Annotated in this window: 51 protein-coding genes and 1 pseudogene (2 of these 52 only partly in view); 27 read left to right on the forward strand and 25 right to left on the reverse strand. The window is 71.1% G+C overall.

The features are described 5' to 3' along the window. Positions 1-401, forward strand: the end of a protein-coding gene (locus ACIQFZ_RS00935) for a hypothetical protein (protein WP_402690317.1). It extends 445 nt beyond the left edge of the window; only the last 401 of its 846 coding nucleotides appear in the window; its start codon lies off the left edge, out of view; it ends in the stop codon at positions 399-401. Positions 402-663: 262 nt separating this feature from the next. Continuing rightward, on the forward strand, positions 664-1440 hold the full coding sequence (locus ACIQFZ_RS00940) for a SigE family RNA polymerase sigma factor (protein ID WP_365424157.1): 777 nt from the start codon (positions 664-666) through the stop codon (positions 1438-1440). 269 nt (positions 1441-1709) lie between these two features. On the opposite strand, the gene ACIQFZ_RS00945 is transcribed toward ACIQFZ_RS00940, so the two are convergent. Next, a complete protein-coding gene (locus ACIQFZ_RS00945; RefSeq protein WP_365424159.1) occupies positions 1710-2345 on the reverse strand; it encodes a uridine kinase in 636 nt (211 codons plus the stop codon). A gap of 128 nt (positions 2346-2473) precedes the next feature. Here ACIQFZ_RS00945 and ACIQFZ_RS00950 point away from each other — a divergent pair, with 128 nt between their 5' ends. Beyond that, positions 2474-2872: a hypothetical protein gene (locus ACIQFZ_RS00950; protein ID WP_365424161.1), complete on the forward strand. Its 399-nt coding sequence runs from the start codon at positions 2474-2476 to the stop codon at positions 2870-2872. 94 nt (positions 2873-2966) lie between these two features. Here ACIQFZ_RS00950 and ACIQFZ_RS00955 read toward each other — a convergent pair whose 3' ends face one another. Genes ACIQFZ_RS00955 through deoC form a run of 3 tightly spaced genes read right to left on the reverse strand, consistent with a single transcriptional unit; the run spans position 2967 to position 6284 of the window. Further along, on the reverse strand, positions 2967-3884 hold the full coding sequence (locus tag ACIQFZ_RS00955) for an aldehyde dehydrogenase family protein (protein ID WP_365424163.1): 918 nt from the start codon (positions 3882-3884) through the stop codon (positions 2967-2969). Then, complete coding sequence (locus ACIQFZ_RS00960; RefSeq protein WP_383057186.1) at positions 3877-5328, reverse strand: aldehyde dehydrogenase family protein; 1452 nt, start codon at positions 5326-5328, stop codon at positions 3877-3879. Before ACIQFZ_RS00960 ends, ACIQFZ_RS00955 begins: the two co-directional genes overlap by 8 nt. Positions 5329-5333: 5 nt before the next feature. Further along, positions 5334-6284 (reverse strand): deoxyribose-phosphate aldolase, encoded by a 951-nt coding sequence (gene deoC, locus ACIQFZ_RS00965; RefSeq protein WP_402690450.1) that lies wholly within the window; start codon positions 6282-6284, stop codon positions 5334-5336. A 146-nt stretch (positions 6285-6430) separates the two neighbouring features. On the opposite strand from deoC, the gene ACIQFZ_RS00970 reads away from it, so the two are divergent. Continuing rightward, positions 6431-7120, forward strand: a complete 690-nt coding sequence (locus ACIQFZ_RS00970) for a PH domain-containing protein (protein ID WP_402690318.1) — start codon at positions 6431-6433, stop codon at positions 7118-7120. 144 nt (positions 7121-7264) lie between these two features. Here the strand turns inward: ACIQFZ_RS00970 and ACIQFZ_RS00975 are convergent, their stop codons facing one another. The 3 genes from ACIQFZ_RS00975 to ACIQFZ_RS00985 all read right to left on the reverse strand — a co-directional run bounded on the left by ACIQFZ_RS00975 (position 7265) and on the right by ACIQFZ_RS00985 (position 10627). Next, on the reverse strand, positions 7265-8929 hold the full coding sequence (locus ACIQFZ_RS00975) for a phospho-sugar mutase (RefSeq protein ID WP_402690319.1): 1665 nt from the start codon (positions 8927-8929) through the stop codon (positions 7265-7267). A 292-nt stretch (positions 8930-9221) separates the two neighbouring features. Then, the gene (locus ACIQFZ_RS00980) at positions 9222-10046 is read right to left on the reverse strand and encodes a purine-nucleoside phosphorylase (protein WP_361415820.1); all 825 of its coding nucleotides are present in this window, start codon (positions 10044-10046) and stop codon (positions 9222-9224) included. 143 nt (positions 10047-10189) lie between these two features. Then, entirely contained in the window at positions 10190-10627 is a 438-nt protein-coding gene (locus ACIQFZ_RS00985; RefSeq protein WP_383057191.1) for a gamma-glutamylcyclotransferase, read from the reverse strand. Between the two features lie 107 nt (positions 10628-10734). Between ACIQFZ_RS00985 and ACIQFZ_RS00990 the strand changes: the two genes are divergently transcribed. Both ACIQFZ_RS00990 and ACIQFZ_RS00995 read left to right on the forward strand, forming a co-directional pair. Beyond that, positions 10735-12198, forward strand: coding sequence for an NAD(P)H-quinone dehydrogenase (locus ACIQFZ_RS00990; protein WP_383057193.1), 1464 nt, complete (start codon positions 10735-10737; stop codon positions 12196-12198). Between the two features lie 175 nt (positions 12199-12373). Further along, positions 12374-13333 carry a DeoR/GlpR family DNA-binding transcription regulator gene (locus ACIQFZ_RS00995; RefSeq protein WP_402690320.1) on the forward strand — a complete coding sequence of 320 codons (960 nt, stop codon included), beginning with the start codon at positions 12374-12376 and terminating at the stop codon, positions 13331-13333. A gap of 202 nt (positions 13334-13535) precedes the next feature. On the opposite strand, the gene ACIQFZ_RS01000 is transcribed toward ACIQFZ_RS00995, so the two are convergent. Continuing rightward, on the reverse strand, positions 13536-15308 hold the full coding sequence (locus ACIQFZ_RS01000) for an acetyl/propionyl/methylcrotonyl-CoA carboxylase subunit alpha (RefSeq protein ID WP_402690321.1): 1773 nt from the start codon (positions 15306-15308) through the stop codon (positions 13536-13538). A 365-nt stretch (positions 15309-15673) separates the two neighbouring features. On the opposite strand from ACIQFZ_RS01000, the gene ACIQFZ_RS01005 reads away from it, so the two are divergent. Continuing rightward, positions 15674-16237 (forward strand): hypothetical protein, encoded by a 564-nt coding sequence (locus ACIQFZ_RS01005; RefSeq protein WP_402690322.1) that lies wholly within the window; start codon positions 15674-15676, stop codon positions 16235-16237. On the opposite strand, the gene ACIQFZ_RS01010 is transcribed toward ACIQFZ_RS01005, so the two are convergent. The 4 genes from ACIQFZ_RS01010 to ACIQFZ_RS01025 form a co-directional block, all read right to left on the reverse strand. Further along, a complete protein-coding gene (locus ACIQFZ_RS01010) occupies positions 16238-16858 on the reverse strand; it encodes a nucleoside triphosphate pyrophosphatase (RefSeq protein ID WP_361427636.1) in 621 nt (206 codons plus the stop codon). A gap of 32 nt (positions 16859-16890) precedes the next feature. Continuing rightward, on the reverse strand, positions 16891-17019 hold the full coding sequence (gene mmpB / locus ACIQFZ_RS01015; protein ID WP_361427639.1) for a morphogenic membrane protein MmpB: 129 nt from the start codon (positions 17017-17019) through the stop codon (positions 16891-16893). Between the two features lie 854 nt (positions 17020-17873). Next, positions 17874-18080, reverse strand: a complete 207-nt coding sequence (locus ACIQFZ_RS01020; RefSeq protein ID WP_402690323.1) for an acyl-CoA carboxylase subunit epsilon — start codon at positions 18078-18080, stop codon at positions 17874-17876. Between the two features lie 9 nt (positions 18081-18089). Beyond that, entirely contained in the window at positions 18090-19691 is a 1602-nt protein-coding gene (locus ACIQFZ_RS01025) for an acyl-CoA carboxylase subunit beta (protein WP_383057201.1), read from the reverse strand. A 111-nt stretch (positions 19692-19802) separates the two neighbouring features. Between ACIQFZ_RS01025 and ACIQFZ_RS01030 the strand changes: the two genes are divergently transcribed. Further along, positions 19803-20687 carry a biotin--[acetyl-CoA-carboxylase] ligase gene (locus ACIQFZ_RS01030; protein WP_376652724.1) on the forward strand — a complete coding sequence of 295 codons (885 nt, stop codon included), beginning with the start codon at positions 19803-19805 and terminating at the stop codon, positions 20685-20687. 116 nt (positions 20688-20803) lie between these two features. Continuing rightward, positions 20804-21967, forward strand: a complete 1164-nt coding sequence (locus ACIQFZ_RS01035) for an adenylate/guanylate cyclase domain-containing protein (protein ID WP_376652725.1) — start codon at positions 20804-20806, stop codon at positions 21965-21967. A 19-nt stretch (positions 21968-21986) separates the two neighbouring features. Here ACIQFZ_RS01035 and ACIQFZ_RS01040 read toward each other — a convergent pair whose 3' ends face one another. Further along, positions 21987-22721 carry a hypothetical protein gene (locus tag ACIQFZ_RS01040; protein WP_402690324.1) on the reverse strand — a complete coding sequence of 245 codons (735 nt, stop codon included), beginning with the start codon at positions 22719-22721 and terminating at the stop codon, positions 21987-21989. A gap of 227 nt (positions 22722-22948) precedes the next feature. Between ACIQFZ_RS01040 and ACIQFZ_RS01045 the strand changes: the two genes are divergently transcribed. The 3 genes from ACIQFZ_RS01045 (at position 22949) to hutH (ending at position 26874) form a co-directional block, all read left to right on the forward strand. Continuing rightward, complete coding sequence (locus ACIQFZ_RS01045) at positions 22949-23743, forward strand: enoyl-CoA hydratase/isomerase family protein (protein ID WP_402690325.1); 795 nt, start codon at positions 22949-22951, stop codon at positions 23741-23743. Between the two features lie 344 nt (positions 23744-24087). Continuing rightward, complete coding sequence (locus ACIQFZ_RS01050) at positions 24088-25239, forward strand: diguanylate cyclase domain-containing protein (RefSeq protein WP_402690326.1); 1152 nt, start codon at positions 24088-24090, stop codon at positions 25237-25239. Positions 25240-25335: 96 nt separating this feature from the next. Continuing rightward, the gene (gene hutH, locus ACIQFZ_RS01055) at positions 25336-26874 is read left to right on the forward strand and encodes a histidine ammonia-lyase (RefSeq protein WP_383057239.1); all 1539 of its coding nucleotides are present in this window, start codon (positions 25336-25338) and stop codon (positions 26872-26874) included. Positions 26875-26916: 42 nt separating this feature from the next. Here hutH and ACIQFZ_RS01060 read toward each other — a convergent pair whose 3' ends face one another. Then, positions 26917-27252, reverse strand: a complete 336-nt coding sequence (locus ACIQFZ_RS01060; protein WP_376652727.1) for an LAETG motif-containing sortase-dependent surface protein — start codon at positions 27250-27252, stop codon at positions 26917-26919. Between the two features lie 109 nt (positions 27253-27361). Here ACIQFZ_RS01060 and ACIQFZ_RS01065 point away from each other — a divergent pair, with 109 nt between their 5' ends. The 7 genes from ACIQFZ_RS01065 to ACIQFZ_RS01095 all read left to right on the forward strand — a co-directional run bounded on the left by ACIQFZ_RS01065 (position 27362) and on the right by ACIQFZ_RS01095 (position 37939). After that, positions 27362-27766 carry a hypothetical protein gene (locus ACIQFZ_RS01065; RefSeq protein WP_383057207.1) on the forward strand — a complete coding sequence of 135 codons (405 nt, stop codon included), beginning with the start codon at positions 27362-27364 and terminating at the stop codon, positions 27764-27766. 220 nt (positions 27767-27986) lie between these two features. Beyond that, positions 27987-29231, forward strand: a complete 1245-nt coding sequence (locus ACIQFZ_RS01070; RefSeq protein ID WP_402690327.1) for an Ig-like domain-containing protein — start codon at positions 27987-27989, stop codon at positions 29229-29231. A gap of 112 nt (positions 29232-29343) precedes the next feature. Beyond that, a complete protein-coding gene (locus tag ACIQFZ_RS01075) occupies positions 29344-30795 on the forward strand; it encodes an ABC transporter permease (RefSeq protein WP_402690328.1) in 1452 nt (483 codons plus the stop codon). 69 nt (positions 30796-30864) lie between these two features. Continuing rightward, positions 30865-31548 carry an ABC transporter ATP-binding protein gene (locus ACIQFZ_RS01080; RefSeq protein WP_365430328.1) on the forward strand — a complete coding sequence of 228 codons (684 nt, stop codon included), beginning with the start codon at positions 30865-30867 and terminating at the stop codon, positions 31546-31548. Positions 31549-31773: 225 nt separating this feature from the next. After that, positions 31774-35007, forward strand: a complete 3234-nt coding sequence (locus ACIQFZ_RS01085; protein ID WP_402690451.1) for a S8 family peptidase — start codon at positions 31774-31776, stop codon at positions 35005-35007. A gap of 191 nt (positions 35008-35198) precedes the next feature. Further along, positions 35199-35711 (forward strand): hypothetical protein, encoded by a 513-nt coding sequence (locus tag ACIQFZ_RS01090; RefSeq protein WP_383057212.1) that lies wholly within the window; start codon positions 35199-35201, stop codon positions 35709-35711. A gap of 167 nt (positions 35712-35878) precedes the next feature. Further along, positions 35879-37939 carry a restriction endonuclease gene (locus ACIQFZ_RS01095; protein WP_365773969.1) on the forward strand — a complete coding sequence of 687 codons (2061 nt, stop codon included), beginning with the start codon at positions 35879-35881 and terminating at the stop codon, positions 37937-37939. Between the two features lie 132 nt (positions 37940-38071). Here the strand turns inward: ACIQFZ_RS01095 and ACIQFZ_RS01100 are convergent, their stop codons facing one another. Beyond that, complete coding sequence (locus ACIQFZ_RS01100; RefSeq protein WP_402690329.1) at positions 38072-39292, reverse strand: FG-GAP-like repeat-containing protein; 1221 nt, start codon at positions 39290-39292, stop codon at positions 38072-38074. A 261-nt stretch (positions 39293-39553) separates the two neighbouring features. Then, positions 39554-40507 (reverse strand): NADP-dependent oxidoreductase, encoded by a 954-nt coding sequence (locus tag ACIQFZ_RS01105; RefSeq protein ID WP_402690330.1) that lies wholly within the window; start codon positions 40505-40507, stop codon positions 39554-39556. A gap of 437 nt (positions 40508-40944) precedes the next feature. Here ACIQFZ_RS01105 and ACIQFZ_RS01110 point away from each other — a divergent pair, with 437 nt between their 5' ends. Continuing rightward, on the forward strand, positions 40945-42057 hold the full coding sequence (locus tag ACIQFZ_RS01110) for a zinc-binding alcohol dehydrogenase family protein (protein ID WP_402690331.1): 1113 nt from the start codon (positions 40945-40947) through the stop codon (positions 42055-42057). Positions 42058-42328: 271 nt separating this feature from the next. Here the strand turns inward: ACIQFZ_RS01110 and ACIQFZ_RS01115 are convergent, their stop codons facing one another. From ACIQFZ_RS01115 to ACIQFZ_RS01125, 3 genes are all read right to left on the reverse strand, one after another. After that, positions 42329-42664, reverse strand: coding sequence for a hypothetical protein (locus ACIQFZ_RS01115; protein WP_365427673.1), 336 nt, complete (start codon positions 42662-42664; stop codon positions 42329-42331). A 257-nt stretch (positions 42665-42921) separates the two neighbouring features. Then, positions 42922-43815, reverse strand: coding sequence for a hypothetical protein (locus ACIQFZ_RS01120; protein WP_402690332.1), 894 nt, complete (start codon positions 43813-43815; stop codon positions 42922-42924). Between the two features lie 243 nt (positions 43816-44058). Next, positions 44059-44508 (reverse strand): DUF4291 family protein, encoded by a 450-nt coding sequence (locus tag ACIQFZ_RS01125; protein WP_383057220.1) that lies wholly within the window; start codon positions 44506-44508, stop codon positions 44059-44061. Between the two features lie 314 nt (positions 44509-44822). On the opposite strand from ACIQFZ_RS01125, the gene ACIQFZ_RS01130 reads away from it, so the two are divergent. Together ACIQFZ_RS01130 and ACIQFZ_RS01135 are read left to right on the forward strand one after the other, a co-directional pair. Beyond that, entirely contained in the window at positions 44823-45413 is a 591-nt protein-coding gene (locus tag ACIQFZ_RS01130; protein WP_383057221.1) for a hypothetical protein, read from the forward strand. Between the two features lie 97 nt (positions 45414-45510). Next, positions 45511-45697: pseudogene (locus ACIQFZ_RS01135) on the forward strand (DUF4291 family protein); the annotation flags it as partial. Positions 45698-46071: 374 nt separating this feature from the next. On the opposite strand, the gene ACIQFZ_RS01140 reads toward ACIQFZ_RS01135, so the two are convergent. Next, the gene (locus ACIQFZ_RS01140; protein ID WP_402690333.1) at positions 46072-46524 is read right to left on the reverse strand and encodes an SRPBCC domain-containing protein; all 453 of its coding nucleotides are present in this window, start codon (positions 46522-46524) and stop codon (positions 46072-46074) included. Between the two features lie 401 nt (positions 46525-46925). On the opposite strand from ACIQFZ_RS01140, the gene msrA (ACIQFZ_RS01145) reads away from it, so the two are divergent. Beyond that, positions 46926-47438, forward strand: coding sequence for a peptide-methionine (S)-S-oxide reductase MsrA (gene msrA / locus ACIQFZ_RS01145; RefSeq protein WP_033323708.1), 513 nt, complete (start codon positions 46926-46928; stop codon positions 47436-47438). Positions 47439-47977: 539 nt separating this feature from the next. On the opposite strand, the gene msrA (ACIQFZ_RS01150) is transcribed toward msrA (ACIQFZ_RS01145), so the two are convergent. Continuing rightward, positions 47978-48643 carry a peptide-methionine (S)-S-oxide reductase MsrA gene (msrA, locus tag ACIQFZ_RS01150; protein WP_402690334.1) on the reverse strand — a complete coding sequence of 222 codons (666 nt, stop codon included), beginning with the start codon at positions 48641-48643 and terminating at the stop codon, positions 47978-47980. A 201-nt stretch (positions 48644-48844) separates the two neighbouring features. Continuing rightward, the gene (locus ACIQFZ_RS01155; RefSeq protein WP_402690335.1) at positions 48845-49963 is read right to left on the reverse strand and encodes a hypothetical protein; all 1119 of its coding nucleotides are present in this window, start codon (positions 49961-49963) and stop codon (positions 48845-48847) included. 130 nt (positions 49964-50093) lie between these two features. Here ACIQFZ_RS01155 and ACIQFZ_RS01160 point away from each other — a divergent pair, with 130 nt between their 5' ends. After that, positions 50094-51248 carry a cystathionine gamma-synthase gene (locus tag ACIQFZ_RS01160; protein ID WP_402690336.1) on the forward strand — a complete coding sequence of 385 codons (1155 nt, stop codon included), beginning with the start codon at positions 50094-50096 and terminating at the stop codon, positions 51246-51248. A 3-nt stretch (positions 51249-51251) separates the two neighbouring features. Here ACIQFZ_RS01160 and ACIQFZ_RS01165 read toward each other — a convergent pair whose 3' ends face one another. The 3 genes from ACIQFZ_RS01165 to ACIQFZ_RS01175 form a co-directional block, all read right to left on the reverse strand. Then, positions 51252-51500 carry a hypothetical protein gene (locus tag ACIQFZ_RS01165; RefSeq protein WP_383061671.1) on the reverse strand — a complete coding sequence of 83 codons (249 nt, stop codon included), beginning with the start codon at positions 51498-51500 and terminating at the stop codon, positions 51252-51254. A gap of 177 nt (positions 51501-51677) precedes the next feature. After that, on the reverse strand, positions 51678-52181 hold the full coding sequence (locus ACIQFZ_RS01170; protein ID WP_402690337.1) for a sigma factor-like helix-turn-helix DNA-binding protein: 504 nt from the start codon (positions 52179-52181) through the stop codon (positions 51678-51680). Between the two features lie 154 nt (positions 52182-52335). Beyond that, on the reverse strand, positions 52336-52833 hold the full coding sequence (locus tag ACIQFZ_RS01175) for a MarR family transcriptional regulator (RefSeq protein ID WP_361413086.1): 498 nt from the start codon (positions 52831-52833) through the stop codon (positions 52336-52338). Positions 52834-52994: 161 nt separating this feature from the next. On the opposite strand from ACIQFZ_RS01175, the gene ilvA reads away from it, so the two are divergent. From ilvA to ACIQFZ_RS01190, 3 genes are all read left to right on the forward strand, one after another. Further along, on the forward strand, positions 52995-54224 hold the full coding sequence (gene ilvA / locus ACIQFZ_RS01180; RefSeq protein ID WP_365427698.1) for a threonine ammonia-lyase: 1230 nt from the start codon (positions 52995-52997) through the stop codon (positions 54222-54224). Between the two features lie 222 nt (positions 54225-54446). Further along, positions 54447-55466 carry an ATP-binding cassette domain-containing protein gene (locus ACIQFZ_RS01185; RefSeq protein WP_376651227.1) on the forward strand — a complete coding sequence of 340 codons (1020 nt, stop codon included), beginning with the start codon at positions 54447-54449 and terminating at the stop codon, positions 55464-55466. Next, positions 55463-55805, forward strand: the 5' portion of a protein-coding gene (locus ACIQFZ_RS01190) for an ABC transporter permease (protein ID WP_365425638.1). 512 nt of this gene lie beyond the right edge of the window; the window shows 343 of its 855 coding nt (coding positions 1-343); it begins with the start codon at positions 55463-55465; the stop codon falls past the right edge of the window. The genes ACIQFZ_RS01185 and ACIQFZ_RS01190 overlap by 4 nt, the downstream gene beginning before the upstream one ends.

Consider the following 55805-nt stretch of genomic DNA (forward strand, 5'->3'; position numbering starts at 1 on the left):
TGAACGAACGCCGCCTCGCTCCGATCCGGCACCTCGCTTCGGAAGGGCTCAATGCCGTCGCCCGGTTCGGCCTCTATGGCGGAGCGCGCGATGCTCTGCTGGCCAGAGCGAAGATTGTCTTGAACATTCACTTCTACGAAGCCAAGGTCTTTGAGATTGTGAGGGCTTCCTACCTGTTGGCGAACGGCAGGTTCGTAGTGTCCGAGCGCGGCTGTGACACCGAAGAGGAATCCCGGTTCGACTCAGGTCTGGCCTTCACCGACTACGCGCAAATCGCCGATACATGTCGCCACTACCTCCAGCGTGCTGATGAGCGACGGGCCCGGGCAGAGGCAGGCAGGGAACTCATGCGCTCGAATCCTGCCACCGATCTTCTGCGTCCCGCTGTCGCTGCCCTGTAGCGGTAGCCGCGGCTCGCCGCGGCACGTGGTGACCTCCACCCCGCTCGTCGTCCCCGACTCCGACGCGGTGTCCAGCCGGGCCGACGCCCCACGCAGCTTCTTCTGCAGCGCGTCAGCGAACACCTCGCGCCCACGGGTTCCGGGAGCGCTGTGACAGGTCTGTGACAATCAGCGGACATGGCCATGAAGTGACCACGGCAAGCTTTTCGGCACGGGGCAAGGAGCAGGACGGAACACCGGAACTCCACGACGGGGGGCGCGAATGAACACGCTGCACAGCACCAGCCACAGCGCAGTGGTGACGCGTCTGCACGACGTGGCCCGGTCTTCGGAGAAGTCCGGTGCCGTGAGCGGGCGGGGGTGCGCTCGCGGCACCGGGCGTCAGCACACCGCGTATGCGCAGCAGGGGCCTCAGCCCTGCATAACGGTGGTTGACGCTCACACGGGGGAAACACACGGGGGAACCGCGTACGGGGAGGGCTCGGGGGAGCATCGCGCGCTGTCGGAGGCCGTGGACGCCGAAGCGGCGTTCACCGCCTACGTCCAGGAGCGCCGCGCCTCCCTGTACGCAACCGCCTACCACCTCACCGGCGACCGTTTCGAGGCCGAGGACCTGCTGCAGAGCGCGCTGTTCTCGACCTACCGGGCATGGGACCGGATCAGTGACAAGGCGGCCGTCGGCGGATACCTCCGCCGCACCATGACCAACCTGCACATCAGCGCCTGGCGGCGCCGCAAGCTCAACGAGTACCCGACCGAGGAACTGCCGGAGACGCCCGGCGACACGGACGCCATGCGCGGCACCGAGCTGCGCACGGTCCTGTGGCAGGCGCTGGCCCGGCTGCCCGAACTCCAGCGCACCATGCTGGTCCTGCGCTACTACGAGGGCCGTACGGACCCGGAGATCGCGGACATCCTCGGCATCAGCGTCGGCACGGTGAAGTCCAGCATCTGGCGGTCCCTGCGCCGGCTGCGCGAGGACGAGGTCCTCAGCTTCGGCCGTGACTATGAGGAGTCCTTCGGCGAACTTGTCGCCTGAACCGACCGAAGGGCAGCGGGGAACGGGGGAAAACGGGGGAACAGCGGGGGAAGGGGAAGACGGGGGAACAACGGGGGCTCGGGGAACGGGGGTATCCCTGAGGACACGGGGGAACACGGGGGAGTGTGGGGGAGCACCAAGGAAGCGGGACTGGAGGACCGGGGGGTCTGTCCAGTCCCGCTTTCGCGTGCGCACACGCGTTGACGCGCGAGAGGTGCGTACGAGGAGAGGGGCGTACGAGGCATGTACGTCCCTGTGCCGTACGCCGGTTACGCGGCCGTCCGTGACTGCGCCTGCCGACCCGCCGCGGCGGCGGCCAGCCGGCCCAGGGCCTCGTCCCGGTCGCAGGCGTGGGCGCCCAGCGCGACCTGGCGGGCCACGATCGACCGCTCGGCGCGCATCAGCCGCCAGCCCCGGCGCAGCAGGAACGGGACCGATTTGCGGCCCTCCTTCAGATCCCGCAGGAAGCGCCGCCGGAAGGTCCTGGCCGGTCCGCGGTTCAGGCACAGCGCGTCGGCCAGGACGCCGAGTTCCCGGCAGCGCCCCACGATCTCGGCGGCGAAGATGCCCTCCGCGATGAACAGCGGGGTGCGGCCGATGTGCAGCGTGTCCTCGCCGGTGCGGGCGCTCAGCGAGATGTCGTACACCGGCACGTTCGTGGTGCCCGTGGCGCACAGCCGGCTGATCGCCGCGACCGCGGCGTCCGCGTCCCACGAGCCGGGGTGGTCCCAGTCGATGTCCGAACTCCCCGCCACCAGCGGCAGGGTCGGGTCGCCGGCCTCCTTGTAGAAGTCGTCGAGGCGCAGCACGGGCAGTCCGGAGCGGGCGGCGACCAGGGACTTGCCCGAGCCCGAGGGGCCGCACAGCAGCACGACACGGGCGGGTGACGGGGGATGAAGGCTCACGGAACACCAGTTTGACGCATGGTGGCCCGCCTGCCGACCCCGCGGGTCGGCTTTGGAACGTGGCTTACGTCTCAACTACCCTGTGCACTGTTCCCGTTACCCACCGCATCCGTAAGGCGGCACCAGCAATGGCTCGACACGCGTCCTCCCACCATTCCACCGCCCGGCGCGTCCTGGTCGCCGTCGCGACCGCCGGGGCCGCCCTGGGCGTGGGCGCGGCAACGGCCTCGGCGGACATCCTCCCGGGCGGGGGCGAGGGCCGCCTGCTCGGCTCCCTCGGCAAGGGCGACCCGCAGACGGGTGTACAGGCACTGACCGGCACGGTCGGCCACACCACCGGTACGGTCACGGCTCTCAAGCCCAACCCGCTCGCGGGCACCGGCGTCGACCCGCTCGACAACGGCGTCGGCACCCAGCTCGCCGACTTCCGGCCGGTCAGCTCGAAGATGCTCACAGGCCCGGTGGCCCAGGCCCCGTCGGTGGGCGCCGTGCCGGTCGTCGGGCAGCTGCTCGGGTCGGTGCGCTGACACGCGCGCACACGGAGAGCCGCGCCTCCCCCGGACGGAGGGGAGGCGCGGCTCTCGTCTGTGCGGGGCGCCGCGGTGCGGTGCCCCGGGCGGCTCAGTACGACGAGCCGGAGGCGCCCAGGGAGCCCGTCGGGTGCCAGACCGTCTTGGTCTCCAGGAAGGCCGTCATGCGGTCGATGCCCGGCGTCGCGGCGTAATCCACAGGCTGTGGACGAAGGACGCGCTTGAGGTTGTCCGCCGCCGCGACCTCCAGCTCCTTCGCCAGCTCCGCGTCGGCGCCCGCGAGGTCGATCGCGTTGACGTCCTGGTGCGCGGCGAGCGGCGCGGCGATCTCCGCCGTACCGCCGGACAGGATGTTCACGACACCGCCCGGCAGGTCGGAGGTGGCCAGCACCTCGCCGAGGGAGAGCGCGGGGAGCGGGTGCTTCTCGCTCGCGACCACCACCGCCGTGTTGCCCGTCGCGATCACCGGGGCGATCACCGAGACCAGGCCCAGGAACGACGACTCCTGCGGGGCCAGGACGGTCACCACGCCGGTCGGCTCGGGGGAGGAGAGGTTGAAGTACGGGCCCGCGACCGGGTTGCCGCCGCCCACCACCTGGGCGATCTTGTCGGTCCAGCCCGCGTACCAGACCCAGCGGTCGATCGCCGCGTCGACCTGCGCGGCCGCCTTGGCCTTGGACAGGCCCTCGGCCTCGGCGACCTCGCGGACGAACTGCTCGCGGCGGCCCTCCAGCATCTCCGCGACGCGGTAGAGGATCTGGCCCCGGTTGTACGCGGTCGCGCCGGACCACGCGCCGAACGCCTTGCGTGCGGCCACGACCGCGTCACGGGCGTCCTTGCGGGACGACCGCGGTGCGTTCGCCAGCCAGTTGCCCTTGGAGTCGCTCACCTCGTACACCCGGCCGCTCTCGGAACGCGGGAACTTGCCGCCCACGTACAGCTTGTAGGTCTTGAGGACCGAAAGCCGCGGTTCGGTCGTCGCCCCAGACTTCTCGGACTTCTCAGACATCGAGGTACGCCTCCAGGCCGTGTCGGCCGCCCTCGCGGCCGAAGCCCGACTCCTTGTAGCCGCCGAACGGCGAGGTCGGATCGAACTTGTTGAACGTGTTGGACCAGACGACACCGGCGCGCAGCCTGTTCGCCACCGCCAGGATCCGGGAGCCCTTCTCCGTCCAGATGCCGGCCGAGAGCCCGTACGGGGTGTTGTTGGCCTTGGCGACGGCCTCGTCCGGGGTGCGGAAGGTGAGGACGGAGAGCACCGGGCCGAAGATCTCGTCACGGGCGATGGTGTGCGCCTGGGTGACGCCGGTGAACAGCGTCGGGGCGAACCAGTAGCCGCTCTCGGGCAGTTCGCAGGCGGGCGACCAGCGCTCGGCGCCCTCCGCCTCGCCCTGGTCGGCGAGCGCGGTGATCCGGGCGAGCTGCTCGGCGGAGTTGATCGCGCCGATGTCGGTGTTCTTGTCGAGCGGATCGCCCAGGCGCAGGGTGGAGAGCCTGCGCTTGAGGGAGTCCAGCAGCTCGTCGTGGATCGACTCCTGCACCAGCAGGCGCGAGCCCGCGCAGCAGACCTGGCCCTGGTTGAAGAAGATGCCGTTCACGATGCCCTCGACGGCCTGGTCGATCGGCGCGTCGTCGAAGACGATGTTGGCGCCCTTGCCGCCCAGTTCGAGGGTGAGCTTCTTGTCCGTGCCCGCGACCGTGCGCGCGATCGCCTTGCCGACGGCCGTGGAGCCGGTGAAGGCGACCTTGTTCACGTCCGGGTGCGCCACCAGCGCGGCGCCCGCGTCGCCGTAGCCGGGAAGGATGTTGACGACACCCTTCGGCAGGCCCGCCTGGCGGCAGATGTCCGCGAAGAACAGCGCGGAGAGCGGGGTGGTCTCGGCGGGCTTGAGCACGACCGTGTTGCCGGTCGCCAGCGCCGGGGCGATCTTCCACGCCAGCATCAGCAGCGGGAAGTTCCACGGGATGACCTGGCCGGCCACGCCGAGCGGCTTCGGGTTCGGCCCGTAGCCCGCGTGGTCGAGCTTGTCGGCCCAGCCGGCGTAGTAGAAGAAGTACGCGGCCACCAGGGGCAGGTCCGCGTCCCTCGTCTCCCGGATCGGCTTGCCGTTGTCCAGCGTCTCCAGGACCGCCAGCTCACGGCTGCGCTCCTGGATGATGCGGGCGATGCGGAACAGGTACTTGGCGCGCTCGGAGCCGGGCAGCGCCGACCACTTCGTGAAGGCCTTGCGGGCCGCCTTGACCGCGCGGTCGACGTCCGCCTCGCCGGCCTGGGCGACCTCGGACAGCACCTCCTCCGTGCTGGGGGAGACCGTCTTGAAGACCTTGCCGTCGGCGGCCTCGGTGAACTCGCCGTCGACGAACAGGCCGTAGGACGGCGCGATGTCGACGACCGACCGGGACTCGGGAGCCGGTGCGTATACGAAGGGGGAAAGCGGGTTTTCCGTGTTCATGGGGCTCAGTCCACCGTCACGTAGTCGGGGCCGGAGTAGCGGCCGGTGGCCAGCTTCTGGCGCTGCATCAGCAGGTCGTTCAGGAGCGAGGAGGCGCCGAAGCGGAACCAGTGGTTGTCCAGCCAGTCCCCGCCGGCGGTCTCGTTGACCAGGACCAGGAACTTGATCGCGTCCTTGGAGGTGCGGATGCCGCCGGCCGGCTTCACGCCCACCTGCACGCCGGTCTGCGCCCGGAAGTCACGGACGGCCTCCAGCATGAGCAGCGTGTTGGCCGGGGTGGCGTTGACGGCGACCTTGCCGGTGGAGGTCTTGATGAAGTCGGCGCCCGCCAGCATGCCGAGCCAGCTCGCGCGGCGGATGTTGTCGTACGTCGACAGCTCGCCGGTCTCGAAGATGACCTTCAGGCGGGCGGAGGTCCCGCAGGCCTCCTTCACGGCGGCGATCTCGTCGTACACCTTGAGGTACTTGCCGGCGAGGAACGCCCCGCGGTCGATGACCATGTCGATCTCGTCGGCGCCCGCGGCGACCGCCGCGCGCACGTCCGCCAGCTTGATGTCCAGCGGCGCCCGGCCGGCCGGGAAGGCGGTGGCGACCGAGGCGACCTTCACGGCCGAGCCGGCCACGGCCTCCTTCGCGGCGGCCACCATGTCGGGGTACACGCAGACCGCGGCCGTGGCGGGGGCCGTACGGTCCGTCGGGTCGGGGTGGACCGCCTTGGCGCCGAGCGCCCGGACCTTGCCCGGGGTGTCCGCGCCTTCCAGCGTCGTCAGGTCGACCATCGAGATGGCGAGGTCGATCGCGTACGCCTTCGCGGTGGTCTTGATGGAACGGGTGCCGAGCGAGGCGGCGCGCGCCTCCAGGCCGACCGCGTCGACGCCGGGCAGCCCGTGCAGGAAGCGGCGCAGCGTGCTGTCGGACGCGGTGACGTCAGCGAGAGGGGGTGCAGTGGTGGGCATGGTCACCAGGCGAGCATATCTACGCGCGTAGCGGCTGTACACCCCCGGGGCTCATCTTGTGGCCCGGCCGGTATCCGCACGGTACCCGTTCCGTGCTCCGGCACCGCGGATGAGGCCGCCCGCGGACGTCGGGCACAATCGGGGCCATGACGACGCCCGAGCACGAACCCCCCGCGCCGCAGCCCTCCGCCTCCGAGTACGAGGACCGGGTCCACCGGTCGTCCACAGGCATCGCGGGCGGTGTCCTGCTGCTCGCCATCATCCTGTGGCTGGGCATCGACGCGCTGGTCGCGGGCGAGGGCCGCACCCCGTGGCTGGCGCTCGCCGGGATGATCCTCGCGGTGCCGCTGGTGGTCGCCTTCACCCTGCGGCCCGCGGTGTACGTCAACGCCGACCGGCTACGCGTCCGCAACCCCTTCCGCGTGATCGTGCTGCCCTGGGGCCAGGTCTCCGGGCTGCGCTCGGGCTACTCGAACGAGGTGCTGGACCGGTCCGGCACCAAGTACCAGCTGTGGGCGGTGCCCGTCTCGCTGCGGGGGCGCAAGCGGGCCGCCCGCCAGGAGGCGCGGGCCGCCGCCACGGGCGAGCGCGTCGCGGGGACGGGCCGGTCCGGCGGGCGCGGCGGCGTCCTCGGGTTCGGCGGGCCGGGCGCCGGCAGCGACGGGCCGATCCGTGCGGCGGGCGACCAGTTCATGGACGATCTGCGCGAGCTGCGGGACACCCGGGAGAACGCCGAGGCGGCCCAGGGCGAGGTGACGGTCCGCTGGGCGTACGAGATCGTGGGCCCGGCGCTGGCCGGCGCGGTGGTGCTGGCGATCCTGATCGCGCTGGGCTGACGCGCGCGCGGGCGGCATGCCGGTACGCCGGCAGGCCTCCCGGCGGCGCGTCCGTGCGTCCGCAGGCCGGGCTGCCTGAGCCGGAAAGGGTGCCCCTCCACCGGAGGGGCACCCTTTCCGTTTCGCCGCGTGCCGGGCCGCGGGTCAGATGCCCGCCGCCTCCGACAGGTCCCGCTTGATCGACGCCAGCAGGGCGTCGGCCTTGCCGCGGGCCGCCGGGAGGTCGGCGTGGGTGCCGACCGGGATCACGACCTCCAGGTAGCACTTCAGCTTGGGCTCCGTGCCGCTGGGGCGGACGATGACGCGGGCGCCGTCGAGGGTGTAGCGCAGGCCGTCCGTGGGCGGCAGCCGGTCCGTGCCCCGGGTGAGGTCCTCGGAACGGGTGACGGGCAGGCCCGCGAGCGCGGTCGGGGGCTGCTCGCGCAGGCGCCGCATCGCGTCGGCGATCAACGAGAGGTCCTTGACGCGGACCGAGAGCTGGTCGGTGGCGTGCAGGCCGTGCTCGACGGCGAGGTCGTCCAGGAGGTCCAGCAGGGTGCGGCCCTCCTCCTTGAGCCGGGACGCCAGTTCGGTGATCAGGAGGGCGGCCGTGATGCCGTCCTTGTCGCGTACGCCGTCGGGGTCGACGCAGTAGCCGAGGGCCTCCTCGTAGCCGTAGCGCAGACCCTCCACGCGGGCGATCCACTTGAAGCCGGTGAGCGTCTCCTCGTGGGGCAGGCCCGCCTTCCCGGCGATGCGCCCGAGGAGGGAGGAGGAGACGATCGACTCCGCGAAGGTGCCGGTCACGCCGCGGGAGACCAGGTGCGCCGCGAGCAGGGCGCCCACCTCGTCGCCGCGCAGCATGCGCCAGTCGGTGCCGTGCCCGACGGCCACCGCGCAGCGGTCGGCGTCGGGGTCGTTGGCGATGATCAGGTCGGGGGAGGTCGCGCGGGCCCGGGCGAACGCCAGGTCCATCGCACCGGGCTCCTCCGGGTTGGGGAACGCGACGGTCGGGAAGTCCGGGTCCGGCTCGGCCTGCTCGGCGACCAGCTCCGGGGCCGGGAAGCCGGCCCGGGCGAACGCGGCGAGGAGGGTGTCCTTGCCGACGCCGTGCATCGCCGTGTAGACGGTGCGGGCCGTGCGCGGCGATCCGGGGGCGAGGACCGCGTCCGTACGGGCCAGGTAGGCCTCCAGGACGGAGTCGTCGAGGATGTCCCAGCCGGAGTCCGGGCGGGGCACCGCGGTGAGCGTGGTGATCGCGTCGATCTCGGCGGCGATGCCGGCGTCCGCCGGGGGCACGATCTGGGAGCCGTCGCCCAGGTAGACCTTGTAGCCGTTGTCGCGGGGCGGGTTGTGGCTGGCGGTGACCTCCACACCGGCGACCGCGCCGAGGTGCCTGATGGCGAAGGCGAGGACCGGGGTGGGGAGGGGGCGGGGCAGCACGGCGGCGCGCAGTCCGGCGCCGGTCATGACGGCGGCGGTGTCGCGGGCGAAGTCGGCGGACTTGTGCCGGGCGTCGTAGCCGATGACGACGAGGCCGGCGTTCTCGTCCCCGTGGGCGGTCCCGTTCTTCTTCAGGTACGCGGCGAGGCCGGCGGCGGCGCGGATGACGACGGAGCGGTTCATGCGCATGGGCCCGGCGCCGAGTTCGCCGCGCAGGCCGGCGGTGCCGAACTGGAGCGTGCCGGCGAAGCGGTCGGCCAGCTCCGCGGTGCTCTCGGTGGCCCCGGTGTTCGCGGCTTCGAGGAGCCGGGTGAGTTCGTCACGGGTGTCGGCGTCGGGGTCCTCGGCCAGCCACGCCTTGGCCCGTGCGATGAGGTCGTCGTGCACGTTGGGGTCAGCCTCTCGTGAGTTTGTCGGCCTGGGCCGTCTGCCTCCGGCGGGTGGGTGCCGGGGCACCTGGGATGCGTTGGGGCGGAGCCGTGGGGCGCGTCCGGCCGCCGCGCGCGAGCGTACTGCCCGGGGTTTCGAGGCCGCGCCGGTCTCCGCCCGGCGGTCTCCGCCGGGCGGAGACGAAGTGTGCGGAAGGGGCCGCGGCGCACCCCACGGCCCCTTCCGCAGTCCGGCGGCTCCCCCTTCGTGGGTGCCGCCGGCCGTTCGGCGTGTCGCGGGGTGGCGGGGTCTACAGGCGGCCCAGCACCTGGGTCAGCAGGGAGCCCATCCGGGTGGCGCTGTCGCGGCCCGCCTGGAGGACCTCCTCGTGGTTGAGGGGCTCGCCGGTCATGCCCGCGGCGAGGTTGGTCACCAGGGAGATGCCGAGGACCTCCGCGCCCGCCTCGCGGGCGGCGATCGCCTCCAGGACGGTGGACATGCCGACCAGGTCCGCGCCGATGGTGCGGGCCATGCGGATCTCCGCCGGCGTCTCGTAGTGCGGGCCGGGGAACTGCGCGTAGACGCCTTCCTCGAGGGTGGGGTCGACCTCCTTGCACAGGGCGCGCAGGCGCGGCGAGTACAGGTCGGTGAGGTCGACGAAGTTGGCGCCGACGATCGGCGAGGTGGCCGTCAGGTTGAGGTGGTCGCTGATCAGCACCGGCTGGCCGGGGCGCATGCCCTCGCGCAGGCCGCCGCAGCCGTTGGTGAGCACGATCGTCTTGCAGCCGGCCGAGACGGCGGTGCGCACGCCGTGGGCCACGGCGGCCACGCCCCGGCCCTCGTAGTAGTGGGTGCGGCCCAGGAAGACCAGCGCACGCCGGTCCCCGATGCCGTACGAGCGGATCTTGCCGCCGTGGCCCTCCACCGCCGGCGGCGGGAATCCGGGCAGCTCGGTGACCTGGAACTCGGCGTCGGGGGTCCCCAGGGCGTCGACGGCCGGTGCCCAGCCGGACCCCATCACGAGGGCGACGTCGTGGGACTCGGCACCCGTGAGTTCGCGCAGGCGCGCGGCGGCGGCGTCGGCGGCGGCGTACGGATCGCCCTGGATGTCGTCCGGAAGAAGAGATGCGTTCACGCGGATGAGCGTAGCCGGTATTCGCCTACGCGCGTAGATGCCAGTGGTCACGGCAATGCGATCGTTGTCTTGTCGTTTCCGACGAGGGGTGGTGCCGGAGGGGCCCGCTCAGGCCTGCGTTCAGGCCTTCACGAGCCCGCCGCTCAGCACGGCCGCTTCCGCAGCTCCATCACATAGTCGTGGGGCGCCCCCGCCGACTCCGCCGCGTCCGCGATCTCGCCGAGGTAGCGGGCGGAGGGGAGACCGCCCTCGTAGGCGTTGAGGACGTAGACCCAGGCCTGTTCCTCGCCGTCCAGGGTGTGGACGCGCACGCGTGCGCGCCGGTAGACGTCCATGCCCACGCCCACCCGGCGGTCGAGGGCGTCCTCGTCCATCGGGGCGATGTCGTACAGGGCCACGAAGACCTGGGAGATCGGATCCTCGACCAGGGTCGCCAGCGCGCCCTCCCAGCTCACCTGCTCGCCGCCGAAGGTCAGCCGCCAGCCGTTCAGCCAGCCCGTGGCACGCAACGGCGAGTGCGGGGCGCGGCGGGACATCAGCCGCGCGTCGAGATTGCCGGCGTATGCGGCATAGAGCGACATGCGTCGAGCGTACGGCAGCCGCGCACCCGCCTCACGGGTCCCAGGCGCAACGGGAGAGCGCGGCGCCGACGCCCCCGGGGCCGTAGCACCTTGAACGGTGCGGGACAATGGAGTACGTGACTCGGATCGTGATCATCGGTGGTGGACCCGGCGGCTACGAAGCGGCGCTGGTGGCGGCGCAGCTCGGCGCGGAGGTGACCGTCGTCGACTGCGACGGTCTGGGCGGAGCGTCGGTGCTGACCGACTGCGTGCCGTCGAAGACCCTTATCGCTACGGCCGAGGTGATGACCACCTTCGACTCCTCGTACGAGGAGCTGGGGATCACCGTCGCCGACACCCCCTCCGACGGCGGCCCCGCCCAGGATCTTCCGGCGGAGCAGGTGGTGGGCGTCGACCTGGGGAAGGTCAACCGCCGGGTGAAGCGGCTGGCGCTCGCCCAGTCCCACGACATCACCGCCTCCGTGACGCGGGCCGGCGCCCGGGTCGTGCGCGGGCACGGCCGGCTGGAGGGCATGCAGGCACTCGACGGGTCGCGCACGGTCGTCGTCAGGGCGGCCGACGGGAGCGAGGAGAGGCTCACCGCGGACGCCGTGCTGATCGCGACGGGCGGCCACCCGCGCGAGCTGCCCGACGCCCAGCCGGACGGCGAGCGCATCCTCAACTGGACCCAGGTCTACGACCTCACCGAGCTGCCCGAGGAGCTCATCGTGGTCGGCTCGGGTGTCACCGGTGCCGAGTTCGCCGGCGCCTACCAGGCACTCGGCTCGAAGGTCACGCTGGTGTCCTCCCGCGACCGCGTGCTGCCGGGTGAGGACCCGGACGCGGCCGGCGTCCTGGAGGACGTCTTCCGCCGCCGCGGCATGAACGTCATGGCGCGCTCGCGGGCCGCCGCGGCGAAGCGGGTCGGGGACCGCGTGGAGGTGACGCTGGCGGACGGCCGGGTCATCACGGGCAGCCACTGCCTGATGGCCGTCGGCGCCATCCCCAACAGCGCCGGGCTCGGCCTGGAGGAGGCCGGCGTCAAACTGCGCGAGTCCGGTCACATCTGGACCGACAAGGTGTCGAGGACGACCGCTCCGGGCGTGTACGCGGCCGGCGACGTGACCGGAGTCTTTGCGCTGGCGTCGGTGGCGGCGATGCAGGGACGTATCGCCATGTACCACTTCCTCGGCGACGCGGTGGCCCCGCTGAACCTGAAGACGGTCTCCTCCAACGTCTTCACCGACCCCGAGATCGCCACCGTCGGCTACAGCCAGGCCGACGTCGACGCCGGCAAGATCGACGCCCGCTGCGTGAAGTTGCCGCTGCTGCGCAACCCGCGCGCCAAGATGCAGGGCATCCGGGACGGGTTCGTCAAGATCTTCTGCCGCCCGGGCACGGGGATCGTGGTCGGCGGTGTGGTCGTCGCGCCGCGCGCCTCGGAACTGATCCACCCCATCTCGATCGCAGTCGACAACAACCTGACGGTCGAACAGATCGCGAACGCCTTCACCGTGTACCCCTCGCTGTCGGGGTCGATCGCAGAGGTGGCACGGCAGCTGCACACACGCAAGGCGACGGCCGAGGCGTAGGCAGGTCCAGCGTCCGGGCCGACTCCCCACCGGTCACGGGGAGTTGCGGACCATGCCGGTGGCACGGGCGGGGGGACCAGGCCCTATACCACCTCGCACCCTGCCCTGCGAACAACTTCTGCTATTCGGCGCAAACTGCTGAAAGCAGACGGTCGCTGGGGTTACTGTCAGTTTCGTGTTCGCTGCTGAACGTCGCCAATTGATCCTCGAAATGGTGCGAGCGAACGGTGCCGTGTCGCTCCGTGAACTCGCCCGCGTCGTCCAGACCTCCGAAGTGACCGTACGGCGGGACGTGCGGGCGCTGGAGGCCGAAGGACTCCTCGACCGCCGGCACGGCGGTGCGGTACTCCCGGGTGGGTTCACCCGGGAGTCCGGCTTCCCGCAGAAGTCGCATCTCGCGACCGCGGAGAAGACGGCCATCGCCGACCTCGCCGCGAGCCTCGTCGAAGAGGGCGAGGCGATCGTCGTGGGCGCGGGTACCACCACTCAGGAGCTGGCCCGCCGGCTCGCCCGGGTGCCCGGCCTGACCGTCGTCACCAACTCCCTGCTGGTCGCCCAGGCGTTGGCCCATGCCAACCGCGTGGAGGTCGTGATGACCGGCGGCACGCTGCGTGGCTCCAACTACGCGCTCGTCGGGTCGGGGGCGGAGCAGTCGCTGCACGGGCTGCGGGTGTCCAAGGCCTTCCTGTCGGGGAGCGGGCTGACGGCCGAACGGGGCCTGTCCACCTCCAACATGCTGTCGGCGTCCGTCGACCGGGCCCTGGTGCAGGCCGCCGCGGAGGTGGTGGTCCTCGCCGACCACACCAAGCTCGGTGCGGACACGATGTTCCAGACCGTTCCGACCGATCTCATCACCCGCCTGGTGACGGACGAGCCCCCGGGCCACGACGACCGCGCGGCCACCGAGCTCCAGGCCCTCGCCGACCAGGGCGTCCAGATCGCCGTGGCCGGCGGCACGGGAAACCCGGTGGTGGACCAGCCCCCGCCCCGCGACCGTCGCCGTGAGGTCCCGCTCCCGGGCCCCCGCCGCAACCAGCCGCCGAGCGCGAACCTCCGCCCGGCGTCCCTGGGCGGGGAACAGCCGAACGGCACGGAACGCCCGGCCGCGCGGGTGGCGGACCTCCGGAGGCGATGAGGGGCGTCGAACCGCCCTCGGGACCTTAGAACCGCCCTCGGGACCTTAGGACCGCCCTCGGGACCTTAGGACCGCCCTCGGGAAAGACTTCCGACCGTCCTGCGCAAAGACTTCCGCCCGCCCTACGGAAAGCACAGCGCCCGGCGGGCCGCTCTCGCGGCTCGCCGGGCGCCTGTGCGTGTGGTGCGGGTGCTCCGGGAGATCAGTCCTTGATCTCGCAGATGACGGCGCCGGAGGTGATGGAGGCGCCGACGTCGGCCGAGAGGCCCTTGATGGTGCCACTGCGGTGGGCGTTGAGGGGCTGTTCCATCTTCATGGCCTCCAGAACGACGACCAGGTCGCCTTCCTTGACCTCCTGGCCCTCCTCGACGGCGACCTTGACGATGGTGCCCTGCATCGGGGAGGCGAGGGTGTCGCCGGAGGCGACGGGGCCGGACTTCTTCGCGGCGCGGCGCTTGGGCTTGGCGCCCGCGGCGAGGCCGGTGCGGGCCAGGGACATGCCCAGCGAGGTGGGCAGGGAGACCTCCAGGCGCTTGCCGCCGACCTCGACGACGACGGTCTCACGGCCCGCTTCCTCGTCGGTGTCGGTCTCGGCGAGGGCGGTGAAGGGCTTGATGTCGTTGACGAACTCGGTCTCGATCCAGCGGGTGTGGACCGTGAACGGGTCGGCGGAGTCGGTCAGTTCGGGGGCGAACGCCGGGTCGGTGACGACCGCGCGGTGGAAGGGGATCGCGGTGGCCATGCCCTCGACCTGGAACTCCTCCAGGGCGCGGGCGGCCCGCTGGAGGGCCTCCTTGCGGGTGCGGCCGGTCACGATCAGCTTGGCCAGCAGGGAGTCCCAGGCCGGGCCGATGACGCTGCCGGACTCCACGCCCGCGTCCAGGCGGACGCCGGGGCCGGACGGCGGGGCGAAGTTCGTCACGGTGCCGGGGGCGGGCAGGAAGCCTCGGCCCGGGTCCTCGCCGTTGATGCGGAACTCGAAGGAGTGGCCGCGCAGCGGCGGGTCGTCGTAGCCGAGTTCCTCGCCGTCGGCGATGCGGAACATCTCGCGGACCAGGTCGATGCCGGCGACCTCTTCGGTGACCGGGTGCTCGACCTGGAGGCGGGTGTTGACCTCCAGGAAGGAGATCGTGCCGTCCTGGCCGACGAGGAACTCGCAGGTGCCGGCGCCGACGTAGCGGGCCTCCGTCAGGATGGCCTTGGAGGCGCGGTACAGCTCGGCGACCTGCGCCTCGGACAGGAACGGCGCCGGGGCCTCCTCGACCAGCTTCTGGTGGCGGCGCTGGAGGGAGCAGTCGCGGGTGGAGACGACGACCACGTTGCCGTGCTGGTCGGCCAGGCACTGGGTCTCCACGTGGCGGGGCCGGTCCAGGTAGCGCTCGACGAAGCACTCGCCGCGGCCGAAGGCGGCCACGGCCTCGCGTACCGCGGACTCGTACAGCTCGGGGACCTCGTCCAGGGTGCGGGCGACCTTGAGGCCGCGTCCGCCACCGCCGAAGGCGGCCTTGATGGCGATCGGCAGGCCGTGCTCCTCGGCGAAGGCCACGACCTCCTCGGCGCCGGAGACGGGGTCGGGGGTGCCGGCCACCAGCGGGGCGCCGGCGCGCTGGGCGATGTGCCGGGCGGCGACCTTGTCGCCGAGGTCGCGGATGGCCTGCGGCGGCGGGCCGATCCAGATCAGGTCGGCGTCGAGCACGGCCTGGGCGAAGTCGGCGTTCTCCGAGAGGAAGCCGTAGCCGGGGTGGATCGCGTCCGCGCCGGACTCCATCGCGGCCTTGAGTACCTTGTCGATGTCCAGGTAGCTGGTGGCCGGGGTGTCACCGCCCAGGGCGAACGCCTCATCCGCGGCGCGGACATGCAGAGCGTCCCGGTCCGGGTCGGCGTAGACGGCCACGCTCGCGATACCGGCGTCCCGGCAGGCCCGGGCAACGCGGACAGCGATTTCGCCACGGTTGGCGATGAGCACCTTGCGCACGATTGAGGCTCCCTCCTTGAAACAAGCCGAGTTTAGGGACTGCCGACACGGCACTTCGACCCGTCCCCGATGGTGAGCTTGCCCACACGGAGCGTGATTCGAGGCGCGCTCGACCTGCGAAATCCCTTGTCGCATCGCTGTACGCAGGACTCCTCCGGAAAACCCTAGCCCTCCCATGTGGCCAAGGTCTCTGTGAGGGCGTGCTGCGACGCACTTCGTTTCTTTGTGGAGTCCCTACGAATGGCCCAACGATTCTTTGCCGGTGGCAGAACCCTTGTCCCCCGGTTTACCGGTTAGTAGCGTTCGCGATGTCTCGGCGGTACTCGCGGTAACAGGGCTCCGGACGGAGCGGCAGTCGGAAGTGGGTGGGACCGGTGCGCAGACCGGTGGCGTGGGTGGTGGCGGCCGTGCTCTTCGCCGAGGCGTTCGGCGTGGTGGCGCTGAACTGGTTCCTCGGCGAGGTCGTGCACCGGCAGAGGATGTCCCTGGCCGGCCTGGATCCGAACGTGATGTCGAACTCGTCGAAGGCCGGCGGTCTGGTCTTCGGCCTCTACTTCGCCCTGTGCGGGCTGGTCGCCCTGCTCGTGGCGGTACGGGGCCGCCGCCCTGCCGGGCTCGGACGCGTCCTGCTGATCAGCGCGGCCGTGGTGCACGGGCTGCTGGGCGCGTTCGCCTGGGGGCTGGTGGGCTGGCGGGCGTTCCTGTTCATGGTGCTGGTGCTCGGGCTCATCGTGCTGCTGCTGATGACGTACGACCGCGAGGAGGGGCCGGCCGGTGAAGTGCCGGGCGGCGGCCCCCGGGACAAGGGTGGTCCAGGGTTCGAGGTCGACCCAGGGTCCGGGAGCGCCCCCGGACCCGCGGACCAAACGGATCACGGGAGCGAGGCACCCAGGCCTCTCACCCCTCCGGCCGAGGCCCGCACCCGCTGATCAGTCCTCGGCGGGCGCCCACAGCTCGGTGATGCCCACGCCGAGTTCGGCCAGCAGACGGCGGATCAGGGGCAGGCTGATGCCGATGACGTTGCCGTGGTCGCCGTCGATGCCGTCGATGAACGGCGCCGAGCGGCCGTCCAGGGTGAAGGCGCCGGCCACGTACAGCGGCTCGCCCGAGGCGACGTACGCGGCGATCTCCTCGTCCGTCGGCTCGCCGAAGCGGACCACGGTGGAGGCGGTGGCCGAGGCGTGCCGCCCGCTCTCCGTGTCCCAGACGCAGTGCCCGGTCTGGAGGGTGCCGGCCCGGCCGCGCATCGCCTTCCAGCGGGCGGTGGCCTCCTCGGCGTCGGCGGGCTTGCCCAGGGCGTGGCCGTCCAGGTCGAGCACCGAGTCGCAGCCGATCACCAGCGCGCCCCGGACCTCCGGCCGGGCAGCCACCACGGAGGCCTTCGCCTCCGCGAGCGCGAGGGCCAGTTCGGCGGGGGTGGGCGCGGTGATCGCGTCCTCGTCGACACCGCTGACGATGACCTCCGGGTCGAGCCCGGCCTGCCGGAGCAGCCCGAGCCGGGCGGGGGACTGGGAGGCGAGCACGAGTCGGCGGCGCGGCTGGTCTGTCATACGGTCAGCGTATCGGCGGCGGCTCTTCCGGCTCACCTCACGCCGATCACGAACATCGCCAGCACCATGGCCAGTGCCATGAGAATCCCCAGCCGCCGCAACATGTCCTGCGTGTCACGCAGTTCCTTCGGCGGCTCGTTCTCGGGATCGGACCACAGCATCCTCCGATCGTGCGACCGCGACCACGCCACGCGCCTGAGTACGCGTACTCAACTTTGCCCCCGCACCCGCCCCACCGAGCGCTCACGCGGGCGGGAGGCAGGCGCCGCCTCACCGGCTGGACCGACCTTGAAGACCGGGGTCCGTCCCCGGGCCACCGCTCCGACGGGGCCACACCGGCGCCGGCCCTGCGGCTGCGGGCGCTGCTGAGTGGGACAGCGGCCGGCCGGCGGACGGGCAAGGCCCGGGGCGGAGCCGTGCCCGAGCACACAGGGAGACGCCGAGGAACCCGGCCGGGACACAGGGGCGGGGTACGGGGGTGGAGCCCGGCAGGGGCGCAGGGGCGGAGCCCCGCGGGGTCGGGGGCGAAGCTCCAGGGAGCGGTCACTTGAGCCCCACCGAGTCGGGCGAGCGGTGGGCCAAGCACCCTGGGCGGAGCCCCAGGTGCGGTCGCTTGAGCTTTACCGAGTCGGGCGGGCGGTGCGGCAAGCACGCGGGGTGCAGCCCCGGCGGGGTGCAGGGGCGGAGCCCCGCGGGGTTTGGGGCGGAGCCCCACGTGGCGGTCGCCTCAGCCCTACCGAGTCGGGCGGGTGGGTGGGCAAAGCGGGGCGGAGCCCCCGCAGGGGTGTAGGGGCGGAGCCCCGCCGGGGTCGAGGGCGGAGTCCCGGGGGACGGTCGCTTGAGTCCTACCGAGTCGGGCGGGCGGTGGGGCAAGCACATGGGGCGGAGCCCCGGCGGGGTGTGGGGGCGGAGCCCCGCTGGGGCTTGGGGCGGAGCCCCGGGGAACGGTCGCCTGGGCCCCACCGAGTCGGGCGGGTGGGTGGGCAAGGCACTCTGGACGGACGGTGGCGGGCGATCAGCCGGGCCAGTAGGTGCGGGACCAGGCCGTCGGGCCCGGGTGGGGGACCCGGTGGGTGGCGATGCGGGACGGGTCGGACCAGGAGTCTCGGGGGGCCGGCGCGCCGGACGGCGTGTTGGCTGCCGCCGCGGCGCGGACCCGGACCACCGCCAGGGCGGCGGCAAGCTCCTCCGGGGTCGGATTGCCTCGTACGACCTTGATCACAGCGGCTCCTTACAGGGGGATGTTGCCGTGCTTCTTCGGAGGCAGGGATTCCCGCTTGGTGCGCAGTTGACGCAGGCCGCGCACGAGGTGGGAGCGGGTGTCGGAGGGTTTGATCACCGCGTCGACGTAGCCGCGTTCGGCCGCGACGTAGGGGTTGAGGAGGGCGTCCTCGTACTCCTGGATCAGTCGGGCGCGGGTCGCCTCGGCGTCGCCCGTGGCCTCGGCCTCGGCGATGGTGCGGCGGTGCAGGATGTTCACCGCGCCCTGGGCGCCCATGACGGCGATCTGGGCGGTCGGCCAGGCCAGGTTGAGGTCGGCGCCCAGGTGCTTGGAGCCCATGACGTCGTAGGCGCCGCCGAAGGCCTTGCGGGTGATCACGGTGATCAGCGGGACCGTCGCCTCGGCGTAGGCGAAGATCAGCTTGGCGCCGCGGCGGATGATGCCGGTGTGCTCCTGGTCGACGCCCGGGAGGAAGCCGGGCACGTCGACGAAGGTGAGCACGGGCACGTTGAAGGCGTCGCAGGTCCGTACGAAGCGGGCGGCCTTCTCGGAGGCGTCGATGTCCAGGCAGCCGGCGAACTGCATCGGCTGGTTGGCGACGATGCCGACCGGATGGCCTTCCACCCGCCCGAACCCGGTGAGGATGTTCGGCGCGAACAGCGGCTGGGTCTCGAAGAACTCGGCGTCGTCCAGGACGTGCTCGATCACCGTGTGCATGTCGTAGGGCTGGTTCGCGCTGTCCGGGACGACCGAGTCCAGCTCCAGGTCCTCGCCGGTGACCGCCACGTCGGCCTCCTCGGGGAAGACCGGCGGCTCGGAGAGGTTGTTCGAGGGCAGGTACGACAGCAGCTGCTTGACGTACTCGATCGCGTCCTTCTCGTCCCCGGCCATGTGGTGGGCCACGCCGGAGGCGGTGTTGTGGGTGCGGGCGCCGCCCAGTTCCTCGAAGCCGACGTCCTCGCCGGTGACCGTCTTGATGACGTCCGGGCCGGTGATGAACATGTGCGAGGTCTGGTCGACCATGACCGTGAAGTCGGTGATCGCCGGCGAGTAGACCGCGCCGCCCGCGCACGGGCCCACGACCAGGCTGATCTGCGGGATCACCCCGGAGGCGTGGGTGTTGCGGCGGAAGATCTCCCCGTACGCGCCGAGGGAGGCGACCCCCTCCTGGATCCGGGCGCCGCCCGAGTCGTTGATCCCGATGACCGGGCAGCCGGTCTTCAGGGCGAAGTCCATCACCTTGACGATCTTCTGCCCGTAGACCTCGCCGAGTGCTCCGCCGAAGACGGTGAAGTCCTGCGAGAACACCGCGACCGGACGGCCGTCGACCATGCCGTAGCCGGTGACGACGCCGTCCCCGTACGGCCGGTTCTGCTCCAGGCCGAAGTTGGTGGAGCGGTGCCGGGCGAACTCGTCCAGCTCGACGAACGACCCCTCGTCGAGCAGCAGTTCGATCCGCTCGCGAGCCGTCAGCTTCCCCTTGGCGTGCTGCTTCTCCACGGCACGCTCGGAGCCGGCGTGCGTCGCTGCCAGGACGCGGCGCTGAAGATCCGCGATCTTGCCCGCGGTCGTGTGAATGTCGATCTCTTGGCGCTCTTCCGGCTCGGACATCGGGATCGCGGCTCCCTGCCTGCTCACAAGGGGGGACGGTTACTCATCCGTAGCGTAGTAGGGGGTCCGCCGTTCGGCAGTGCGGCGTTTCCCACACCTAGGGTGGCTTGCATGACGCCCCGAGATGCAGCAGACGGCAACCCCGACAACACGCCGCACGACAGCCGCTGGTCCGACCTGGACCGCCCGCCCCTGAACGCCGGGGCCCTGCGGCGCGGGCTGGTGCGGGCGGACGGGCTGTGGTCCGAGGTGGACGTGGTGCAGAGCACGGGCTCCACGAACACGGACCTGGTGGCCCGCGCCGCCGCCGGGAAGGCCGCCGAGGGTGCCGTCCTGGTCGCCGAGGAGCAGACCTCCGCCCGGGGCCGTCTGGACCGCCGGTGGACGGCCCCGCCCCGCTCCGGGCTGTTCTTCTCGGTGCTGCTGCGGCCCAGCGAGGTGCCGGTGGCCCGCTGGGGCTGGCTGCCGCTGCTCACCGGCGTCGCGGTGGCCACGGGCCTGTCCCGGTCCGCCGGGGTCGACACGGCGCTGAAGTGGCCGAACGACCTGCTGGTGACCGTCGGCGGTGAGGAACGCAAGGCCGGCGGCATCCTGGCCGAGCGTGCCGGTGAGGACGCCGTGGTCATCGGCGTCGGCGTCAACGTCACGCTGCGGCAGGAGGAGCTTCCCGTCCCGCAGGCCGGCTCCCTCGCCCTCGCCGGAGCCGTGAGCACCGACCGCGACCCGTTGCTGCGGGCGGTCCTGCGCTCCCTGGAGGACTGGTACGGCCGATGGCGGGCGGCGGGAGGCGATCCGGCCGCGAGCGGTCTCCAGGAGACGTACGCGGCGGGCTGTGCGACGCTCGGGCGGGTGGTCCGGGCGGAACTGCCGGGCGACCGGTCGTTGGTGGGAGAGGCGGTCGCGGTGGACGGCGACGGCCGGCTGGTCATCGCCACGGAGGAGGGAGTGCAGGAGCCGGTCGGCGCGGGCGACATCGTGCATCTGCGCCCCGTGTGAATCGGTGCCGGTCAGCTCCCCCCTCGGCGCGGCCTGACGGAGTGAGCTGGCGCACACCTGCCGTAGAGTTGAGGCCGGTCGATACCTGACCGTGGCAGATCGGAAGGGCAGCAGGCGTGACCGTCGACGACACGGGCTCCGGCGCGGACGCGGACGGCCGGGAGGAGCCTCCGCCATTCCCGTCCTCGCTCGAGCAGGAGGACTCCGACGACGCCGAATCCGGCGAACACCCTCTCGCGCTGCGTCTCGAACAGCTCATCCTGGGCGCGGAGCGGCGCTACACCCCGTTCCAGGCGGCCCGCAGCGCCGGCGTCTCCATGGAGCTGGCCTCCCGCTTCTGGCGGGCCATGGGCTTCGCCGACATAGGCCAGGCCAAGGCACTCACGGAGGCCGACGTACTGGCCCTGCGGCGGCTCGCCGGACTCGTCGAGGCGGGGCTGCTCAGCGAGGCCATGGCCGTGCAGGTGGCCCGGTCCACCGGGCAGACCACCGCCCGTCTGGCCGAATGGCAGATGGACTCCTTCCTGGAGGGCCTGACCGAGCCGCCCGAGCCCGGCATGACCCGCACCGAGGTCACGTACCCGATCGTCGAGCTGCTGCTGCCCGAGCTGGAGGAGTTCCTGGTCTACGTCTGGCGCCGCCAGCTCGCCGCCTCGGCCGGCCGGGTCGTGCAGGCCGCCGACGACGAGGAGATGGTCGACCGGCGGCTGGCCGTGGGCTTCGCGGACCTCGTCGGCTTCACCCGGCTGACCCGCCGCATGGAGGAGGAGGAGCTCGGCGAGCTGGTCGAGGCGTTCGAGACGACCTCGGCCGACCTCGTGGCCGCGCGCGGCGGACGGCTCATCAAGACGCTCGGCGACGAGGTGCTGTACGCCGCCGACGACGCCGGCACGGCGGCGGACATCGCGCTGCGGCTGGTCGAGACGATGGCCCACGACGAGACGATGCCGGAGCTGCGGGTGGGCATGGCGTTCGGCACGGTGACCACTCGTATGGGCGATGTGTTCGGCACCACCGTCAACCTCGCCTCCCGGCTCACCTCGATAGCGCCGCGTGACGCCGTCCTGGTGGACAGCGCGTTCGCCGAGGAGCTGATCCGCACCGGGGACGCCCCGGCGTCCGAGGCGGAGGCGGCCGAGGCCGCGGCGGCCGCGGAGAAGGAGGGCGAGGAGCCGCCGGTGTACCGGTTCGCCCTTCAGCCGATGTGGCAGCGTCCGGTACGCGGTCTGGGTGTGATCGAGCCCTGGCTGCTCACCCGGCGGAGCGACGGGACCCCGTAACCGGCGGTCGCGGTCCGGATCAGCGGCCGGGAACGGCCTCGACGCCGACGCACAGCCCGATGATCGGCAGGCACAGGCCGCCCCCGCCGGAGGGCGGGGCCGGGGGCTGCGTACTCCGGCTCGGGGACGGTGTGGGGCGCGGAGCCGGGGCCGTGCTGGCGGACGGCCGTGGCGCGTTGGTGGGCTCGGGGTGCTCGGGGTGCTCCGGCGGGTCCGGGTCCTCGGCGAGTGCCGTGGGAACGGTCGTGGTCTCCGGGAGCGCCGAGGGCTCCGCGGCAGCCGTCGCCGCGGACGGGGACGCCACCGGTACGGCGCTTCCGTCCGGGACCGGCGCGCCGCTCACCCCGCGCAGGGCGACGGCCGCCGAGGGCGCGGTCGCCGGACCTGCCGCGGTCGTGGCGGAGGTGTTGGCGGGGGTTCCGGCGGAGCCGCCCGAGTCGTGGCCCGGGGCCGCGTGGGGTTCGGCCTCCGCGGCGCCCAGGCGGGTCGGCCCGGACTCGGGCGCCAGCCGTACGAGGCTCAGGACACCGGCGGCCACCGCGAGCCCACCGGCGGCCAGCAGCGCCTTGCGCGGCCGGCGCCTGCGGTGCCGTCCGCGGGCACGGGGGCCCCAGAGCGGCGTCCATGCGCCGGCGGTCTCCTCCGCCGTGGCGCCGGCGCCTATGTCTGCGCCGTCGCAGTGATCGCCGTTGTCGTTCTTGTCGCCGTCGTTCTTGTCGCCGTCTTGCCGGACTGTGGCCGTGTGCGTCGTCATCGCCGTCCTCCCCGATGCGCTCGCGCCCCCCGATGCGCCGTGGCGGACGCACGTTATGCGCTCTCATGGGGGTTCGGCGGGAGTTGGCCGGGGATGTCACTCGAACGGGGGGCCGGGTCTCGACAACGGGGCCGCGCCTGTGCCTCGTCCGCCCTTTCCTCGGTGCGGGCCCTGCTGCGATGATCGGGGCAGGTTTCTTGTTAACTCGCGTTAACCAGGAGGGTGTCATGAGCGAGGAGCGGTTCGGCGAGTTCGTGCTGGTGCGACGGCACGACTACGTCGCGGAGCTCGTCCTGGACCGGCCCAAGGCGATGAACGCCGTGTCCACGGACATGGCCGGGTCGATCGCAGGGGCGTGTGCGGCGCTCGCCGCCGACCGGGACGCGCGCGTGGTCGTCCTGACGTCCTCGCACGAGCGGGCGTTCTGCGTCGGCGCCGACCTGAAGGAGCGCAACTCCTTCAGCGACGCCGACCTGGTGCGTCAGCGCCCGGTCGCGCGCGGGGCGTACACCGGCGTACTGGAGCTGCCGATGCCGACGATCGCCGCGGTGCACGGGTTCGCGCTCGGCGGCGGCTTCGAGCTGGCCCTGTCCTGCGATGTGATCGTGGCCGACCGTACGGCCGTGGTGGGGCTGCCGGAGGTCTCGGTGGGGGTGATCCCCGGCGGCGGCGGTACGCAGTTGCTGCCCCGGCGGGTGGGTGCCGCGCGGGCGGCCGAGCTGATCTTCACGGCGCGGCGGCTGGAGGCGCCGGAGGCGGCCGAGTTGGGCCTCGTGGACCGCCTGGTGGACGAGGGCCGGGACCGTGAGGAGGCGCTGGAGCTGGCCTCCCGGATGGCGGCGAACTCGCCGGTCGGACTGCGCGCCGCCAAGCGTGCCCTGCGACTCGGACACGGCCTCGACCTGCGGGCCGGCCTGGAGGTCGAGGACGCGGCCTGGCGCTCGGTCGCCTTCTCCGCGGACCGCGCGGAGGGAGTGGCAGCCTTCAACGAAAAGCGCCCCCCACACTGGCCGGGCGAGTAACCACCCCCTCGCGACAACCGCCCCCCACACCGACCGGGACGGCGGCCACTAGACACCGAACAGTCCGGCGACCGCCGTGCGGCACGCCGGCCGGAGGGGGCGGGAGCCCGCCCGCCGGGGCCGGACGGCCTGCGGCTCCGCGCCTGCCGTTCGCCGTGACCGCCGGGCCTTGTGGTCGCCGTGCTTGGCGAGCCGCACCTGGTCGGGGCCCGGGGCGCCGTGCCTCGCGGGTTCGGGGGTGTGTGAGGCCGTGTGGGATCCTGTGGGCCCGGCGGAGCCGTTTGCGGCGCACTGGCAGGTGGGCCAATGTCTCGATTCATCTGAAACATCCCTAGCCTGGGGTGATGGGCGAGAACAGGCGGCTGGCGGACGTCGTGGCGTTGGCGCAGGGGATGGCCGCGGCGCAGACCTCGCGTGAGTCGTGGCGGGCGGCGGCGCTCGGCGCGTGCCGGGCGCTGGAGGGGAGCTTCGCCGCGCTCTCGGTGTGGGAGCGCGAGCACGGCCGGCTGCGGGTCCTGGTGAACGTGGGGGACCGGGCACCGGAAGAGGCGGAGTTCCCGGAGGGCGAGGCCTACCCGGTGCACCAGTTCCCTGAGATCACCGAGTTCCTGCACGAGCGGTGGGCCTCGGGCGGCGAACCCGACGCCTGGGTGGAGACCGCCGACGGCGCGGCCGCGGGCCACCCCGGCTACAGCCACCAGCGCGTCGCCGCGCTGCGCAGGCGAGGGCGCGGCTGCTGCGTGGTCGCGCCGATCGTGCAGCACGGACGCGCCTGGGGCGAGCTCTACGTCGCCCGTCCGGTCGGCACCCCCCTCTTCGGCCGCTCCGACGCCGACTTCGCCACCGTGCTGGCCGCCGTGGTCGCCGCCGGGCTCGCCCAGAGCGAGCGGCTGGAGGAGGCCCGCAAGCTGGCGTTCACGGACGCGCTGACCGGACTCGCCAACCGCCGCGCCGTCGACGTGATGCTCGACGAGGCGATCGAGCGGCACCGCGCGGACGGCGTCGTCGTCAGCCTCGTCGTCTGCGACCTCAACGGGCTCAAGCAGGTCAACGACACCCTCGGCCACGCCGTAGGCGACCGGCTCCTCGAACGGTTCGGCTCCGTGCTGTCGCTGTGCGGCGCGATGGTGCCGGGCGCCCTCGTGGCACGGCTCGGCGGCGACGAGTTCTGCCTGGTCGCGGTGGGCCCCTCGGCCGACGACGTGATCAAGGCGGCCGACGAGCTGTGCCGGCGCGCGGCCGAGCTGGAGCTGGGCGAGGGCGTCGCCTGCGGGGTGGCCTCGACCGAGCACGCGATCCGGCCGGTACCGTCGGCCCGGCGGCTGTTCCGGCTCGCCGACGCCGCCCAGTACCGGGCGAAGGCGCTGCGCGCCGACCGGCCCGTGGTCGCCGGCCGCGAGGGCGCGCAGGACCCGGTCGTCCGCCTCGTCGACGCGCCCTCGCCCGCACCAAAGGCCCCGGTGGAGCGGCGCCGCTTCCGGGGCCGCAGGCCCTGATGGGCGCCGGGTATTCCGGCCGCGAGTTGTAAGAGGCACTCCCGGCACCCACTAGTGACATCTTCGCATTCACTGCGTACGCTCCTGAATATGGATATGCATACTGTGGTGGTGGGGACGTCGGGGGTCACCGCGTCCGACGTTCTCGCCGTGGCGCGCGGCGGCGCCCGTATCGAGCTCTCCGACGAGGCGGTGGCGGCCCTCACGGCGGCCCGGGAGATCGTGGACGCGCTGGCTGCCAAGCCCGAACCCGTCTACGGCGTCAGCACCGGCTTCGGCGCCCTGGCGACCCGGCACATCAGCCAGGAGCTGCGCACCCAGCTCCAGCGCAACATCGTCCGCTCGCACGCCGCAGGCATGGGCCCGCGGGTCGAGCGCGAGGTCGTGCGGGCGCTGATGTTCCTGCGGCTCAAGACCGTGTGCTCCGGGCACACCGGCGTACGCCCCGAGGTCGCGCAGACCATGGCCGACGTGCTCAACGCCGGCATCACCCCGGTCGTGCACGAGTACGGCTCCCTCGGCTGCTCCGGTGACCTCGCCCCGCTGTCCCACTGCGCCCTCACCCTCATGGGCGAGGGTGACGCGGAGGGCCCCGACGGCGTCGTACGCCCCGCCGCCGAGCTGCTCGCCGAGCACGGCATCCAGCCCGTAGAGCTGCGCGAGAAGGAGGGCCTGGCCCTCCTCAACGGCACCGACGGCATGCTCGGCATGCTGATCATGGCCCTCGCCGACCTCGACACGCTGTACAAGTCCGCCGACATCACCGCCGCCCTCAGCCTGGAGGCGCTGCTCGGCACGGACAAGGTCCTCGCCCCCGAGCTGCACGCCATCCGCCCGCACCCGGGACAGGGCGCCTCCGCCGCCAACATGCTGGCCGTGCTCAAGGGTTCCGGCCTCACCGGGCACCACCAGGGCGACGCGCCCCGCGTCCAGGACGCCTACTCCGTGCGGTGCGCCCCGCAGGTCGCCGGCGCGGGCCGGGACACCCTCGCGTACGCCCGGCTGGTCGCCGAGCGGGAACTCGCCTCCGCCGTGGACAACCCCGTCGTCCTGCCCGACGGCCGGGTGGAGTCCAACGGCAACTTCCACGGCGCCCCGGTCGCCTACGTGCTGGACTTCCTCGCCATCGCCGCCGCCGACCTCGGCTCGATCGCCGAGCGTCGTACCGACCGGCTGCTCGACAAGAACCGCAGCCACGGCCTGCCGCCGTTCCTCGCCGACGACGCCGGCGTCGACTCGGGTCTGATGATCGCCCAGTACACGCAGGCCGCGCTGGTCAGCGAGATGAAGCGGCTCGCCGTACCGGCGTCCGCCGACTCCATTCCGTCCTCCGCCATGCAGGAGGACCACGTCTCCATGGGCTGGTCGGCGGCGCGCAAGCTGCGCACGGCCGTCGGCAACCTGAACCGGATCATCGCGGTCGAGCTGTACGCCGCCGCGCGCGCCGTTCAGCTGCGCGAGGGCCTGACCCCGGCTCCGGCGAGCCAGGCGGTCATCGACGCCGCTCGCGAGGCGGGGGTCGAGGGACCGGGTCCGGACCGCTTCCTCGCGCCCGACCTCGCCGCCGCGGACGCCTTCGTGGCGGACGGCCGGCTCGTCGCGGCGGCCGAGACCGTCACCGGCCCGCTCCAGTAGGACGGCGGGCCGGGCGCCAAGTCGAGGGAGCGCCGGGCGGGTTCAGAAGCCCAGGCGCTCCCGGCGCACGGAGTAGACCACGAAGCCGGCGCCCAGTATGAGGAGCGCGCTGCCGCCGACGACGTACGGAGTGGTGTCGATGCTTCCGGTGTCGGCGAGTTCGGTCCCGTTCCCGGCGGAGGCGTCCTCCTGGGCGCCGGACGTCTCCGCCGCAGAGGCGGGCCGCCCCTGCTCCGTGACCTGGGCGGTCGGCACCGCCGGGCCCGCCCCTCTCGCCGGAGTGCCCACCGACGCGTCCGCGGAGGGGACGAACCACAGGGCGCCCAGCAGGGTGCCCGCGGCGGTGGCGGTCAGCAACGTACGGCGAGCGGATGACACGGAATATCGATCCCCTTGTGGCGCTGGCGAATTGGCCGTGTGGGGCGATGTTAGTGAACGTCGCGGGTCACAGGAAAGTCACGGGACGTTTGAGCCGTACCCTCCGACCATGAGCACTCCAGAGACTTCACGATTTGTACGCCTCAGTGTCGAGCTCGTCCTCGAGATCGAGGACGAGGACGCCGTCATCGGGGCGGCCCGCAGCCGGATCGCCGAGCACATCGAGGACGGTGAACTGGACCCCGCGGAGCGGGCGCACGCCGAGGGCGCTGTGACGGAAGACACCGCCGAGGCCCTGGCGTACCTGGTCGATCCGTTCGACCTGGTCGGCGAGGTGCCGGGGGTGGAACTCCAGCAGGCCTCCTGGTCGAGCGAACCCATCGCGTACGACCCGGATTCGCCCGACTGGGAGTTCGGCGAGGATGATGACGACGAGGAAGTCGACGAGGAGGGCGACGAGGGCGACGAGGGCGGGGACGACGAGAAGGTGGGCGGCGCCGGACACTCCGGCTGACGTCGCCCGGATCACATCGGCGACCCCGGCCGCAACCGACGTCCGGGGTTTCGTCGTCTCATGCAACGCGCAGGCCGGCCGCGCACCGTCCGCTACGGCGGACGTGGCGAGTCCCACATTTCCACGACGTGGGACAGGGGATGAAACGGTCGTAGCGTTGAGGACTCGCGACGGGGGCCTCGAGGGGTTTTGGGACTCGCCAACGATGGAGAAGCGTGTGATGACGAACAGTAAGCGGCGCAAGCGCCTGACGGCCGCGTCCGCACTGCTCGGCGGTGTACTGGTGCTCACGGGCTGTTCCGGCAGCAACGACGCGGCCGATGGCGGTGGCGACACCTCGCAGGCCAAGGCCGACAAGGCCGCGGCCGAGGAGTCGTCGGAGGCCCAGATCAAGATCACACCAGCGGACGGCTCCGACAACGCCTCGATCAACAACTCCGCTGCCGTGATCGTGGCCAAGGGCACGCTGACGCAGGTCACCATGACGACGGCCGACGGTACGGCCGTCGCGGGGCAGATATCGGCCGACAAGAAGAGCTGGAAGCCCGACGCCCAACTCCAGCGCGCCACCACCTACAAGGTCGCCGCGAGCGCCACCGACGCCAAGGGCCGGGCCGCTCACGAGAACGCCTCCTTCACCACGGTCGCCCCGGCGCAAAGCTTCATCGGCTCCTTCAATCCGGACAACGGCACCACGGTCGGCGTCGGCATGCCCGTCTCGATCAACTTCGACAAGGCGATCACCAACAAGGCGGCCGTCGAGAAGGGCATCACCGTCACCTCCTCCAGCGGCCAGGAGGTCGCCTGCCACTGGTTCGGTGTGCAGCGCCTGGACTGCCGTCCCGAGCAGTACTGGCAGGAGAACTCCACCGTCACGCTGAAGCTCGCCCTCGACGGCGTCGAGGGCGCCCAGGGCGTCTACGGCGTCCAGCAGAAGACGGTCACCTTCAACATCGGCCGCAACCAGGTCTCCTACGTCGACGCGAAGACCAAGCAGATGAAGGTCACGCGGAACGGAAAGGTCGTCAAGACCATCCCGATCTCCGCGGGGTCGCCCGAGAACAAGACGTACGAAGGCCGGATGGTGATCTCCGAGAAGTTCAAGGAGACCCGGATGAACGGCGCGACGGTCGGTTTCACCGACGACGACGGCAAGGGCGAGTACGACATCAAGGACGTGCCGCACGCCATGCGCCTGACCAGCTCCGGCACCTTCATCCACGGCAACTACTGGGGCGGGCCGGGTGTCTTCGGCAACGTCAACACCAGCCACGGCTGTGTCGGCCTGCAGGACAAGAAGGGCGCGAACGACCCGAACACGCCGGGCTCGTGGTTCTTCGACAACTCGATCGTCGGTGACGTCGTCGTCGTCCAGAACACCGGCGACAAGACCGTCGCCCCGGACAACGGCCTCAACGGCTGGAACATGAGCTGGGCGCAGTGGAAGGCCGATTCGGCCGCCTGACGACCGCTTGCCCGTGAAGACCGGTGCCGCCCCTCGGGGCCGCACCGGTCTTCTCATGCTTCTCTTATGACGGCCTCAAGACCTCATCAGGCGGCGCCCCTACCGTCGGCGCATGTACTTCACCTACCTGAGGCGCGAGCTGCGCCGCCGTCGAAAGGCGGCTCTCGTCGTCGCCTCCGGCCTCGCGCTGGGCATCGCGCTGGTCATCGTGGTCAACTCCGTGTCCAACGGCATGGGCGCGGCGCAGGAGAAGGTCCTGCAGTCGCTGTACGGGCTGGGCACGGACATGACCGTCAGCAAGGCCGCCACGCCGACGTCCGGCGACTCGCGCCCGCGCTTCAAGTTCGATGCCAAGGAGAACGGCGACGAGGGCGAGCAGAGTAGCGACCGGGTCATGGCGCAGGGCTTCACCACCCTGTCCGCCTCCACGGTCACCAAGGTGGCGGACCAGCAGGGCGTCTCCTCCGCGGTCGGCGGGCTCAGCCTCAACGTGGTGAGGGTCAACGGCCAGTTCACCCGTGGCCAGTTCCAGCAGGGCGGCGGCGGTGGCGAGACGCGCGGGGCGCCCGGCTCCGGGCCGCAGGGCCGGGTCATGGGCGGCGGCGCCGACTTCGACGTCAACCAGTACACGGTCTACGGCACCGACGTCACCCGGCCGGAGCTCGGCCCGCTGACCTCCTCGAAGATCACCGACGGCCGTACCTTCAAGTCCGACGAGACCGACGCCAAGGTCGCCGTCGCCGACTCGGGGTACGCCAAGGAGAAGAAGCTCAAGGTCGGCGGCAGCGTCACCGTCAAGGGCGTCAAGTACGAGGTGATCGGCATCGCCACCGCGAGCAGCGGGGACGCGGCGGCCAACCTGTACATCCCGCTGAAGCAGGCGCAGACCCTCAGCGGCGACAAGGACAAGGTCACCACGATCTACGTCAAGGCGGCCGACTCCCAGCAGATCGACGCCGTCAAGAGCGCCATCCAGAAGAACGTCCCGGGAACCACGGTCACCACCTCCGCCGACCTGGCCAAGACCGTCTCCGGCTCCCTGTCCACCGCCTCCGATCTGGCCACCACCGTCGGCAAGTGGCTGTCCATCGCGGTGCTCGTGGCCGCTTTCCTCGTCGCCGGCCTGCTGACCTCCTCGGCGGTCTCCCGGCGGGTACGCGAGTTCGGCACGCTCAAGGCGCTGGGCTGGAAGTCGGGCCGGGTGACCCGGCAGGTGGTCGGCGAGGCCGTCGTCAACGGCCTGGTCGGTGGCGCCCTCGGGATCGCGCTCGGCCTGGCGGGCGCGTACGCGGTGACCGTGATCAGTCCGACGCTTCAGGCGCAACTGGGTGGTTCCGGTGGCGGCCCGGGCGGCGGGGGCGTCTTCCGCGGTGGCGGGGGCCTCGGCGGACCCGGCCGGCAGGCCGCGAAGTCCCTGGAGGTCGCGCTGACCGCGCCGGTCAGCCTCACCACCATCGTCCTCGCGGTCGGCCTCGCCGTGGCCGGTGGTCTGATCGCGGGCGCGTTCGGCGGCTGGCGGGCCTCCCGGCTGCGCCCGGCCGATGCCCTGCGGCGCGTCGAGTAGCGCGCCGCCCGCCGCGACCCAGAGGGCCGTCGGCCCAACTTCTCCACGCATCCCAGGAGCTGTTCCCCCATGTACGAACTCACCGGCGTCACCAAGCACTACACCCGGGGCAAGGAGGTCGTCCGCGCCCTCGACGAGGTCGACCTGACCATCGGCGACGGCGATCGGCTGGTCATCCAGGGCCCCACCGGCGGCGGCAAGTCGACGCTGCTGCAGATGCTGGGCGGCCTGGACCGGCCCACCTCCGGCCAGGTCGTCCTCGACGGCACCGATCTGGCGAGGCTGCCGGAGGCCCGGCTCACCCGGGTGCGCAGCGAGAGCATCGGCTTCGTCTTCCAGTCCTTCAACCTGATCCCGACCCTGACCGCGCAGGAGAACGTCGAGACCGCCCTTGTCCCGCTCGGTATCAAGGCCGCCGAACGGCGCGAACGGGCCGCCGAGGCACTGGAGTCGGTCGGGCTCGGCGAGCGGCTCGGGCACCTGCCGTCCGAGATGTCCGGCGGCCAGCAGCAGCGCGTCGCCATCGCCCGCGCCCTGGTCAAGCAGCCGAAGGTGCTGCTCGCCGACGAACCCACCGGAAACCTCGACGAGTCCATGCGCGACGAGATCATGGACGTACTGGAGCGCATGTGGAAGGAGCACGGGCTGACGTTCGTCATGGTCACCCACGACTCCGCCATCGCGAGGAAGGCCCCGCGCGTCGCGACCATCCGCAAGGGCCGCATCACCGTCAAGGAGAACGCGGGCGCCTGAGGGGGAGGCCTAACCGCACCCTGGTATTGAGCAGTTGATCACCCCCCGGCATACTTCGTGTTCCGGGGGGTGGGGGTGTAGCGCACTTGTGCGAGCCTTACCCCGGCCGAGTGGACAGGGAATCCGCTCGGCACTCCGTTTCCAGGGGGAGTTTTGCGCAGACAAGTGAAAAGAGCGTGCGTGGCCACGGTCGCCGCAGCGGCGGCCGTGGCTCTCGCCGCGGGTATGACGAGCCCCGCCTCGGCGGAGCCCGAGCAGCGCTCGGCCCACGCCGCCGGGCCCACGGCCCACCGCACCGTCACTCTCATCACCGGCGACCGGGTCACCGTGGACGCCAAGGGGCGCGTGGTCGGCCTGCACCGGGCCGAGGGCCGCGAGCAGATACCCGTGCAGGTCCGCCGGACGGGCGGACACACCCTCGTCGTACCGGCCGACGCGTCCCGGCTGATCGCCTCCGGCAAGCTGGACCAACGCCTGTTCGACATCACCGAGTTGAACAAGTCCGCCACCCGCAGGTCGCTCAAGAACGGTCTGAAGGTCATCGTCGGCTACCAGGGCGCGGCCACCACCGCCCGGGCCGACGTCCGCGAGGCCGGCACCCTGCGCCGGGCCCTGAAGGCGCTGAACGCCGACGCGGTGCAGACGCCCCTCAAGGACACGCCCGAGCTGTGGAAGGCCCTCACCAAGGGGGACCGGACCAGCGCCGGCATCGCGCACATCTGGCTCGACGGCGTCCGCAAGGTCAATCTCGACAAGTCCGTGCCGCAGATCGGCGCGCCGAAGGCCTGGCAGACCGGCTACACCGGCAAGGGCGTGAAGATCGCCGTCCTGGACACCGGTGTCGACGCCACCCACGACGATCTGAAGTCCCAGGTGGTGGCGGCCAAGAACTTCTCCACCGCCGCCAGCACGACCGACCGCTTCGGCCACGGCACCCATGTCGCCTCCATCGCGGCGGGCACCGGCGCCAAGTCGGGCGGCAAGTACAAGGGCGTGGCGCCCGGCGCCAAGATCCTCAACGGCAAGGTCCTCGACGACGACGGCTACGGCGACGACTCCGGCATCCTGGCCGGTATGGAGTGGGCGGCCCAGCAGGGCGCCGACATCGTCAACCTCAGCCTCGGCGGCCCGGACACCCCCGGAGTCGACCCGCTGGAGGCGGAGGTCGACAAGCTCTCCGCCGAGAAGGGCATCCTCTTCGCGATCGCCGCGGGCAACGAGGGCCCCGAGACGCTCGGTTCGCCCGGCAGCGCCGACTCCGCCCTCACCGTCGGCGCCGTCGACAAGAAGGACCGGTTCGCCGACTTCTCCTCCACCGGCCCGCGTCTGGGCGACGGCGCCATCAAGCCCGACGTCACCGCGCCGGGCGTGGCCATCACCGCCGCCGCGGCCAAGAACAGCCTGATCGGCCAGGAGGTCGGCGAGAACCCGGCCGGCTACCTGACCATCGACGGCACCTCGATGGCGACCCCGCACGTCGCCGGTGCCGCCGCGCTCCTCAAGCAGCAGCACCCCGACTGGGGTTACGCCGAGCTGAAGGGCGCGCTGGCCGGCTCCGCCAAGGGCGGCCCGTACACCCCCTTCGAGCAGGGCGCCGGCCGTATCGCCGTCGACAAGGCGATCCAGCAGACCGTGATCGCCGACCCGGTGTCGGTGAGCTTCGGCATCCAGGCCTGGCCGCACACCGACGACGAGCCGGTCACCAAGCAGCTGACCTACCGCAACCTCGGTACCGAGGACGTCACGCTCAGCCTCGCCATGACGGCCACCGGCCCCAAGGGCCAGCCTGCCCCGGACGGATTCTTCACGCTCGGCGCGACCGAGGTGACGGTCCCGGCCGGCGACAAGGCCTCCGTCGACGTGACCGTGAACACCCGGCTGGGCGGCACTCTGGACGGCGCGTACTCGGCGTACGTGACGGCGACCGGCGGCGGGCAGACCGTCCGCACGGCCGCGGCCGTGCAGCGCGAGGTCGAGTCGTACGACGTCACCGTCAAGCACATCGGCCGGGACGGGAAGCCCGCCGCCGGCTACGACACGGTCCTGTTCGGCTACACCGGCCGCGGCGTGGACCGCGCCTACCAGGTGCCCGCGGGATCCGGCACGTCGACCGTGCGCGTGCCCAAGGGCACCTACGTGCTGGACGCCTGGATCGCGAAGGACTTCACCACCTTCAAGGGCGGCCTGGACTGGCTGGTCCAGCCGAAGCTGACCGTCACCGGGAACGTCACGGTCACGGTCGACGCCCGCAACGCCAAGAAGGCCGACATCACCGTGCCGGACAAGACCGCACGGCAGCACATCGGGACGATCGGCTACGTCTACGACCCGGCGATGATCGGCCTCACGATGATCGTCGACTCCTGGTCCGACCTGCGCACCGGCTCCATCGGCGGCGACGTCACCGGGCTCACCCAGGCCTGGAGCGGCCAGTGGACCAAGGGCGCGAAGGCCGAGTACGACGTGGCGACCTCCGCGACGGTCAAGCGGTTCCAGGGCGGCAAGGTCCGCCACTTCGCCGCGCGTGAGCTCGCCACGGTGAAGAACAACGTGGGCGCGGGCGCCTCCGGCAAGACCGGCGCCGTCACGCCGTTGGGCGTGCTCTCCGACGGCTTCGTCGTCACGGACAGCATCGAGCAGAAGCTGCCGGGTACGCGGACGCTGTACCTGTCGACCGGCAACGGCATCATGTGGGGCCTGTTCATGGAGCAGTTCCGCGGCCACGACAAGAAGGGCCAGCCGATCACCGAGGCGCTGTACGCGTCCGACAGCTTGAAGACCTACAAGGGCGGCAAGACCTACACCAACACCTTCAACAGGGCGGTGTTCGGTCCTCACCTGAGCCGGAACTACGGCGTCTTCCGCTACGGGAACGAGCTCTACGGCGCCCTGCCGCTGTTCTCCGACTCCGAGGCGCACTGGGGCCTCTCGACATTCACCTCGGCGAACACGACCCTGTACCGCAACGGCAAGAAGGTCGCCTCCAACAAGGACCCGCTGTTCGGGGACGAGCCCTTCACCGTGACCGCGGGTGACGCCCAGTACCGGCTGACCACCTCGGTCAAGCGCAGCGCCAAGGTCGCGAACGCCTCCACCCGCGTCGACGCGAGCTGGACGTTCCGTTCCAAGAAGCCGTCCGGCCGGGCGGAGGTCCGGCTGCCGGCCTCCATGCTCCGCTTCAAGGCGGGCACCGGCCTGGACAACCGTGTCCCGGCGGGCAAGAAGGCCACCTTCCCGGTCACCGTGGAGGGGGCGGCCGCGGGCAAGAACCTCAAGTCGCTGAGTGTCTGGGTGTCGTACAACAGCGGCAAGACCTGGAAGAAGGTCACCGTCACGAAGGGCAAGATCACCGTCAAGAACCCGGCGAAGGGGAAGGCGATCTCCTACAAGGCCAAGATCACGGACAAGAAGGGCAACGTGTCCACGGTCGCGATCTACGCTGCGTACTACGGCAAGTGAGCCGGTAGTCGACGGCCCTTGATGGCCTGACGGGCCTGACGGCCCATGGAGAACGAGCGGCCCGCCGGAAGCATGGCTTCCGGCGGGCCGTTTTCGTTCCCGTGTTCGGGGCCGGGGCCGGGGCCGGGGCCGGGAACGGGAACGGGTTCATCACGCCCTCGCCGGGCCTGGGTTGACTTAGGGTCGTGACCATGACAGCCGAAGTGAGCGCGATGATCACCGCCGTCGTCGGCGTCCTCGGCACGCTCTTCGCGCCCGTGCTCAGCCAGCGGCTGACCGCACGCGGGCGGGCGGAGGAGGCCGAGGCGGCGGAACGCAGACGGCGGTTCGAGGAACGCCGCGACGCGTACACGGCGATGAACCGGGCCTCGCGCCAGTTCCACACGCTTCTCAAGGACGCCCTGCACCGTATCCGCGACGGCGTGTACTCGGAGCAGGACCGCGGCAGGCTGGAGGAGGTGCGGCGCGACCACCGCGACCGCTATGCCGAGGCCCAGATGGTGGTGCCCGAACGGATCCTGAGCGCCTCGCGGACGGTGAACGAGGTCCTGGCGGGCGTCGACGCCGCGGCCAAGCGCCTCGACCGGGGCCTGGCCGGGGAGGGCGAGAGCGCGGAGCAGGCCCTGCTCGATCTGAAGGAGGCCGAACCGCGCCTGTCGACGATGCGCAGGATGATGCGGGAGGACCTGGGCGTGCGGGACTGAGGCGTGCGGAGTCGGGTGGTCCCTGTGCGGGACCTCTGAAAAGGGGCGACGGCTGAGCGGGTTGCTCTTTCCGGGCGGATGTGCGAGACGGCCATCGCTGGATAGAGTCGTTCCGTTACAACTGGTTGTGGGGACAACCAGAGTGCCTTGGGGAGGGCCCGCAACACATGAGTCGTCGTTCTAATGGCTTGGTCGGTGTCTGGGCTGAGATGCAGAGGCAGCAGCAGCGCCAGCTGGAGGCCGAAGCCCGACGGCGGCGACAAGAAGCGCAGCAGGCACGTGCCCATCAGCGGCGAGCCGCACAGAGCCACCGCGACTACAGGCAGGCAGAGGCCCGACGCCGTACCGAGGAACTCGACGCACAGGTTGCATCCCTGCAGGGTCTTCTCGCCTCGGGTTGTCAGGCTCCCGTATTCAGGGCTTCCTCTCTCACGCGCCGTGAAGAGATCCAGCCCTTCGCTCCAGGCCCACTGGCGCAGCCCGTGCCCATGCCGAATTTCGATCACTACCAGGCGCAGGGCGGGTGGACCGCCAGTCGCCGAGCACAGGCGCAGGCCGAAGCGCGGGCGCGCTTCGAGCGGGACTGGCACGCGGCGCAGGCGGCGGAGGCGCAGCGGCAGCAGCAGTTGGCGTCGTACCAGCGGGAGTACCAGCAGTGGGCCGACGCCCAGTCGGCCGATGTGCGGCGGCACAACGCCGGCATCGCCGAGCTGACCGAGGGAGTGAGGCGCCGCGATCCCGACGCCGTGGTCGAGTACTTCTCCGCCGCTCTCTACGCGTCGACCGCGTGGCCGGAGGGCTTCCCACGCCAGGTGGCGGCGGCGTACGACGCGGCAGCCGGACAGTTGGTGCTGGACTGGGAGCTGCCCGCCTACGGCGTCGTCCCCGAGGTCAAGTCCGTCCGGTACGTGTCCGCGACGGACCAGGACAAGGAGACCGCCCGGCCGGTGACTCAGCGCAGGGCCCTTTACCGGGAGGTTCTGGCGCAGTGCGCGCTGCTCGTCCTGCACGAACTCTTCGCCGCGGATGAGCTGGGCGCGCTCGAGTCGGTGACCTTGAACGGCTTCGTGGACGGGCACGACCCCACGACGGGCCGGCCGGGCCACATCTACCTGGCGACCGTCATGGCCCCGCGCTCGACGTTCCGCGATCTGCACCTGGCGCAGGTGGACGCCTGCAGCTGCCTGGCCGATGCGCTGCGCGGGCAACTCTCGGCCCGCCCCGACCAACTCACTCCGGTACGGCCGAGCCGCCGGCCGCAGGAGGTGGGGAACCGTGTCGTCACGCACGGCAGCGATGAGGAACCCGACCTGTACGAGATGGATCCGATCGCTTTCGAGGATCTCGTTGCCGATCTCTTCCGGGCCATGGGAATGCAGGCAGTCACCACCCAACGCTCGAACGACGGCGGAGTGGACGTCGACGCGCTGGATCCGGCACCGATCCGCGGCGGCAAGATCGTCGTCCAGGTCAAGCGCTACCGCAACACGGTGCCGCCCACCGCCGTGCGCGACTTGTACGGAACGGTGCAGGACGTCGGCGCGAACAAGGGCGTGCTCGTGACGACGTCGAGGTTCGGCCCCGGCTCACACACCTTCGCCAACGGCAAGCCGCTGGAACTGATCCCGGGAACCGAACTCGTCGACCTGCTGCACCGCCATGGGCTGCGTGGACGCCTGGGCGATGGCGCCCGTCAATCCGCGGCTCAGCCGACGCCGACGGTCGCGGACACTCGGCTGCCCGACGACCACAACGTCCTGGGCATGTCGTGGACCGGAAGTGTCGCCCTGGACGTGTGCGCTCTCGTCTGCCGTGGCAACCGTGTCCTCAGCGACGATCACTTCGTCTTCTTCAACAACCCGCGGACACCGGACGGCTCCGTGCGCGCGCTTCCCGCCAACGCACCCGACAAGGCCGCGATCTGCGTCTCCTTCGACGCGCTGCCGGCCGAGGCCGACCGATTCGTACTCGTGGCCGCCATCGACCCGGAGGTCAACCCGGACGCCGACCTCGCGGGCTTCACGGACGCGTCCATCCGCCTGCTCGACCCGAGGCTGGCCGAACTGGGACGTCTGGACGTCTCCGACGGCCGCCCCCACGAAACAGCCCTGGTACTCGGCTCCTTCCGCCGCAGGCCCAACGGGGACTGGGACTTCGTCCTGGGCGGCAGGGGCTACACGGGCGGCCTGGAAGAGCTCGTCCAGGACTTCGGCATCGAGGTGGAGTAGAACCAGTGGTCGGGGCAGTTCGAAGATCTGCCCCGACCCCTTGAAGCCGAGCGCGCGCAGACCAGGGGTGGTCTGCGCGCGCATCACGGAGGCGTGCGCCTCCTGTGCCGTGCTGGCCGAAGCCGGCCCGGCCTAGCAGAAGCCGTTGAGGCCCCACCAGTCGCCGTCGGTTCGCGTGCCGGCCGTCAGGGTGCCGGTGTCCCGTCCCCGGTAGGTGACCAGCCAGCCCAGGTGGCCGGAGTAGCCGTCGATCACGTACTTCGTGTTGGTCACCGCGGCGAGGTCGGGACGCCCGTCGCCGGAGAAGTCGCCGACCGAGATCAGGTTTGCCATGGCCTTCCACCCGCTGGAGCCGACGAGCTTGCGCGTGCCGAGCTTGCCCTTGGAGGTGCCGGGGTAGAGCCACAGCTTGCCGGTGGACGCCTCGCGTGCGTAGAGATCGGGACGGCCGTCACCGGTCACATCGCCCATGGCGACGAGCGCGTTCATCTTGTTCCAGCCGCTGGAGCCGATGAGCTTGCGCGTGCCGAGCTTGCCCTTGGAGGTGCCGGGGTAGAGCCACAGCTTGCCCGTGGCCTTCTCGACCGCGATCAGGTCGGAGCGTCCGTCACCGGTCAGGTCGCCGAAGGCGGTGATGTGGTTCATGGACTTCCAGCCGGAGCTGATGAGCTTGCGGGTGCCGAGGGAGCCGGTACCGGTGCCGGGGTAGAGCCACAGCTTGCCGGTGGACGCCTCGCGGGCGATGAGGTCCTCACGGCCGTCACCGTTGAAGTCGCCGTGGCGGGTGAGGGCGTTCATCTTGTTCCAGCCACTCGAGCCGATGAGCCGGCCGGTGCCGTTGCCCGGAGTGAACCAGAGCCGTCCGGCCTTGTCGCGGATGACCATGTCGGCCCTGCGGTCGCCGTTCATGTCCCCGAAGCCCAGGGCCTTCGGGGAGGTCTCGGAATACCAGCGCGGGTAAGCGGGCTGGCTGCACTCGCGCTCGGTGCGGACGAACTTGATCGAGCTGGTGGTCGCGTCCGGGCCCCAGCTCCACTCGTCGACCTTGTTCGGCTTCTGCGCCCAGTAGCCGCCCCACGGCACGTAGTTCTTGTCCTCGTAGAGGCAGGCGATCTTCTTCGTACGGTTGGTGTACGAGTGGATCTTGTTGTCCCAGCTGCCCAGGTCCGCGACGTTTTTGTTCGTCTTCCACATCGAGCCGCTGGGGCTCTTGCCCTTCCACCCGCAGAAATAGCCCGCCGGGCAGCTGTTCGAACTCGCGGCCGCCGGAGCGGCGTTCGCGGCGGCCAGGCCGGTGCCGGCGAGCACGAGGCCGACGAGTGTCGCCACGCCTCGGTTGAAACGGTTCTGCATGTGCTGTCTTCCCCTCCCTTTGACGCGCGCCGGTGCCTCGTCCCGTCAACACCTCGGGGTTTCCAGATGGTTGCAGCGCGTTCCTGGCGGCTGTCCGACGCAAGCCCGGCGATCGTAAAGCACCTTGAGCTCCCCTTGCAGCACAGTTCCCGCGCACCTGGCGAAGTCGACAGGGCGCGGTGATCCGTGGAGTTCGCCGGCCGATCGTTCTCCCAAGGTGACGGCGAGCGGCGAAGGCCCCACTTCGTGGACCGCGGCTGACTATCCGTCCGCGACATGAATGACGACCTTGCCACGCAGGTGCTCCCTGTCGAGCGCCTCGTACGCGCCGCGGGTTTGTGCGAGGGGAACGACCCGGTCGATCTGCGGGCTCAGCCGTCCGCTCGTGATCAACTCGCTGATGGAGTCGAGCCCGTCACGGTCCGGTTCGACGATGAAGAACACTCCGCGCGCAGCAGGGTCTTGGGCCGCCCCGGGGTCGGGCGGTGCGACGATGCCGAGCAGGACGCCGCCCGGGCGCAGAACGTTCCAGGACCGGGTCTGGGTGTCGCCGCCCACCGTGTCGAATACGACGTCCACATCGGCCACGTGGTCGTCGAACCGGCCGTCTGCGTAGTCGATGACGTTCCGGGCACCGAGGCCCGCGACGAATTCTGTGTCGCGGGCCGAGGCGGTCGCGGTGACCCGTGCGCCCAGCGCGGCGGCGATCTGTACGGCGAACGAGCCGACGCCTCCGGCGCCGCCGTGGACGAGGACATGCTGGCCGGACTCCAGGTGGGCTTGGCCGACGAGTCCCTGCCATGCCGTGAGCGCCGGCAGCGGGACGGCCGCCGCACTGCGGTGGTCCAGTCCGGCCGGCTTGGCGGCGAGGACCCCGGCCGGTACGGCGACGTACTCGGCGGCGCCTCCGTCACGCAGGAACGGGATGAGCCCGTACACCTCGGCACCCAGGGCCGGGGCTGTGACACCGGCCCCGTGCTCGACCACGACACCGGACACCTCGTGCGCGGGAATGACGGGCGTCCGCTCCCGCCCGGATCCGTCGAAGCTGTCGGTCCAGGTGGCGTCCCAGGCAAGCTCTCCTGCGGTGATGGAGGCGGCCCGTACCGCGACGACGACGTCGCCGGGTCCGGGCCGGGGACGCGGCGCGGTCTCGTAGACCAGTTGTTCGGGGCCGCCGCGCCGGTGAGCGCGTACTGCGCGCATCGTGGCCATGAGGCCGTCACCTCCTGATGATGGGCGGTGTCGTGCCGAAGGCCACGCCGTCACGACCAGCCTCACAGGTACGACCGCAGCCAGGCATCGCCCATTCAAGGGATCTCTGCCGCCGCGCCGCGCCGATCGGGCAGGATACGCCGGTGTCTGCGAGCCTGCGCTGTCACGTGCCCCGTAAGGGGTTGATCAACGGATTGCCCAGGTTTCTGTGGGAGTCACGCGCTGCACCGAGATATCCAGCGTCTTTACACGTGGGCGCGCACGAACGGGCGATGAGCGATGGCCGCTGAGCGTGCCGACGGCCCTCCCAGGTGCTTAGCATGGTGCTGTTGGGGTGCCCGTTTCGTCATGGTTTCCGTAGGGGGTTCCTTGCGCGAAATCGCGCTCGTCCTGCCGGCGCCGTCGCGGCCGTGCATGTCATCGGATGGAAGCGAAACATGCAGCAGACTCAGACGATTCCGAAGACGCGTCTCGGCGTCGGTTACACAAGAAACCGAGCTGGGCTGCCGCTCGAGGCGGTGCGTGTTCCCGTCCCGCAACCGGCCGCCGACCAGGTTCTGATCCGCGTCGCCGCCTCGTCGCTCAACCCACTGGAGTACAAGCTGGCCGACCTCAATTTCATGGGACGGACGCCTCCCGTAGCCCTTGGTCTTGATCTCGCGGGCCTGGTGGTTGCCGTGGGCCATGGTGTGAGTGGCGTAGCCGTCGGCGACGCGGTTGCCGCCATGGCCGATTTGAACGGTGACGGCGGCTGGGACGCAACGGGCGGGAGTGGAAGCGAAGGCGGCTATGCCGTCACCCGTCAATTTCTCACTGCCCGCAAGCCGCCGTCCCTGAGCTTCCGCGATGCGGCGGTGCTTCCGATGGCCTTCCTGTCCGCTTTCGCGGGTCTTTACCGGACTGTCCAGGACGGTGACACGGTCTATGTCCCTGGAGGCGGGGGCGGCGTCGGGCATCTCGCCGTGCAGATGGCGGCGCGTGCCCTGGGTGCCGGACTGGTCATCAGCAGCGGCAGCACGCCGCAATCGATCGCTCTGGCCCGGCGTTGCGGGGCCCAACACGTTTTCGACTACAAGCGCGACGACGTTCCGGCCGAAATCGCGAAGCTGACGAACAGCCGGGGCGTTGACCTTGTTTTCGATGCCACCTACAGCGAGCGGGGCTTTGTCGAGACCGCGAAGACCGTCCGGCGGGGCGGCAGTTGGATCGTGCTCGGTGTCGGCCCCGGTAAGACGACACGCTTGGTCGAAACGGACAGCCCGGTGGATGCCATCCTCGCCGAGCGCGGCGCCGAGCGTGTCGACGTCAATTTGCTGCGCTACTTCTCCGAACCCGCCACGCTCGACAGCGAGGCGCAGGCCTTTTTGCAGCGTGGGATGGCTCTGGCGATGGAGTGGGCGACGCAGGGGCTTGTGGTCCCGCACGTCGGCCAGACCATCGACAGCACCGTTGAGGCGATCAATGCGGGACTGCAGTTGCTCAAGGCGGGCCGTGGCACCGTGGGCAAGGTGGCGGTGATCGTGGATGGCGACTTGGCCGCGGAGAAATGACGGGCGGTCGACGCCGGCGCGAGACGGTAGGGGCGTTCCTGGGGCAGCAGTCGGGTGGCGGAGTCCAGGTCCCCACTGGTGACGAGGGTTTGGATCTTGTGGGCGAGTGGGGTTACGTCGCTTCAACTGACGCTGCCGCGAGCGCACAGCCGCCGAGCATCAAGCAGCGATGCGCACCCTTCAGCAAGCACGTCACGCTCAGCCCCAGCCGAGTCGGCGACACCCGTAACAATTAACAATGACGGCCCGGGGGACTGGCGACCCCGCGATGTCACTCGGGGGCGAAGGAGAAGCTCCGCCACGGGCTGGTGACCCTGGCAACCTGGTTGGACTGTCCGATGTCCAGATAGTTGCTCCGCCCACCCGGCGGCACGGTGCAGTCCGGTGTGGTGTACAGAGCCAGGTTGCTTTGTGTCTGATTCTCGACGTGTGTCACGCCCTCGGGGAAACGGTGACATCCGTGGATCGGCGGGTTGGAGACGGTCTCCACGAGCCTGACACCGTTCCGCGCCACGATCTGACCGGACGCCTGGTCCTGGCACGCGGTGAGCGCAATGCCGACCAGCGCGATGCCGATGAACGCGGCCAGCGACCGTGAAGAAGGCATCGAGCCTCCTGAAGTACGGGGAGCTGCAGGAAACGTCGTCCTTCCTTCACTATCCGCCAGACCTGACGGACTCGCATGGTGAGGACAACCGTCGCGGTCCGTGGGCCGAACCGAGCGCTCGGTGACGGCGACCGCCGGCATCTCCCAGGCCACCGGCTACCGCTACCTGTACGAACGCAGGCATTGACGTCCTCCCCGATCAGGCCCCAGACCTTCTCGGGGTCCTGGACCGCTGCCGACGCGAGACGGTGAGCCCCCTATGGCCGTCCGTACGGCACCGGCCGACCGGTGAACGCGTCCAGGAGCACACGGTCGCCGAGCGGCCGGTCCAGCTTGACCGGCACCACCTCGCTGAGCCCCTGGTCGGTGCAGGGACCCTCCTTCCTCCCGACGACGGACGCGGACAGCACCACACTCCCGTCCGTCTCCAGCACAGCCACGGCAGGACCGTCGTCACAGGCCCCGTGGTCGGCGATCACCGTGACGGACCGGCCGTCCCTCGCGGTCCCGACCAGCTGCCGAAGCGGCTGCAACGTGTCGCTGGGCCCCTCCGCCATCGGCTCGACCGGCGGCGTGGGGGGCTTCAAGGGACGGACGGCGGCCTGCTTGAGCGGAGTGCCGTAGCCGTCCAGGGTGAAAAGCCAGGCCGGGACGGTCGCCGGGCCGCGGCTGGTGGACAGGGTCATCTCACCCAGCTTTGCCCCGGTCACGGTCAAGTGCGGTCCGTCGTTGCCGCCGCGGGCCACGGCCTCGTACGCCTGCCGCGCCTCCATCAGCGGCAGTGTGAGCGAGCCCCCACTCTCCCACTTCACCCGGCCGTTCTTCCGTGGCGCGGCGGGGAGTTGGCCGCGCAGGGCGAAGCTCTGGTTCCCGTAGGCCTGCTTGTCGGCTGCGTCGTGGAAGGCGTCCTCGGGCAGCTGGACCACCTCTCCGACCGGGTAGTAGCCCTTCCGCCAAGCCCGGGCGGCCTCGGAACCGTCCCAGGCGTCGGCGACCTGACGAGCGCGGGCCTCGGCCATCGGGCTGTGGCCGGTGGTGCGGGCATGAGCGCCACGACCGCTGCCCTGTTCGCTGCCGCAGCCGGTGACGGCCCCGCCCGCTGCGGCGAACAGTGCGAGGGCGACGAGTAGTTGGGCGGTGCGTGCGGACATGGGTTCCCCCTGGGTCCGGCGGTGAAGAGCACAGGCTTCGCGGTGTGGGGCCGCGGCGTACTGCTCCTATGACGTACCAGGCCCGGTTTTCGTTGTACACGAAGGCGGCGCCGCACCGTCGACGGCACAGCAGCCGCAGTGGACCGGCGGCGGCCATCTCGTTCATGTGGTCGGTCTCTTGGACGAGGCGGACGCCGGCGGACTTGCAGATCTCGACGGCCGCCTGCAGCTCGTCGGCGCTGATCACGAAGCCGGTCGGGTCGTTGGGGTGGGTAGAAACTCCGGCCTTCGGTGATCATCGACCTCAGTTCGGTGAAGCCGGGGCGCCACTGCTGCTCCGGGCGGGCCTGGAACAGGTCGACCTGCGCACCGCGCGAACGCGGCACCAGATATCCGGTACGGCAGGGGTTGCAGGCGTAGGTCCCGCTCCGGGTCCCACTGCACACGGGTGGGCGCGCGCTTCAACTCGCGTTGCCAGGTGGCGCGGTCGGCGTGGACCCCGCGGGCGTAGCTCGACAGACAGGCGTGGCGCAGCGCCCACTCGAAGCCGTCGCGGGTGATCTCGACAGCGAGAACGGTCTCCTGCCCCGCCTTGGCGCCCCAGCCGCAGCGGTACATCATCCACAGGAACGACGGCTTGATCCACGTCAAGCCGTGTTCACAGACCATTTCACCTGTCTTCGTTGCCTCCATCCACGGCTCCTCCAAGCCGGAGCGATGCCGATCGGGCAAGAGACGCCGGTCCCGCCGATGGGTTCGTGGTGCGTTGCAGGAAGTCAATGAGCCGCAAGACTGCCTGAGCCCGGCATGGTCGGGCCCCATACCGTGGCCTATGGTGCCCACCGGGAACTGGCCGCGTGGTTTCGTACGCGTTCAGCAACAGCGTTTGTTCTGCCTGTACTGGCAGTTGGTGACCGACAGGCTCATGGATCTTCATGAGACATGACGGCACTGGTGGCGACTGTCAGGGCCGTGGAAGCGAGGGGGCACCGGTGAGTGAGCGGCACGTGCTGAAGATGCTGCGGCAGATGGCGAGCGGGCAGCCCGTTGAGGTCGCCCCGGGCATGGCGTCAACGAAGGAGTTCGCTCGACTCGCCTCTATCGCCCAGCAGTTCGGGTACGAGTACGCAGGCCTTCGGCAGAGATGGGGTTACGTGATGTTGTTCGTGCCCGACCTCAGCCCGCAGGCCCGCGCGCGAGCCGCACAGAACTGGGCGCAGTACCCGAATGCGAGTGACGGGGGCGCGCTGCCGCCCCTCGTGCCCGGGGCGATCGAGCTCCTCAAGGCCCGCATCACGTTCGACATGACCGCCCTGTACGGCAATCAGGTGATAAGGAGCATCGGGCTTTGCGTCATTCTTCTCGGCTTCGGGCTCCAAAGGGGCACCACTTCCGTTCTCCTCGCCGGCGCCTTCTGCGCCGTGCTGATAGTCGTACCTTTCGGACTCGCCATCAATCGACGTCGCAAAGCCAAGTGCACCGCCCTCCTGCAGGCCGCCGGGTTCATACCGGTGACCGACCAGAACGGACGGCTGCGGTATGTGCCGCCGAGCGGGCAGTTTCCTGGCCAAGGCAATCCGTTCACCGGAAGGCCGTAGTGCCCACGGCGCTGGGCCGGGGACACGGTCCGCCTCGGTTGCTGACCGGCCAATAAAGGCGCGTGCCTGCCCAGGCCAGGGCCGTTAGGGTGCGGCAATCTCGGGCGAGGCATCGTCGCGCTACGCGGACGAGTGGACCGTGTCCATCAGCGACGTGAACTCCAGTCGCCCGAGAAATCCGCACACTCGTCAATCGCGGCGATCTGGACTCCGCGACACGACTGCTTCCCCAGGAACAGCGATACCCCGCCGGTGACGAACTGCTCGCCCACCTGCGGCCCTGACCAGCAATCCGAACAGGGAGGCCGGCAACGCTCAGGGATCACATGGCAGCGTGGGCTCGCCGGGACGGAGGTCAAGCCAGATGCCCCCCACCGCAGGGCCGCTGTCCGTCCCACCCGAGAGGCGAGCAACACGCTGGCAGCGGTTCACGGTCATGCCAGCAGCATGGATGAGGTCTATGAAAGCGGCTTGATGATCTACGTCAAGCCGTGTTCGCGACCCTTTGCCCGCTCGGCTTGGCGGCCCCACCACAGCAGCGCTACCCGTTGGGGTGACGGACCAGATCGAACTGCTCAGTCGGTCGGCCGGCGGACAAAACCGGGCGTGTTCCGGCCTGCCGCGTGATCCAGGGCCCACGGTGATTCATGAGCGGGGTTCAGTCCCCCGCTCCACCGGCCAGGAAGGCGCTCAGACCGTCGAGGAGCATGGTGCTGCCCTGCTCGGCCATGTCGCGTTCCTCGGCGGTGTCGCAGGTCTGGCGGAGCACGATCTGCGTGTGACGGTCGTCCTGCTCGTCGAGTTCCACGGTCATGGCCGCAGGCGCGGGCTTGCCGGGTACGTCCATGCCTACCACCAGGAGGCGGTTCTCGACGACCTCGAGATAGGAGCCGGTCAGTGGGAACTGTCCGCCGTCGGGCGTGACCACCATGGCCTTCCACGCTCCACCCGGCCGTACGTCCATCTCGACGGAGCCGGCAGCGGCGTAAGCCCACTGGGCATACTGCTCGGGGGTGGTCCACGCCTGCCACACCTTCACTGCGGGGGCGCCCAGCGTTCGAGTCAGCTTGTAGGAGAAACCGTCGGCCGGGATGGTCTGCTCGGTGCTCATCTTTTCGTCTCCTGGTCTCATGTTGCTCGGGACTGTTGCACCTGTAGACGCCCGCAGGCGCGGAGACTCATCGGTCTGCTGGAACTTCTTGCACGGCCATACCAGTGCGGCACGAACTCGGCGAAGGAGCGGCGAGGCGCATGCCAGTTCTCTGCGCCGAGAGTTCTCCACCCACCCGGAACCGTTCGAGGATCTCGGGCTTGATCCATGTCATGCGGTCCCGCTTCCAAGCTGCGGGGAAACGGCCGGCTCCTCGTGGTCGTCGGCGACCGCAAGGCGGGTCGGACGGGCACGGAATCGCTTCGAAGCCTCGCGCGTTGAGGACACTGGGTATGGGATGCCGGTGGCGTGCGAGCCGAGTAGCCCGATCGACCGAGCTGACAGACATTGGAGGGGCCGTAATGGCTGCGCAGACGCAGAGGGCAGTGCTGGCAGGCGGATGCTTCTGGGGGATGGAGGAGCTGATCCGCCGGCTCCCGGGCGTGACGGCGACCCGGGTCGGATACACGGGGGGTGACGTGCCGAACGCGACGTACCGTAACCACGGCACGCACGCGGAGGCCATTGAGATCCTTTTCGACCCCGCGAAGACCGACTTCCGAGCGATCCTGGAGTTCTTCTTCCAGATCCACGACCCGAGCACCAAGAACCGTCAGGGCAACGACATCGGCCTCAGTTACCGCTCGGCGATCTACTACGTGGACGACGAGCAGAAGAGGATCGCCGAGGACACGATCGCGGACGTGGACGCCTCCGGACTGTGGCCCGGCAAGGTCGTCACCGAGGTGGAGCCGGTCGGCCCCTTCTGGGAGGCCGAGCCCGAGCACCAGGACTACCTGCAGCGTTACCCGGACGGCTACACCTGTCACTTCCCGCGCCCGGGATGGCGGCTGCCCGCCCGCGCGGAGGGCTGACCGCGAGGCGGCTTGACGGAAGGCGGAGACCGACCGGCCGAGGCTCCGCAGCCGGGCCGTGCCTGCGGGGCCGGCGCCGCCCCGCTGTGGACGATGGGTGCCGGCGGCGGGACACAGCCGGGGAAGGACAGAACGGGTCCGGCGGTCCCGATCCGACTTTGCTGACCGAACCGAGTCGTTGACGTTGCGGGGGTCGGTCTCTTGGGAGGGGCTCAGCGCTCGACGAAGCGTGGTTCCGGCCAGTTATTGATCGGTTCGCTGGAGGCCGAGTAGATCTCCAGGAGCGAGAGGTACCCGTTGTGAACACCATGACTCCGGCATCGTCCGGTTCGAGGTACCAGGCGTCCGCCGCCGGGTTGCCATGCTGCGGAGCCGGCGGCACCTGTGCGCGGTCCACCGCGAGGTCGACCGTCACGCAGCCACACCCACACCTGCCGGCCACCCGCGTGTACGGGATCTGAGCGCACAGCGCCCTGCTCACCGGATGGGAACCGGCCAACAGTGACCGCAACGTCGCCGCGACCTCGTGCGAGAAGACCTCAGCCATCCGCCTTGGCCACGCCGATCGGGCAGGACACCCCGGTGCCCCCCAGCCCGCAGTAGCCCGCCGGGTTCTTGTCCAGGTACTGCTGGTGGTACGCCTCCGCCGGGTAGAACTCGCGGCCCTCGGCTGGGAGCAGTTCCGTGGTGATGCGGCCGTGGCCGGAGGCCGTGAGGACCTTCTGGTAGGCCTCGCGGGAGGCTTCGGCGGCGGCCGCCTGGGCGGGGGTGTGGGTGTAGATCGCGGAGCGGTACTGGGTGCCCACGTCGTTGCCCTGGCGGAAGCCCTGCGTGGGGTCGTGGGACTCCCAGAAGACCTGAAGGAGGCGCTCGTACGAGGTCTTCTTCGGGGCGTAGACCACGCGGACCGCCTCCGTGTGGCCGGTCAGGCCCGAGCAGACCTCCTCGTAGGCGGGGTTCTCCGTGGAGCCGCCCTGGTAGCCCACCAGGGTCGTCCACACGCCCGTCGGGAGCTGCCAGAACTTGCGCTCGGCTCCCCAGAAGCAGCCCAGGCCGAAGTCGGCGATCTCCAGGCCCTCGGGGTAGGGGCCGAGGAGCGGATTGCCGAGGACGGTGTGGCGGTCGGGGACCTCGAACGCAGGCGTGGGCCGGCCCTTGAGCGCCTGCTCGGGGGTGGGCAGCTGCGGCGTTCGGCCGAAGAGCACGGGTCTCCCCGTCGGTCTGGGGCGGGCCCGTCCGTCACAACGGGCCCGTCGGTTTCGCCGCTCCCGCGTCCGCGGTCGACGGCATAGAGGACAACGATCCTGCCGCCGCCGTCATTCCGGCGGGCACACCGGTTTGCGCCGCCGCAAGCTCAGGCGGTCGACCCGGTGGCCGAGCCTGTCCGGACGCGCAGCCGGGACCGCTCAGTGGCGCAGCGTCGCCGGGCTGCCGCCGTTGGCCTCGTAGCCCGCCACGGCCAGGGCCCGGTAGACGGCGAACTCCGCCGCCGGGTCCTCGGACAGGGTCCACGGCACCGCGCCCACATGGCCGTCGACGTGTATCAGCTGGCTCATCGCCTCCGCCCAGCGCTCGGAGCGGACCAGGAAGAAGAGCAGCAGATGGCGGACGTGGGCGAGCATCGGGTCGTCGGGGCGGGCCGCGTGCACCGCGAAGAGCGCGCCGTGGATCGCCTTGGTCACGACCTCGCTCTGGTAGAAGCCCCTGACCAGGTTGACCTCGGGGAGGTGCTCGAAGACCGCGAACAGCGGCATGGCCGCCAGTAGCGAGCCCCGGGGCGCACGGGCCGCGGCGGCCTCCGCGAAGGAGTACGCCAGCTCACGCGAGCCGTGCCACTTCTCGCACCAGTAGTGCAGGGCCGTCAGATGCGCCCCCGTGTGGGCCGGCGCCCGGTCGAGGATCTTCAGCCACAGCTTCTCGAACTCCGGCTGCGAGTACGCCAGGCCCCGCGCCACGGACAGCTCGACGATGTACGGGACGGGGTCGCCCGGGGCCAGCAGCGCCGCCTGCCCGCACGCCTCCCGGGCCTCCTCCATGATGATCCGGAACTCGTCCGTGCCCGGCGTCGCCGTACGCCACGCCTGCTGCACCAGGAACTCGGCGTGCACCGCCGCGCCGCCCGGGTCCTTGGGCGCCTCGGCCCGCCACACCCGCAGCCACTGCCCGCCGGGCGCCTCGCTGACCCCGCCCGGCCGCTGCTGGAGCTCCAGCGAGGCCGCCCCGGCGAAGGCCTGGATCCGCTGCCAGCGCAGCTCGCCCTCCTTCTCCGTGCCCGCGAGGAGCTGGGAGGCGGCGCGGTAGTCCTGCGTGCGCTGCACCAGCTCCAGGACGTCCAGCAGGTCCTGGTCCGGTCCGGGCATGCGGACGTCGAGCTCCTCCTGCCGGACGAAGCCGTAGTTCGCCGGGTCCGCGGCGTCCGGATGCCCGGGCGTCACCTGCTCGATGCCGGCACGCCTGCGCCTGAGAAACGGGACCAGCACGAAGCCCAGCATGGCCAGCGCCATCAGGACCCAGAAAATCTCCATGCGACAAGCGAACCAGACGGCGCCGACACTTGGCCAACCTGTACCGCGAGCCTGTGGATAACCCTGCCTCCCGTGCGGCCCGGGGCCCGCCGTCCGCCACCATCCCCACAAGCGCACTACCCTCGGGCCCATGAGCGACAGGCACATCAGTGAGCACTTCGAGACGCTCGCGATTCACGCGGGCAACACCGCCGACCCCCGGACCGGAGCGGTCGTCCCGCCGATCTATCAGGTCTCGACCTACAAGCAGGACGGCGTGGGCGGTCTGCGCGACGGCTACGAGTACAGCCGCAGCGCCAACCCGACCAGGACCGCCCTGGAGGAGAACCTCGCCGCCCTGGAGGGCGGCCGCAGCGGACTCGCGTTCGCGTCCGGACTGGCGGCCGAGGACTGCCTGCTGCGCACGCTGCTCAGCCCCGGCGACCACGTCGTCATCCCCAACGACGCCTACGGCGGCACCTTCCGCCTGTTCGCCAAGGTCGTCTCCCGGTGGGGCGTGGAGTGGTCGGTCGCGGACACCTCCGACCCGGCCGCGGTATGGGCTGCCATCACCCCGAAGACCAAGGCCGTGTGGGTGGAGACCCCCTCCAACCCGCTGCTCGGCATCACCGACATCGCCGCCGTCGCTCAGGTCGCACGGGACGCGGGCGCCAAGCTCGTCGTCGACAACACCTTCGCCACGCCGTACCTCCAGCAGCCGCTGGCGCTCGGCGCGGACGTGGTCGTGCACTCGCTGACCAAGTACATGGGCGGTCACTCGGACGTCGTCGGCGGCGCGCTGATCGTCGGCGACGCCGGGCTGGGCGAGGAACTGGCGTTCCACCAGAACGCGATGGGCGCCGTCGCCGGCCCCTTCGACTCCTGGCTGGTGCTGCGCGGCACCAAGACGCTCGCGGTGCGCATGGACCGGCACAGCGAGAACGCGACGAAGGTCGCCGACATGCTGTCCCGGCACGCGCGCGTGACGCAGGTCCTCTACCCGGGCCTGCCGGAGCACCCCGGTCACGAGGTGGCCGCCAAGCAGATGAAGGCGTTCGGCGGCATGGTCTCCTTCCGGGTCGAGGGAGGCGAGGAGGCGGCCGTCGAGGTCTGCAACCGCGCCAAGGTGTTCACGCTCGGCGAGTCCCTGGGCGGCGTCGAGTCGCTGATCGAGCACCCCGGGCGCATGACGCACGCGTCCGTGGTGGGCTCCGCCCTCGAGGTCCCCGGGGACCTGGTGCGCCTGTCCGTGGGCATCGAGAACGTCGACGACCTGCTTGAGGACCTGAGGCAGGCCCTCGGCTAGGGGTCACCAGCCGGTCACGGGTGGAGTCGTCTGCGACGGCGGCTCCACCCACGGGCGAGCCGTCAGCGCCCACACCGTGAAGGCGACGGCCGCCGCGGCCAGCACCAGCCACATCAACCGGCGGGCGGCCGTGCGGCGGCGCAGCATCCGTCCCCCGCGGCGCACGGCCTCCTCGTACACCTCCGTGGGCACCTGCGGCGGACGCTGTTCCAGGATCCGCCGTACGGCCGCCTCCCGTTCGACCCCGTTCACGGCCGCCTCCACTCGTCCGGTCTTTCCTGCATGCTGCACAGGGCGCACAGGGCGCACAGGGCGCACAGGCCACTCGCGCCGCATGCGCCTCTCCGGCTCTGTCCACATGGGCGCCGCACGCCGCATGGCCACATGGGCCGCGCGTGCCGCACGCACCGCTCACGCCCTTCGTTCCCCTCACGACGCTGCCGCCTCGGCGTCGCCGACCGCCGGTGCCGGGCTCACCGGAGTGCGGGTGAGCGTGGTGATCGCGCGGTCGCAGATGGCGCGGACGCGGTCCGTGGGCAGTCCCAGCAGGGCCGCCGCCTGTTCCTCGGCCACCCCCTCGTACAGCCTGAGGACGATGATCAGGCGCTCCTGGGGAGTGAGCGCGGCCAAGGCCCCGGGTGGCCTCCGGCGGGCGCGGCCCGGACCGCCGCGCTGGTGCCACGCCTCGCGGGCGAAGCGGGCGGCCAGATGCCGGCGGGCGTGGTTGTACGGGTCCTCGCCGCGCAGCCGGTCAAAGCACGCGTAGGTGTGCGCCAGGGCGAGGGTCAGCAGGCGTCGCGCGCGCGGGTTGTCGCCGGGGGCCTCGGCGGTGAGCAGCGTGGCGGCATGCAGCAGCCGCCCGGCCGCGCCCGCGACGAACGCCTCGAACTCCCGGGCCCGGCGAGCCCCTTGGGCCGCCTGCCGTTCTCGCACCGCACCTCCCCCCAAGGGCGACCGTGACCGCGGGACCCGTTCTCGTACGCCTCCTGAACCGCGTACGACGAGGGCCCGGTCTCATATGAGGGGAGGGACCGGCCGTCGGTCAAGAGCCGCGTTCACACCCGTCGGCCCGCGCCCGGTCGCGGCTCTACGACGCCGAGGGCGAGTCCGTCTGCGGTATGCCCTGGCGGGCGGAGAGGGCGTCGTTGAAGCGGGTCAGCAGTGAGCAGAAGGCTTCGCGCTCCGCCGGCTCCCAGTCCTGGGTCAGCTCGGCCATCAGCTGCCGCCTGGACGAGCGGACCTCCTCCAGCCGCGACAGCCCGCGCGGGGAGAGCTGGAGCACCACGGCGCGCCCGTCCTCGGGGTGCGAGGTGCGCTTGACGAGGCCGGTGTCGACGAGCGGCGCCACCTGACGGGTGACGGTGGAGGAGTCGATGCCCATGCTCGCGGCGAGCGCCTTGACGCCCATCGGGCCCTCTTTGTCGAGGCGGTTGAGCAGCAGGTACGCGGCGCGGTCCATGGAGTTGCGCACCTGTCCGACGCCGCCGAGTCGGGTCTGCTCGGCCCGGCGGGCGAAGACCGCCACCTCGTGCTGGAGGGTGTCGAGCAGACCGGTGTCACCGCCGGTCGTCATGTCCGTCGACATGTCGGGTGTTGTGGGCATGGCCGGGGGCTCGCTTCTGGAGAGCTGCTGGGTTGGGGGACAGGTTACGCGGCCGGGGGGCAAGTCGTACCGGCGCTGCGCTATCCGGTCTCGGAGGATGGTCACAACGGCGTCCGCGGCCCGTGAACTGCGAGACTTGAGGCATGAGCTACAGCACGGCCGGCTCCCCCTGGCCCGTCACCCTGGACGATGTGCGCGGCGCGCAGAAGATGCTCTCCGGGGTGGCGCGGGTGACCGCGATGGAGGGCAGCAGGTACCTGTCCGACCTGGTGGGCGCGCCGGTGCACCTGAAGTGCGAGAACCTCCAGCGGACGGGTTCGTTCAAGCTGCGCGGCGCCTACGTCCGGATCGCGGGGCTGCTGCCCGAGGAGCGTGCCGCCGGGGTGGTGGCCGCGAGCGCCGGCAACCACGCGCAGGGCGTCGCGCTGGCGTCTTCGCTGCTCGGGGTGCACTCCACGGTGTTCATGCCGAAGGGCGCCCCGCTGCCGAAGATCAGCGCCACGCAGGACTACGGCGCCGAGGTGCGCCTGTACGGCCAGGTGGTCGACGAGACGCTGGCCGCCGCCCAGGAGTACGCGGCTCGGACGGGCGCGGTGTTCATCCACCCGTTCGACCACCCCGACATCATCGCGGGCCAGGGCACGGTGGGCCTGGAGATCCTGGAGCAGTGCCCGCAGGTGCGCACGATCGTCGTCGGCATCGGCGGCGGCGGGCTCGCGGCCGGCATCGCGGTGGCGGTGAAGTCGCTGCGGCCGGACGTGCGGATCATCGGGGTGCAGGCGGCGGGCTCGGCGGCGTACCCGCCCTCGCTGGCGGCTGGCCGCCCGGTGACGGTCGGCACTCCGGCGACGATGGCCGACGGCATCAGAGTCGGCCGGCCGGGCGATGTGCCGTTCGGAATCCTGCGCGAACTGCTGGACGAGGTGCGCACGGTCACCGAGGACGAGTTGTCCGCCGCGCTGCTGCTGTGCCTGGAGCGGGCCAAGCTGGTGGTCGAGCCGGCCGGGGTGAGCCCGGTCGCCGCGCTGCTGGGCTCTTCGGGCCCCGTGGCCGGTCCGGTGGTGGCGGTGCTGTCCGGCGGGAACGTCGATCCGGTGCTGCTCCAGCGGGTGCTGCGGTACGGCATGGCCGCGCAGGGCCGCTATCTGGCGGTCAGCCTGCGGCTGACCGACCGGCCGGGCGCGCTCGCCACGCTGCTGGGGGTGCTGTCGGCGGTCGACGCCAACGTCCTCGACGTCAGCCACGTCCGGACCGACCCCCGGCTCGGGCTCGCGGAGGCGGAGGTGGAGCTGCACCTGGAGACGAAGGGTCCGGCGCACTGCGCCGAGGTCGGCCAGGCCCTGCGCGAGGCCGGCTACACGGTCATCGACTGATCCCGCCCTCCGCCGGGCGGGCGGATGGCGGGCGGAACGCGGAGGTCATCAGCTCTTCATCACTCGCTCGAGCAAATCCGTTGAGTGGACGCGATACATCGCGTTATGGTGTGTCGTGTTCGCGAGGCGGCCTGCCTGGACGTGGCGCGGCGAAAATTCCCAGCGAAACAACACCTGCCTCTCTAGGCTTTTCCGACCATCCCCGACGACGCGGAGACTCACATGCCAGGCGCCATCTATGCCGAAGGTCTGGTGAAGACCTTCGGCGACGTAAGGGCTCTGGACGGCGTCGACCTCGACGTCCCCGAGGGCACGGTGCTGGGACTGCTCGGGCCCAACGGCGCGGGCAAGACCACCACCGTCCGCTGTCTGACCACGCTGCTGCGACCCGACAGCGGCAAGGCCGTCGTCGCGGGTCTCGACGTTCTCAAGCAGCCCAACGAGGTGCGGCGTTCGATCGGCCTGTCCGGCCAGTTCGCCGCGGTCGACGAGTATCTGACCGGCCGCGAGAACCTCGAGATGGTCGGCCGGCTGTACCAGATGAGGGCCGCGGCGGCGAAGACCAGGGCGGGGGAGCTGCTGGAGCAGTTCAACCTCGCCGACGCCGCGGACCGGCCCGCGAAGACCTACTCCGGAGGCATGCGCCGCCGGCTCGACCTGGCGGCGGCGCTCGTCGTCTCCCCGCCGGTGATGTTCATGGACGAGCCGACGACCGGTCTCGACCCGCGCAACCGCCAGCAGTTGTGGGAGGTCATCAAGCAGCTGGTCTCCGGCGGCACCACCCTGCTGCTCACCACGCAGTACCTGGAAGAGGCCGACCACCTGGCGCACGAGATCGCGGTGGTCGACCACGGCCGGGTCATCGCCCGCGGCACCTCCGACCAGCTCAAGGCCCGCACCGGCGGCGAGCGCGTCGAGGTCGTGGTCCACCAGCGCGAGCACATCCCCACCGCCGCCGAGGTGCTGCGCGGCTTCGGCAAGGGCGACACCACCGTCGAGGATCACACCCGCAAGATCACCACGCCCGTCACCGGCGGCGCGAAGCTCCTGGCCGAGATCATCCGGGAGCTGGACACCCGCGGCATCGAGATCGACGACATCGGTCTGCGCCGCCCGACCCTCGACGACGTGTTCCTGTCCCTCACCGGCCATGTGGCCGAGGCCGAGGCCGAGAACGGCACGAGCGGCGCCCAGGGTGCCGACGCCAGAGATCGCCGGCGCAAGAAGGAGACTGTCAAGTGAGTGCCGCCACCGACAGTGCGCGGATCGCGCCGACCAGCAACGTCCTGACCCAGTCCGTCCGTGACTCGATGGTCGTCGCCAAGCGCAATCTGATCCGTATGACCCGGATCCCCGAGATGCTTATTTTCGGGCTGATCCAGCCGATTATGTTCGTGGTGCTGTTCAGCTATGTGTTCGGCGGCTCGATCAGCGTCCCGGGTGCGGGCCTCAGCCCCTCCGGATACCGCGAGTTCCTGATGGCGGGCATCTTCGCGCAGACCGTCACGTTCGCCACCGCCGGAGCCGGCGCGGGGATCGCCGACGACATGCACAAGGGCCTCATCGACAGGTTCCGCTCGC

The organism is Streptomyces sp. NPDC093064, assembly GCF_044754605.1.
Taxonomy (GTDB): Bacteria; Actinomycetota; Actinomycetes; order Streptomycetales; family Streptomycetaceae; genus Streptomyces.

What these genes read in the sequence shown, in the direction of transcription:
- ACIQFZ_RS01085 (WP_402690451.1), top strand. Translation starts at nt 31,774, where the DNA reads ATGACGAGCCCCGCCTCGGCGGAGCCCGAGCAGCGCTCGGCCCACGCC.
- ACIQFZ_RS01105 (WP_402690330.1), bottom strand. Translation starts at nt 40,507, where the DNA reads ATGGCCACGATGCGCGCAGTACGCGCTCACCGGCGCGGCGGCCCCGAA.
- ACIQFZ_RS01110 (WP_402690331.1), top strand. Translation starts at nt 40,945, where the DNA reads ATGCAGCAGACTCAGACGATTCCGAAGACGCGTCTCGGCGTCGGTTAC.
- ACIQFZ_RS00970 (WP_402690318.1), top strand. Translation starts at nt 6,431, where the DNA reads ATGACGACGCCCGAGCACGAACCCCCCGCGCCGCAGCCCTCCGCCTCC.
- ACIQFZ_RS00985 (WP_383057191.1), bottom strand. Translation starts at nt 10,627, where the DNA reads ATGTCGCTCTATGCCGCATACGCCGGCAATCTCGACGCGCGGCTGATG.
- ACIQFZ_RS01140 (WP_402690333.1), bottom strand. Translation starts at nt 46,524, where the DNA reads ATGAGCACCGAGCAGACCATCCCGGCCGACGGTTTCTCCTACAAGCTG.
- msrA (WP_033323708.1), top strand. Translation starts at nt 46,926, where the DNA reads ATGGCTGCGCAGACGCAGAGGGCAGTGCTGGCAGGCGGATGCTTCTGG.
- mmpB (WP_361427639.1), bottom strand. Translation starts at nt 17,019, where the DNA reads ATGCTGTGGTCCGATCCCGAGAACGAGCCGCCGAAGGAACTGCGTGAC.
- ACIQFZ_RS01030 (WP_376652724.1), top strand. Translation starts at nt 19,803, where the DNA reads ATGACGCCCCGAGATGCAGCAGACGGCAACCCCGACAACACGCCGCAC.
- ACIQFZ_RS00950 (WP_365424161.1), top strand. Translation starts at nt 2,474, where the DNA reads ATGGCTCGACACGCGTCCTCCCACCATTCCACCGCCCGGCGCGTCCTG.
- ACIQFZ_RS00960 (WP_383057186.1), bottom strand. Translation starts at nt 5,328, where the DNA reads ATGAACACGGAAAACCCGCTTTCCCCCTTCGTATACGCACCGGCTCCC.
- ACIQFZ_RS01090 (WP_383057212.1), top strand. Translation starts at nt 35,199, where the DNA reads ATGACAGCCGAAGTGAGCGCGATGATCACCGCCGTCGTCGGCGTCCTC.
- ACIQFZ_RS01125 (WP_383057220.1), bottom strand. Translation starts at nt 44,508, where the DNA reads ATGGAGGCAACGAAGACAGGTGAAATGGTCTGTGAACACGGCTTGACG.
- hutH (WP_383057239.1), top strand. Translation starts at nt 25,336, where the DNA reads ATGCATACTGTGGTGGTGGGGACGTCGGGGGTCACCGCGTCCGACGTT.
- ACIQFZ_RS01025 (WP_383057201.1), bottom strand. Translation starts at nt 19,691, where the DNA reads ATGTCCGAGCCGGAAGAGCGCCAAGAGATCGACATTCACACGACCGCG.
- ACIQFZ_RS01075 (WP_402690328.1), top strand. Translation starts at nt 29,344, where the DNA reads ATGTACTTCACCTACCTGAGGCGCGAGCTGCGCCGCCGTCGAAAGGCG.
- ACIQFZ_RS01115 (WP_365427673.1), bottom strand. Translation starts at nt 42,664, where the DNA reads ATGCCTTCTTCACGGTCGCTGGCCGCGTTCATCGGCATCGCGCTGGTC.
- ACIQFZ_RS01010 (WP_361427636.1), bottom strand. Translation starts at nt 16,858, where the DNA reads ATGACAGACCAGCCGCGCCGCCGACTCGTGCTCGCCTCCCAGTCCCCC.
- ACIQFZ_RS01080 (WP_365430328.1), top strand. Translation starts at nt 30,865, where the DNA reads ATGTACGAACTCACCGGCGTCACCAAGCACTACACCCGGGGCAAGGAG.
- ACIQFZ_RS00990 (WP_383057193.1), top strand. Translation starts at nt 10,735, where the DNA reads ATGGAGTACGTGACTCGGATCGTGATCATCGGTGGTGGACCCGGCGGC.
- ACIQFZ_RS01050 (WP_402690326.1), top strand. Translation starts at nt 24,088, where the DNA reads ATGGGCGAGAACAGGCGGCTGGCGGACGTCGTGGCGTTGGCGCAGGGG.
- ACIQFZ_RS01120 (WP_402690332.1), bottom strand. Translation starts at nt 43,815, where the DNA reads ATGTCCGCACGCACCGCCCAACTACTCGTCGCCCTCGCACTGTTCGCC.
- ACIQFZ_RS01155 (WP_402690335.1), bottom strand. Translation starts at nt 49,963, where the DNA reads ATGGAGATTTTCTGGGTCCTGATGGCGCTGGCCATGCTGGGCTTCGTG.
- ACIQFZ_RS01185 (WP_376651227.1), top strand. Translation starts at nt 54,447, where the DNA reads ATGCCAGGCGCCATCTATGCCGAAGGTCTGGTGAAGACCTTCGGCGAC.
- ACIQFZ_RS01095 (WP_365773969.1), top strand. Translation starts at nt 35,879, where the DNA reads ATGAGTCGTCGTTCTAATGGCTTGGTCGGTGTCTGGGCTGAGATGCAG.
- ACIQFZ_RS01070 (WP_402690327.1), top strand. Translation starts at nt 27,987, where the DNA reads ATGACGAACAGTAAGCGGCGCAAGCGCCTGACGGCCGCGTCCGCACTG.
- ACIQFZ_RS01100 (WP_402690329.1), bottom strand. Translation starts at nt 39,292, where the DNA reads ATGCAGAACCGTTTCAACCGAGGCGTGGCGACACTCGTCGGCCTCGTG.
- deoC (WP_402690450.1), bottom strand. Translation starts at nt 6,284, where the DNA reads ATGCCCACCACTGCACCCCCTCTCGCTGACGTCACCGCGTCCGACAGC.
- ACIQFZ_RS01040 (WP_402690324.1), bottom strand. Translation starts at nt 22,721, where the DNA reads ATGACGACGCACACGGCCACAGTCCGGCAAGACGGCGACAAGAACGAC.
- ACIQFZ_RS01065 (WP_383057207.1), top strand. Translation starts at nt 27,362, where the DNA reads ATGAGCACTCCAGAGACTTCACGATTTGTACGCCTCAGTGTCGAGCTC.
- ilvA (WP_365427698.1), top strand. Translation starts at nt 52,995, where the DNA reads ATGAGCTACAGCACGGCCGGCTCCCCCTGGCCCGTCACCCTGGACGAT.
- ACIQFZ_RS00955 (WP_365424163.1), bottom strand. Translation starts at nt 3,884, where the DNA reads ATGTCTGAGAAGTCCGAGAAGTCTGGGGCGACGACCGAACCGCGGCTT.
- ACIQFZ_RS01175 (WP_361413086.1), bottom strand. Translation starts at nt 52,833, where the DNA reads ATGTCGACGGACATGACGACCGGCGGTGACACCGGTCTGCTCGACACC.
- ACIQFZ_RS01160 (WP_402690336.1), top strand. Translation starts at nt 50,094, where the DNA reads ATGAGCGACAGGCACATCAGTGAGCACTTCGAGACGCTCGCGATTCAC.
- ACIQFZ_RS01045 (WP_402690325.1), top strand. Translation starts at nt 22,949, where the DNA reads ATGAGCGAGGAGCGGTTCGGCGAGTTCGTGCTGGTGCGACGGCACGAC.
- ACIQFZ_RS00940 (WP_365424157.1), top strand. Translation starts at nt 664, where the DNA reads ATGAACACGCTGCACAGCACCAGCCACAGCGCAGTGGTGACGCGTCTG.